Genomic DNA, 56,698 nt, shown 5'->3' with positions numbered 1-56,698 from the left:
TCAAGCAATATGCAGTATTCAGCGGGCGGGCCCGTCGCACCGAATACTGGATGTTCGTGCTCTGCAACGTCGTATTTATGCTGCTGGTGGGGATGGTGGATCGCTTGATTGGCAGCGACAAGGAGATCCTGAGCGCCATCTACTCGCTGGCGGTGTTGATCCCGTCCCTCGCCGTGGCGGTACGCCGTCTGCATGACACCGACCGCAGCGGCTGGTGGCTGCTGATCGGCCTTATCCCCGTTATCGGTACCCTGGTGCTTATCTACTTTATGGTCTGCAACGGCCAGCAGGGGCCGAACCGCTTCGGTGACGATCCCAAAGCGGGCTCCTCGCAGGGCTTTATCGCCAGCTGACAGGTGTGGTGAAACGTACAAACGAAAGAGGGAGGCATCATGCCTCCCTCTCTGTTTCTGTGACTTGGGTTGATTGCAGGTTCGTTAGCGTTCAATCAGTGGCGCTGAGCGGTAGCTCCACATGCCGTAGGTACGCAGCACGTCGCGGTAGATGCCGAGCAGCTCGCTCTGGCTCACACTCGCCAGATCCTCGAGCGGCTTGTCGGGGAAGCTGACGCTCACCACCTGCAATCCGGCCGGGCCGGTCTGATCGCAGGCGGTTTCGAGCACCGCCTGACCGCGGCGGACATGGCTGGCGGAGCTCACCAGCACCGCGTAGTTGATCTGATGGCGGGCGAGGGCATAGGCGCTGTAGAGACCATTTTCCACCGTACTGGTGGCGTAGTTCTCCTCGATGAGGCGGCTGCGATCGATGCCGTGATTGGCCAGCCAGTCGGCCATCAGCTTGCCCTCGGTCTGGTGATTTTGCGGCACCCCGCCGGTGAGGATGATGAGCGAATCGGGATCCGCCTTGGCGAGTTTGAGGGTGGCTTGTAGCCTGCCCAGCAGGATCCGGTCCATGGTGCCGTCGGGGTTGAGGGCATAACCCAGGGTGACGATGGCGCGTTTGCCCTCTTTGCTTGCCTTGAGCTGATCCTCGGTCAGCTCGGTCTGCAGCGCCATGGTGGTGACCCGCTGTACCCTTGCGATGATCTTGTCCAGATCGGCGGCGCGCCCGCCGTTGCGATCTGCAACTTTGGCCAGGGCGGTGCGTGACGCCTCCTTGTTACCCTTCACCAGCTGCCAGATGGCGAGGTAGCTGTTGATGTCGAGGTCATCGGGGGCGACCGCCTGCGCCTGCTCCAGCAGCGAGATGGCGCGGTCGATATTGCCGTTGTAGATCTGGGCGTTGGCCGCCGAGATAAGCAAGTCGGTGCGATAGGGTTCGAGTTTGTAGGCGGCCAGCAGCCGGTTGGTGACCAGCTCCATGTTGCTCGGCATCTTGGCGGTAAAGCCGGCGTGGGAGATCTTGGCCGGCGATTTGTAGATCTGCTGCGCTTCGGCCAGCAGCATGTCCACCACCTGGCGCTTGCTCACCAGGGTATTGAGGTCACTCTCTATCTGCATCGAGATTTCGGCCGCCTGCAGGGCGAGAGGGGAGAGAGCCAGCAGGCCGCTCAGCGTCAGGGCGAGAAGGGTCTGTTTCATCGAAGATTCCTCGGTCGGGCTGATTGCCACTGTGCGCCGCCAGTTGGCAGCGCCAAGCAAAGTCGCGTCAATTCAGTCGGTTAGTACCAAAACAGGCGGGCAATATAGCAGTTATCGGGGCGTCAAACTGTGAGTCGGGGCGAGTCGTGGGGGATGAACCGCGTACTCGGCTGGACTCCAAAAAGGGCAGGGGGAGCGGTTTTCCCCCTGCCATCGGGAGCATTGGCCCCCCAAACTATCTGTTAACTGGATAGGTTGATTCTCAATCTATCTAACTTTGAGTTAGTTCCACATCGGGGAGACACGGGCTTCCAGCGTCTCCTGCTGCTCTTCGGGCATGTCGCTGAAGAAGTTGAGGTGAGTCTGCTCCTCCACTTCACGCACCGACACCCGGTAGTCGGCGATCTTGCTAACGGGAATATCCTGTTGCGGCATGATAAAGGCGATGGCCTGCAGTTTGGCCGGATCCATCACGATCTTGTAGTAGGCGCTCGGGATCGTCACACCCTGACCGATGGACTCTTCAGAGCCGGTAAAGATGGGGCCGGTGATGACCTGCACATCCTTGCGGCTGATAGCCCATTGGCGTGCCTTCTCCTCCAGAATGCGCCACGCCTTCTGGTTGAGGGCTGGCAGCTGGGGTGTCATGTTGGTCAGCAGGAAGCTTTGCTTCATGGTGATATCGGTGGCGGCCATGTCGGCTGCGGGAGCCTGATGGCCACGGTCGTAGCCAGATCCCTTGTAGTCCGACAGGGTTGCGCGATAGGCGACCGGCACCTCCTTGTCCTCGGCAAAGGCATCCTTGCGCTTGATCTTGCCCTGTGCGCTCTGGGCGGTCATCCGGTAAGACACCCACTCGGAGACCTTGTGGTCGTAGTTGTAGCCTGCGGCATAGCCGTCGCGGCACAGTTTCTGATCCGCTTCGGAGGGGGTGCCAAAGCGCATGTGTTCCCCGCAGACAAAGCCCGCAGCAAAGAGCGGTGCAGTGCCGAGGGAGAGGATGACAGCCAGAACCAATTTATTGATTTTTATCATTTTTGTGATGCTCCAGTTTAGTAGGCCGCATCATTTGATACACATCTCGAAGGAGCTTCAATTGCAGCTTGATGACACTTTCCGGATTTGTGACGTCTCGCCAAGATCTGTCGCGTGAATGGCTAATGTGTTTTAAATCAACGCCTTTCACCATGAGATGATGGAGAGTTGATTGAGGCTAAAAGCAAGGGGCCCACTGCGGGCCCCTTTGTTTGGGTGCAAGATTGCGAGGGTCAGTCGGCTCAGGCCGCCTGATCTCCCTTGTCTGCCAGCGTGCGGGCCAGCAGTGCTTCCGGGTTGTGGATCGCCTCCTTGGTCTTCACGTCGATGACCTCGATATCGGTGAAGCGCTCGCGGTTCTTGATCGCCACGTCGTGGGCGAAGATGACGCAGCGGGCGTTGGCGACATCCTTGGCGGTGATGCGGTTGATGATGCCGTTGGCGCCCTGGGTCTCGACCTTGATCTTGATCCCCTGTTTGGCGGCGGCCTTCTGCAGGCTCTTGGCGGCGAGGAAGGTGTGGGCTACACCGGACGGGCAGGCGGTGATGGCCAGTACGTCCGCTTCCCCTTCCGCTTCAATCACCTGATAGTCGCTATCTGTGGTGGTGACCTCTTCCTCTTCACTCACCGGTTTTTTCAGAATGTTGACGATGATGGCTGTGGTCAGGGCGCCGAGGATGGTGCCGAGGATATAGCCCATCTTGCCTTCCACTACCGGCAGCACAATCCAGCCACCCCAGGGGGCGTGGTTGATGCTGTGCATCATGAAGCCGGTGATGTTGCCGACGATGCCGCCTGCCACGATGGCCGGGATAACGCGGACGGGGTCAGCGGCAGCGAACGGGATGGCACCTTCACTGATACCGATCATCCCCATGATGGCGGCCGCTTTGCCGGATTCACGCTCCTCCTTCTTGTAACGCTTGGGAGACATGAAGGTGGCCAGTGCCATGCCCAAGGGCGGTACACAGATGGCGATACCGACGCCGCCCATCAGCCAGGGCTGGGTGTTGACCTGAGTCTGGGCAAACAGGGTAGCAACCTTGTTGACCGGGCCGCCCATATCGAAGGCGGTCATTCCACCCAGAATGGCACCCAGCATCACTTTACCTGAGCCCGCCATGCTGGAGAGCCAGTGATTCATCCCCTCCATCATGGCGGCGATCGGGGCGCCGATCCCCCACATCACGATGCCGCACACCAGGAAGGTACCGATCAGCGGGTAGATGAAGATGGAGCCAAGGGAACTCATGGAGTCGGGCAACTTGATCCGTTTGAGCTGATTGACCACGAAGCCGGCGATAAAGCCCACCAGAATCGCGCCGAGAAAACCGGTCTGATAGTGCTGCACGGCAATCCAGGAGCCGATCATGCCAGGCGCCAGGCCCGGTTTGTCAGCCAGCGAGTAGGCGATATAGCCACCCAGCACGGCGGTAAACAGGGTCAGGCCGGCGATACCCATGGTGGCCATATCCTTGAGGAAGCCCGCTTCCGGCACGGCGCCCTTGCCGCTCATCATGACCGACAGGGAGAGCAGCACACCGCCCGCCACGATAAAGGGGATCATGTGGGAAGTACCAAACAGCAGGTGCTGCTTCATGGTGTTGAGGCGATCCTTGAAGGTGCGCTCGGTGGGTTCAACCGGGGCTGTGGTCGCCGGTTTGGCGGTTGGGGCCGGTTTTGCAACGCTCGGGCCTTGCTTGAGCAGGGCCAGCGCCTGTTCTGTGGTAGTGGCGGCCTTCATCTGCTCGATAAAGCCCGGCTCCAGCAGACGGGTCGAGAGCTCGGCCAGCACCTCGATGTGGTGGTTGGCGCCGCCATCCGGGGAGGCGATCATGAAGATCAGCTGGGTCGGTTTGCCATCTTCGGCACCGTACTCGATCCCTTGCTTGCTGATCCCGATGGCAATGGCCGGGCGACTGACTGCCGCGCTCTTGGCGTGGGGCAGGGCCACACCCTGCTCGAACCCGGTGCAGTCGAGCTGCTCGCGGGCCCAGACATCTTTCACAAATTGCTCTTTATCGGACACGGCGCCATCGCGTGCCAGCATCTGCGCCATCTCGTCAAACAGGGCCTCCTTGCTGGTGGCCTTCAGCTCCAGACAGATAAGTCTGCCGTTGGTTATGGTGGGTAACATTGCACTCTCCTGGCTCCGTTCCTGAGCTCGCTGGGTGGGGATTGGGTTGACTGGAATATTGTTCTCCCGTTGCCCCCTCGTCGAAATCGGACAAATGTGCCGTTTACTGGATTTTTGTGTGACATCCTCCGCCCTGTGACCCTGCTCGCAATTTACACAGCCTTGGGTTTAACCATGATTAATCAGTAAAACCATTTATAAACAATGAGTTGATTTGCCGCTCATTATTAATCTCTGTTTGAGTGACGCGATTCTTGCAATCCTGCAGATGGAGATTTGTGTGAGTGGGACAGCCATAAAAAGTGTGAAGAGAACGGCAAAAAACAGGATTTGGGTGAGGGTCCCGCTGAGCAATGTAGTGACGAGAGTGAGGTGCGAAGGGAGGAGGAGAGAGTGATGACCAGCCCAAATATTCGATTGGTTCAGCTAAAAGCAATCGTTTATTTGATTGGACAGTTGGCGGGATCTGGTTGTCGAAACAGGTGATACATTGGCCAAGTGCCGTCAGCCCTGAGTCGCGTTCAACATGTGTGACTCGCCAAAACAAGGAGATATTCTGATGGAAAAACTAGACCAAGAGGTCGACACCATGCGCCAGGAGCTGGAGCGTCAGCTGCAGCAGCAAGCCCACAACAAGTGGCAGGCGAGAGTCGATGCACTGCAGCAGGAGCGCTCCGGTGATTATCAGGAAGAAGAGGTAGGGTAACCGCTCAATTTATCGTGTGAGCCGATAAGAGCCACAGTCCGGTTTTGCTATCGGCAACTCTGCGTAATAACGCAACCCCGCAGCGCTTGTACGCTGCGGGGTTGTTTATTTGGGGAACGCGTCAGATTGACTTGCCCTCGGGGAGTGGTCGTCAGATCCGGAACTTGCGCACCACATCCTGCAGCTGGCTTGCCAGCAGGTTGAGGTCGTTGCAAGCCTGAGCCATTTGCTTGGCGCCGGTGGCGACCTCTTCCGAGGCGTTGCTGATATTGACCACGTTGCGGTTGAGCTCCTCGCTGACAGCTCCCTGCTCTTCGGTTGCCGTGGCGATCTGGATGTTCATATGGGAAATGCTATTGACCGAGCTGCTGATCTCGCCAATGGCGGCACCCGCCTCGCGGGCTGTATGAACCGTCTCCGTCATCATATCCTGACTCTGCTGCATGGTGACGCCCGCTTCGTTGGCGCGCAGCTGCAGTTCGGAGATGATGCGATTGATCTGGGAGGTGGAGTCCTGAGTGCGTTTGGCCAGAGTGCGTACTTCATCGGCGACCACGGCGAAACCACGACCCTGTTCACCTGCCCGTGCGGCCTCGATTGCTGCATTCAGTGCCAGCAGGTTGGTCTGCTCGGCAATCCCCTGGATCACTTCAAGCACCATGCCGATATTTCGGCTGTCATCACCCAGCTGGCGGATTACCAGAGCCGTCTCTTCGATGGCGGTAGCCACTTTCTCGATCCTGCCGATGGAGTCATTGACGGTCTCGCTGCCCTGTGCAGCAGTATCGCTGGCGGAGGTTGCTGCGCTGGCGGCGTCGTTGGTGTTGCGGGCAACCTCCTGTACCGTGGCCTGCATCTCGTTCATGGCGGTTGCCAGCTGATTGAGCTCATGCTGCTGAGCCCCCATGTTATTGGCCGATTGCAGTGCCACCGCGCTGATCTCTTCGGCGGCCGCTCCCAGCTGCACCACCGAGCCAGAGACCTCGTTGACCAGCATGCGAAGATTGGATTGCATCTCGTTGAATCCCTGAGCCAGTTTGCCCAGCTCGTCATGGGAGAAGCATTGCATATCGAGCTGGCTGGTGAGGTTGCCTGCCGCCACCTGGCGGGTCTGCTCCAGCAGGGTCATCACCGGATTGCGGATCTGCCGGATCAGCAGCCAGGCCACAATAATCACGAACAACAGGGTTAGCGCACCGATCGTAGTGCTCAGCAGTTTGGCTCGCTCATAGGAAGCCTCACTCTGTTTGGTCAGTTGATTGGCGACCCGATCGTTCTCCTTGCGTAGTTCCAGACCATCCTGCCCGGCCTGTTCAAGTGCTGTGCGGGACTCATTTTTGATCAACGACTGCACCCGAACCATGTCGCCCTGTACGATGGCCGTTTGCAGGTTGTCATGGACGGAGAAGTATTTGGCTGCAGCAGCCTGCAGGTCGGCGAAGATATTGCGATCTTGTTCCGAGACAAAAGGCATAGATCCATACCGTTGTTCGGCGGCAGTGAACTGGTTTTTTGCCGCCTCGAAATTCTGTGTGCTGTTGCTGAGGGAGGTGGAATCCTTACCCAGTGCATCGATCACCATGTTCAGCTCGGCACGGCGAGCATCCAGCAAGGCCACGTGCATCTGGCTGGATGCACGGATGGAGGGAACAATATTATCAGTGACCTCGCTGGCATCACGGTAAATATTGGATAGTTGCGCAGTGGCAAACCAGGCAAACCCCAGCATCAACAATGCGAGAGTGGTAAACGCCATTATCAGCTTTTGCCCTATTGTCATTTTTGTCAGCATATAGCCTCTTGTATCTATCATTTTTCAAGGAAATCGATATGTGAATTTTTATATCGACTACGGGATGTGATACCTTAAAAATAAATCAAATAAAAGCGAGATTAATCACAAGGGAAATGAAATGTTCATTTTCTGGCATCAACCGTGTTTGGCTGACATGCCAAAAATAAATATCAGATCCATCACCAGTCATTTTTTATTATTGATAGAATCATCTAATTATTTTTGTCGAATCACTTTGTACTTTTAAATCCAGCGTGGTCATGGCTATCAAGTTTTGTTGTGGTTTTTCTTTTTAATTCAATGGCTTTGTGTTTTTGGATTGCTGATGGGTATTGGCTGGTTATGTCCATTTGACACTATTTATCTGCTAAGTGAAATGACGGCGAGCAGGTTTTGGTAAATCAAAAGAGAACTCTTTCATTTCACTGAGGCTTGCTTCGTGGTTGTACCGTCATGACATATGATGACATCTATGAAATGGCATGAAAAAATGCATCGGCGAGCTATCTCCATGGTGATTTTGGCTCTCATTGGAACCGATAAATAAAAGAGATAAGGAGTGCACTATTATTTTTCTCCCCTCATATTATCCAGATGATCCGGATATCATTCCTGTTTGAGCGGACGCCCAATATTTTCCTCCAGCAGAGTGAGCTTTCTGAATCAGGAGTTAATCAAGCACTGACGGCCAGTGGGAAGCGCAGCAGGGTTGAGTTTAGTGTGAGGTTCAAGGAGCGATGGCGGAGCCGAGCCGCCAAAAGAGAGTAAGCAGAGGAGAGGCATACCGAAAACTGAGCGGTTTTCCAAATAATTCATATGTGTTGTGTGAGGGATAGGGAATATCAGCCCCTTTTCATTCAGCGCCGGGAGTGCTGGCCTTACCCCGCAGCCCTTCCAAGGTCGTTTATTGCTGCCCGCCATCATTTTGCAACTGCCACTGCTGCAGCTGCTTTTTCAGAGAGCCTTCGCCCGGGGGAATAAAGTCGTCGAGCAAAAAGCAGCGTTGATCGCCCGATTTTTGCAGCTGGAGGGTGACCTCCTGCGGCTCTTGCCGGGTATCTGTCATCGCCAGACGGTAGCGCATGGTTACGGCCACCGTGCTGTCGCTGCTGCTGGTTGCACTGAAGGTGATAGGCTCAACCACATCGCCATCCTGCGCGTTGGTCCAGGGATCGGCATCAATGGCGCACACCTCCCCGTCGGCATTGCACTCGGCCTCGCGGCTCAGCACGCTGAAAAAGTCCGGGGTCAGCAACTCTTTGATCTTGGCCGGATCGGTGTAATAGAAATTCCGGTGATGCTCCCAGAACGCCTTGGCATGCTTGATGGCAACGCCGTCATCGCAAGCGGCATAAACCGGGTTGCCCAGCAGTGCCAGCAGCAACAGCGGGAGTGCGGTGCCGGCTTTCATGGTCTGGCTCCTGACCTGTGCCGGTTGACGAGGAAGGGTCATGGCGGTCTCCGGAAAAAGGTGGTGGTTAAACGGGCATCATAGTCAACGCTGGGCGCAGCAAAAGAGGAATGTGGTGAATTTATGCTGCACATCAAGAATTTTGGCAGTAAAAGTCGTATCCGAATGGAGTCTATTTTTCGGCTGGAAACTGCGCAATGAACTGATTCGCAAGAAAAAGGGCCATCGATGATGGCCCCTTCGTTTATTCGGTAATGGCGTTTGCGCCTTAGCTGCGGTTGCCGGCGCGGGCGACCCGCCCTTCGGCCAGCAGCTGGTAGTTGCCGGTGGCGGCCGGGATAAAGGCGGACTGGCCCTTCTCGAGACGCAGCGTCTCATCGCCGCGCTTGAGGATCACGGTTGCATCGATGGCAAACAGGATTTCGGCGCTGGCGGTGGTGAGCTGGTGCTCGCCAGCCGGATAGACGCTGAAGGTGAAGTCAGGTACCGGTACCTCGAAGTGCTGCACCGATCCTTCAACATGGGGAGCAAGCAGGATCTGGTCGTCCGGTTTGGCCTGGCAGCGGGTACAGTCCAGGAGCTCTGCCACGTCGATGTACTTGGGGGTGAGGCCGGCGCGCAGCACGTTGTCGGAGTTGGCCATGATCTCGAGGCCGGTGCCGCGTACATAGGCGTGCGGGGTGCAGGCATCGAGGAACATCGCCTGCCCGGGCTTGAGGGTCACCACGTTCAGTAGCAGCGGCGAGAAGAGGCCGACGTCGCCCGGATACTGGGCCGCCAGACTGGTGATGAGGGCAAAGGTCTCCTCATCCTGATGGGCGGCGGCATAGGTCAGCAGACCTGCAAGCGCCTCTTCCTTGCGCGCCCCTTCCAGTACCAGCAGTTGGTGGAAGAAGTGCTGCAGCCCCGCTTCATTCTGGCTGGCGGCAAGGGCTGCGGTCAGCTCGGCGATGGCCGGCAGATTGACCCGCTCAAACAGTGCCAGAATGGCCGGGATGTCGCGAAAGCCGTTCATCGCCTGATAGGGGGTAAGGGCAAACACCAGCTCGGGCTTGTGGTTCGGGTCCTTGTAGTTGCGATTGGCTGCCTTGGCATCGATGCCGGCGGCCTCTTCCTTGGCAAAGCCCGCTTCGGCCTGAGCCTTGCTCGGGTGCACCTGAATGGAGAGGGCCTTCTCGGCGCACAGCACCTTGAACAGGAATGGCAGACTGCCAAAACGGGCGAAGGTGGCCTCACCCAGCACTGCGGCGGGGGCGCGCTCGATCAGGGTCGAGAGCTTCTGGGGCTGGCCCGCCACGACTACGTCGGAACAACCGTTGGGATGGGCGCCCATCCAGAGCTCGGCCTGGGGTTTGCCCTCCGGATTGGCAATGCCAAACAGGGTGGTGAGGGAGTCATGACTGCCCCAGTCATAGCCTTGAATCGGGTTTTGCATCAACAGAAAGGAGGGCAGATCGCTACTGCTCATAAGGGACGCCTCGTCTAGTTTGAAGAAAATCGGGTGCAGAAAAGGGTGGCATTGCTGCTGTGGACCGGACTATAACATGGGCGGTCGCGCGCGCCGCAACCGCTTGCCTCTCTCTTGATCAGGATCACCATGTCTCTCATCTTCAGCCAACTGCTCGACGGAGCCCTGAGCGAACAGGTTCCATTTGACCGAATCTGGTTTGCCAGTGAACAGGGGGTACCCCCGGGTTTCAGCTATCAGGTCAACTTTCCCCGCCTCGAACTGGTGTTCAGCGGCGAGTATCTAAACCAGATCTGGGACCGGGAGGAGGGAGTCAGGGAGATCAGCGTATTGCCGGGACAGGCGCTCTACATTCCCCCCAACGGCTGGAACAAGCCGCTCTGGACCACCGACTGCTCGGTGTTGAGCCTGCTCTTTGGCAAGCGCCAGCTCGGCTTCAGTCTGGTGAGCAAGCGACGGGAAGACCCCGATTTCTTCGATGTGCAAAAGCACAGCATCATGGCGCGAGCGGGTCATGTCATCGAACACATACTGGCGGCGCTCAACGTGCTGGCCGAGGATCCCGGTCGCTCTCCCACCGACGACCACCTGCTGCAGGCGTTGTTGTCGAGTGCTCGGCAGCTGCTGATCGCCTCTGCTACCGATCGGCCGCGGGGGGCGGATCTCTTCCACGGGATCTGCATCTATATCCAGGAAAATTTTCACCGCCCCATCACCCGCGACTCCATTGCCCACCGCTTCAACGTTTCGGCCAGCCACCTCTCGCACCTGTTTCGCGAGCAGGGCCATATGCGCCTTGCCGATTACATCAGTTGGGTTCGGATCGATCGGGCCAAATTCATGCTGAAAAAGTACCGCTTTCGCCTTGAAGAGGTGGCGAGCCGTTGCGGCTACAGCGACGTGAACTACTTCTGCCGGGTGTTCAAGCAGAAGACGGGATTGACCCCGACCCAGTATCGCTCCCTGAGCCAGCCCCAGAACCAGAATCATGAGCTGGCGTGATAAAAACGGGGGCAAAACAGGGGCGCGGTCGGGAGGCTATCGCCACTGTCAAAGAGGCTCTACCTCTTTGGTCTGACATGCGAGCTCGCCATTTTATTATGAAAATGAATGGGCTAAGATGGCCGCGCGCAACAAACAAGTTGATAACAAACGGAAGTTAGGAGATGCCGATGGAAAGCAAAGTAGTTATCCCGACCCAGGGCCAGAAAATCACAGTCGACGCCAGCGGCAAGCTGCAGGTTCCCAACCATCCGATCATTCCGTTTATCGAAGGGGATGGCATCGGTGTTGACGTAACCCCGGCCATGTTGAATGTGGTGAATGCTGCGGTCGAGAAAGCCTACAAGGGCGAGCGCAAGATCGCCTGGATGGAGATCTACACCGGCGAGAAGTCAACTCATGTCTATGGCGAAGGTGCCTGGCTGCCGGCCGAAACCCTCGATTTCATTCGCGAATACTGTGTGGCCATCAAGGGCCCGCTGACCACGCCGGTCGGTGGCGGTATCCGCTCTCTCAACGTGGCTCTGCGTCAGGAGCTGGATCTCTACATCTGCCTGCGCCCGGTGCGTTACTACGACGGCACCCCGAGCCCGGTCAAGCGTCCTGATCTGACCGACATGGTGATCTTCCGCGAGAACGCCGAAGACATCTACGCCGGTATCGAGTGGAAGGGCGACAGCGCCGAAGCGAACAAGGTGATCGCCTTCCTGCAAAACGAGATGGGCGTGAAGAAAATTCGCTTCCCCGAGTCCTGCGGGATCGGCATCAAGCCGATGTCTAAGGCCGGTACCGAGCGTCTGGTGCGTGCCGCCATCGAGTATGCCATCGACAACGATCGCGACTCCGTGACCCTGGTGCACAAGGGCAATATCATGAAGTTCACCGAAGGTGCCTTCAAGGATTGGGGTTATGCTCTGGCCCAGAACGAGTACGGTGCCCAGCTGATCGACGGCGGCCCCTGGTGCTCCTTCAAGAACCCGAAAACCGGCAAGACCATCGTCATCAAGGATGTCATCGCCGACGCCTTCCTGCAGCAGATCCTGCTGCGTCCGGCCGAGTACGACGTTATCGCCTGTATGAACCTCAACGGTGATTACATCTCCGATGCGCTGGCCGCGCAGGTGGGTGGTATCGGTATTGCACCGGGTGCCAATATCGGTGACGGTGTGGCTCTGTTCGAAGCGACCCACGGTACTGCGCCGAAATATGCTGGTCAGGACAAGGTTAACCCGGGTTCCCTCATCCTCTCCGCCGAGATGATGCTGCGTCATATGGGCTGGGTCGAAGCGGCCGATCTCATCATCAAGGGGATGGAAGCAGCGATCCGCAACAAGACCGTCACCTATGACTTCGAGCGTCTGATGGAAGGGGCGACTCTGCGCTCCTGCTCCCAGTTTGCACAGGACATGATCGAGCAGATGTAATGTCTTCTGCTTGCCAGAAAAGACAAAACCGGCGCCTTGAGCGCCGGTTTTTTTTATCTCGAGTGAGTGAAGAGGATCAGATGTTGGCCGCAACCAGATACTTGGCCATCTCCTCGGCCGGGACCATGCCGCCGCCGGTGGCCCACACCAGATGGGTGGCGCGGGCCATGGTTGCCGTGTCCAGTCCCTGCGCGGTTTGCCATGCCGGATCGGCCGCTACACGCCAAGGGCCAGCCATGCCGGCCAGCGCAGAGGGTTCCAGCTTGATCTGCTCATCGCGCGCCAGCAGTCCCAGCAGGTCATACATCTCCTGATCGCTCAGGGTGTAGAAGCCATCGAGCAGCCGCTCCATGGCGCGACCGACGAAGCCGGAGGCGCGCCCCACAGCAAGGCCATCGGCCGCGGTGAGGTTGTCGATACCCAAATCCTGCACCGCAATGGCATCGTGTAGTCCGGTGTGAACCCCCAGCAGCATGCAGGGGGAGTGGGTCGGCTCGGCAAACAGACAGTGGACATGATCACCGAACGCGAGCTTGAGACCAAAGGCCACCCCGCCCGGGCCGCCGCCCACGCCACAGGGCAAATAGACAAACAGCGGGTGGTCGGCATCCACCTTGATGCCCATCTGGTCGAACTGCTTTTTCACCCGCTCGCCCGCCACCGAGTAGCCGAGGAACAGGGTGCGGGAGTTCTCGTCATCGATAAAGAAGCAGTTGGGATCCCGCTCGGCCTCTTTGCGCCCCTGTTCCACCGCAACCCCGTAATCTTCGGCATATTCGACCACGATGGCGCCATGTTCACGTAGTTTGCGTTTCTTCCACTCCCGCGCGTCGGCAGACATGTGGACGGTGACGGTAAAGCCCAGCTTGGCGCTCATGATGCCGATGGACATGCCAAGGTTGCCGGTGGAGCCTACCGCGATGCTGTACTGGCTGAAGAACTGGCGGAACTCGTCGCTAAAGAGCTTGCGGTAGTCATCCTCTTCTCGCAGCAGACCGGCTTTGATGGCCAGCTGCTCGGCATGGGCCAGCACCTCGTAGATGCCGCCGCGCGCCTTGATGGAGCCGGAGATGGGCAGGTGGCTATCTTTTTTCAGCAGCAGTCTACCGGTGACTTCAACGCCGTAACGCTGGTTGAGCGTGGCCTGCATCGCCGGAATGGCGGCGATGTCGGACTCCAGAATACCGTTGCTGGCGCGGGTCTCGGGGAAGGCTTCGCACATGTAGGGGGCGAAGCGGGCCAGCCGAGCGGAAGCGTCCGCCACATTGTTGTTATCGAGCCCCACATAGGACAGACCGGCAGCCAGAGTGGTGGTGTTGGGGTTGAACCAGGTGACTGGCTCAAGCGCGATCAGGGATTGCACCAGTGGAAATTGCGCTGTGAGCTGTTGTACGTCGATGTTTTTCATAGTGTTCTCGGTCTTGTTACACGATAAAGGAGAGCAGGAAGGTACCGGCCAGCGCCATCAGGGAGGCGACAAAGGTAGCGGTGGTGTAGTACTTGAGCGTTTCGTTCAGGGTGGCGCCGCAATACTGCTTGACCAGCCAGAACAGAGAGTCAGTCACCATGGTGCAGCCAATGGCACCGGAGCCGATGGCCAGGGTCATGATCTCCGGGCTGATGTTCGGATAGTGCACCATGATGGGGGAGACGATGGCGGTGGCGCCCATCATGGCGACGGTAGCGGAGCCCACGGCGGCGTGCAGCACGATGGCAACTAGCCAGGCCAGCAGAATGGGGTGCATATCCAGCTGGGAGAGGATGGTGGCCAGGCTATCGCCCAGGCCGCTTGCCTTGAGCACCCCGTTGAAAGCGCCACCCGCACCGATGATGAGCAGAATGTTGGCGATGGAGGAGAAGCACTCCTCGGTCTTGTTAAGCAGTCCCTCCATCTTCATTTGCTGGCGGATCCCCAGCACGTAGTAGGCGGTGAAGGCTGCGATAAACATGGCGGTGATGGGGTTGCCGATAAACTCCAGCACAGTGTAGAGGTGGCTGGCGTGATCCATGTTGAGCTCGGCCACCGTCTTGGCCAGCATCAGCAGGATGGGCAGCAGCACGGTAAAGAGCGAGGCGCTCAAGGTCGGGAGAGTGGCCTCATCGCGCGCCTTGATGTCGGCAAAGGCATCGGGTACCCCCTTGAACGGGAGCCGGTTACCCAGCAGTTTGAGGAACAGGGGGCCGCCGATAAGAGAGGCGAAGAGGCCGACCGCCAGACCATAGACGATGACGGAACCCACATCGGCGCCCAGCTGATTGGTGACATAGAGGGCAGCAGGGTGCGGCGGTACGATGCAGTGCACGGCCATCAGGGCGGTACAGAGCGGAATGGCCAGCTTGAGCAGCGAGGTGTTGGTCTTGCGGGCGATGGAGAAGGCCAGCGGGATCAGCAGCACAACGCCGACTTCGACAAACAGGGTGATGCCACATACCAGACCAACCAGCACCATGATGACATCCGGCGAGAGCCAGCGGCATCTCTGCAGGGCGAGGCCGATACGCTCCGCCGCGCCCGACACCTCCATCATCTTGCCGAGTATGGTGCCAAGGCCGATGACGGCGGCGAGAAAGCCGAGCGTGCCGCCAATTCCCTCTTCCATGGCGCTGACCATCTTGAGGGGCTCCATCCCCATCAGGGTACCCACATAGAAGCTGGCCAACAGCAGGGCAAGAAAGGGGTGGATCTTGCCCTTCACTATGGTGACCACGATAAGAACGATGCTACTTAGCAAGGTAGCGATGACCCATACCTCTGAACTCATACTGCGCCTCGACATCTGTTGTGTGTGATTGTTTATGCGCTATTGAATGAAAATGAGGCGGGGCTGACAAATGATGAAATCGACCACTTGGATGAGCTGAAGTGATGCAAAATGGCCTTATTGGTCACATTTTCTGTAAATGATGTTGATTGGGTCTTTTCATTGCATCTGGAAAGGGGGCTGCGCGGTATGATGTACGTGAACCGGTGAGAGGAGTTTGAATGTATATCGCGGATCACTACATATCGCGCAACAAGCTGCTGAATGGCTACCAGCTGGCCAAGCTGCACACCTTCGAGGCGGCAGCGCGCCACGGCTCTTTTGCCATGGCTGCTGACGAGCTATCCCTCAGTCCCAGCGCTGTGAGCCACAGGATCAGCGCGCTGGAGGAGGAGCTGGGCTTTCAGCTCTTTGAGCGTTTCCATCGCAAGGTGGTGTTGACGGCGGAAGGGCAGCGGGTGTTCTGGGCGCTCAAGTCATCGCTGGAGTTCATCAATCAGGAGATCCTGGAGATCAGGAATCAGGAGCTCTCGGGCACTCTGACCATCTACTCGCGCCCCTCCATCGCCCAGTGCTGGCTGGTGCCAAGGCTGGCCGACTTCTCAAGACTGCATCCCCAGATCGAGCTGAACATTGTGACCGGCAACGAGAACATCAATCTGCACGGTTATGGCATCGATCTGACCCTCTACTTCGACGAGAAGGTACCGGAGCGGCTCGCCATCCACCATCTGATGGATGAGTACATAGTGCCGGTTTGCAGCCCCGAATATGCCATGCAACACAACCTGCTGGAGAATCCCGGCAACTTGCAGCACTGTCGGCTGCTGCACGATCGGCAGGCCTGGGGGTATGACTCCGATGGTGATGAGTGGGAGAGCTGGGCACGCCACCACGGAGTGAGCCTCGCAGAATGCCGGCTAAATATGGGCTTTGATCGCTCCGATCTCGCCATCATCGCCGCCATGAACCATGGGGGCATTGCCATGGGACGCAAGAATCTGGTGAGCAAGCGGTTGACGCGCAACGAACTGGTGACCCCGTTTTCGGGTCGTGAGGTGAAGTGCGAGCAGCGTTACTACATTGCGACCCTGCCCAATCGCCAGTGTCCCAAGATCCAGGCGTTTATCGAGTGGGCGCAGCAAACGGCGCAAGAGACCGCATCGGCCTGATGAGGCCGGTTGCTGGAAAAACAAAATAGGGGTTATTGGGGGAGGGGATAAACAAGCGCCTTGCAGCGCGGTGCTGCAAGGCGAATAGTCGAAGGATCAGGTGGTTCTTTCCAGATGGTGCTGGTAAATCTGCTGCCACTTGTCCAGCTCGGTCTCATCCCCTTGCTGCTGCCAGAACTCGCAGATGGAGCTGGCAAGCTCGGATGCCATGGCGTGGTCGCCATCGCGGCGGCTCATCAGATATTGTCCAAGCCAGCTTTGGTACTGTTTCATTGCACGATCTCCTTATCAATTTGACGATTGATACTGCGGCTGCGACGGCTCCACACCCTGAACGGGCCCGGTCGCAGGCACCTTGCGCCTTGTCTGCGGATCTCCCTGTTTTCGCCGTTATAAGTGTCAATTCAGACAGATAGCGGTCGAGAAAGGAGCGAAGGTGTCAAAAATTGGCCACTACCTTATCACAAAAAGATGTGAAGATCAGGTTTTGGGGTCAATTGGGTTATAAATCGGGCGAAAATTGAGCCTGATAGCGACAGAAGGGGCCAGAAAGCTTGCGCCCCTATCTTGTCTGTTGCGGGCTGTATGGTTGGAAAATTACTGAGTGAGGCGGCGTGCCTGCCAGTAGCGACTGTTCCAGTAGACATTGTCGAGCCGCGAGCGGATAACCCCCTTGCTGGTGGAGGCGTGGATAAACTCCCCGGCACCGGTGTAGACACCCACGTGATACTGCTGCCAGCCGGTCTTGAAGAAGACCAGATCACCGTGCTGCAGCCGGTAGCGATCGACGGGTTGGCCGATATTGGCCTGGGATTCGGTGGTTCTTGGCAGGTTGACCCCCAGCACCTGGTTGTAGGCGAGCTGGGTGAAGGCAGAGCAGTCGAGCCCGGCGCGACTGGTGCCGCCCATCCGGTAAGGGACACCGCGCCACTGCTGATAGAAGCCGTCGAAGGCGCTGCTCTGGCGCGGGGCCGGAGGTGGCTCAGGCGTACTGGAACAGGCGGCCAGCAGCAGGGTCAGCAGGATGAGCAGCAACGGACGGTACATCGGGGCACATTCTCCAGAACAAACGTGGCAAAACAGGTGCGGCAGGACACGTTCGGCACGACAACTTTTCCATCATAAACAAGGTATTGGTCAGATACCTAGCTACATGTGACAAAAATGGTCGTTTTGTTGCAAAAAAACGCCAGCACGGTGGCTGGCGCTTGGGGTCTGGCGTCACAGGTCAGGAGGTGGGGCTGATCAGCGGCTTGAGCAGCTCGGCCAGCTTGTAGAAGGTTTGCACCCGGGTGGTGCTGGGGCGCCACACCAGCCCGATCTCGCGATAGGGGTGTTCGCCGGGCAGCGGGATGGCCACCAGATCGGAGTTGTCGAGAATACCGGCATCGATGGCCATCTGAGGCAGGAAGGTGGTGCCAAGACCCGCCTCCACCATCTGTACCAGAGTGTGCAGGCTGGTGGCGGCGAACGGGTTGATCTTGCTCTTGTCCCGCAGCCGGCAGGCGCTCACCGCATGCTCGGTGAGACAGTGCTCCCGCTCCAGCAGGAAGATGCTCTGGTTGGGCAGCTCCTTGTAGTCGAACGGGGTGTGCAGACCGGCCGCCATGCTGGCGGGCATCACCATGTGGAAGGGGTCCTGACCGACCGTCTTGCAGTGAAAGCCACCAATCTCGATGGGCAGGGCGAGGATCAGCAGGTCGAGCTGCCCCTGCTCAAGTTGTTTGAGCAGATTGCTGGTGGTGTCTTCCCGCAGCAACAATTCGAGGTCAGGATAGGCCTTGCTGCACTCTTTGAGCAGCTTGCTCAGGAGGAAGGGGGCAATAGTGGGGATGCAGCCGAGGCGCACCGTGCCTTGCATCACCCCGCCCTGATTGAGGCCAAGTTCCATCAGATCCCGCGCATCGGAGAGCAAATTGCGAGCCCGCTCGACGATTTCCATGCCGACCGGGGTCATAATGAAGCTCTTGTGGTCACGCTCCACCAGTTGCAGGTTCATCATGTCCTCCAGCGTCTGGATCCCGGTACTCAGGGTCGATTGACTGACATGACAGGCCTTGGCGGCGCGATTGAAGTTTTTGTGCTCGTCGAGAGCAACCAGATATTGCAGCTGTTTGAGGCTGGGCCAACGTTGCATAGAAAAACCCGATTAATGCTATCTATTTAATTTGATTTACTAATCTACCACCGGGTATATAGTTTGTCGCTTGAATTAGACGGACTTGGCTCTAGGTAGCCCAATCCTGACTGGATTGTTCACTTCACATAAAGAGGAATTGAATATGGTATTGGTAGGCCGTCCCGCACCCGATTTTACCGCTGCAGCTGTTCTGGGTAATGGTGAGATTGTTGACACTTTCACCCTGTCATCCCACATCAAAGGCAAAGCTGCCGTTGTCTTCTTCTATCCGCTCGATTTCACCTTCGTTTGCCCGTCCGAGCTGATTGCCTTCGACCACCGCTATGAAGAGTTCCAGAAGCGTGGCGTGGAAGTGATCGGTGTTTCCATCGATTCCCAGTTCTCCCACAACGCATGGCGCAACACCAAAGTTGAAGATGGTGGTATCGGTCAGGTCAAGTACCCGCTGATCGCCGACGTCAAGCACGAAATCTGCAAAGCCTACGACGTTGAGCATCCGGAAGCCGGTGTTGCTTTCCGTGGCTCCTTCCTGATCGACAAGAACGGTGTTGTTCGTCACCAGGTTGTCAACGATCTGCCGCTGGGTCGCAACATCGACGAAATGCTGCGCATGGTCGACGCCCTGCAGTTCCACGAAGAGCACGGTGAAGTGTGCCCGGCTCAGTGGGAAAAAGGCAAAAAAGGTATGCAAGCCTCTCCGGACGGCGTTGCCAAGTACCTGTCCGAGAACGCTGACTCCCTGTAATCGGGTTCGCTCTCTGCTTGAAAAACCGGTGCCTTGGCGCCGGTTTTTTTATATCTGCAATTCATTGCTCCGATGTTCATAGCACACGGTCATGCGGGTCTTGCTCATTACCCATGGCAGGAGCCCGGGATGATGGTGTCGGGCAAGAGAGCGGGCGCAGTTCCCAGCAGGCCATGGCGCGTCGGGCCGCTATCTGGCGCTGAAATTGTTTCACCTACGAAACTGATATCAAGATTTCCCATCTTAATTTGCAACAATATGAGTCCAGGAGGGGGCAGAAGCGTCGCCGGAATAGGCGATAGTGAAGCGCCGTGTTGCCCCTTATCAGCAAGAGGATCGTGGGCAAGCGGCATGGCTGCGAGAGTTGGGCGGTGCGCAGTGGCTTGCCCGCAGAGAAATGCGAAGGATAAAAAAAGCGCGCCATGGGCGCGCTTTTTTGCGGGAATCAGCGGCTATTCGTCAAAGACCCCGAAGTGCTCCTTGGCGAAGTTGACCCGCTGCTCCACGTTCATCTTCACCTGACCCAGCTTCTCGATGGTCTTGAGGTTGGGCACCAGACCGCGGCCGTTGGCGATTTGAATGGCCAGACCCGGGCGGGCGTTAAGCTCCAGCAGCATGGGGCCGCGGAACTTGTCGAGCACCATGTCGGTACCGATATAGCCCAGACCCGACATCTCGTAGCAGGAGGCCGCCAGCGTCAGCAGGGTATCCCAGTGGGGCACCTTGAGCTCGTAGAGATCGAGGCCGGTATCCGGATGGTGGCGCAGCGGATTGCCAAACTGCACCGCCCGCAGGGCGCGGCCGGTACGCAGGCAGAGACCCACGCCCACAGCACCCTGGTGCAGGTTCGCCTTGCCATCGGAGGCCGAGGTGGAGAGGCGCATCATCGCCATCACCGGGAAGCCCTTGAAGATGATCACCCGGGCATCGGGCACCCCTTCAAACGAGTAGCCGTCGAACACGTCATCGAAGTTGATGAGGCCTTCGACCAGCGCCACGTCGGGCTTGCCGCCCAGCGAATAGAGTCCCGCCAGAATGTTGGAGACATGGCGCTCCAGATCCTGACCGTTGCTGGCACTGCCGTTGGGTTTGTAGAAGAGGCCATCTTCCTGACGCAGGATCACCAGGATCCCCTTGCCGCCGGAGCCGCGCGCCGGCTTGATGCAGAAGCCCGGCCAATCCTTGACCAGCTCGGTGATGCGACCCACGTCGTGCTGGGCGCGGATGGTGCCGATCAGTTCCGGCACCGTTACGCCCGCATCCAGCGCGATACGCTTGGTCTGCAGCTTGTCATCCACCAGCGGATAGAGGCTGCGCGGATTGTAGCGGCTGATGTAGGAGTGGTTGCGCTTGTTCATGCCGAGGATGCCTGCCTGCGACAGGCTCCACGGGGTGGTGTACTTTTCCCAGAACCACATCTGTTACTTGTCCTTACCCGGGGTGGCACCGGAACGCATCTCGTCTACCAGCGGCTTGAAGCGCTTGAGTTCGCTCAGCTTGTAGCCGGTGTAGTTACCCATCAACAGCACGGTCGCCATCAGCACCAGCTGCAGGCCGAGGAAGTTGAAGGTGAGGTGACGAATGAGCTCGTTATCCATGGCCAGATAGGCGATGACTGCTACCAGCAGGGAGCCGCCACCCTGGCGGAATACCTCTTTCGGGCCCTCTTCTTCCCACAGGATGGACATCCGTTCGATGGTCCAGGAGAGGATGATCATCGGGAAGAAGGTGATCTTCATGCCGTCGGTCAGCCCCAGCTTGAAGGCGAACGCCGAGAAGACCCCGATCAACGAGATAACCATGATGATGATGGCTGATATCCGCGCTACCAGCAGCAGGTTGAGCCGCGACAGGTAGGAGCGGATCACCAGACCGGTGCCGACGATAAGCAGGAAGCCCACCAGACCGGTGATCAGCTGGGTCTGGATAAAGGCGACCGCGATCAGCACCGGCATAAAGGTACCGGAGGTCTTGATCCCGACGATGACCCGCAGGAACACCACCATCAGTACGCCGATGGGGATCAGCAGCAAGCCCTTGAACAGGGTCTGCTCTTCCAGCGGCAGGCTGTGGATGGAGAAGTTCATCATCTCTGACTTTTCAAACTTCTGGGCCAGCGCCACGCTCACCGGTTGCTCCTGCTCGATCATCGAGAAGCTTACCTTGGAGTTGTGGCCGCCAGTCACATCCAGCAACGAGCCGGAGTTGTACTCCCACAGCAGCAGGTTGCCAGGACGGCCCTGTTCGCCGGTCTGCGGGTTGAACAGCTTGTAGTCAGTCGGGCTGTTGAACACCTGCAGGTAATCGACCAGCTCCTGACGACGACGACCATCTTCCAGGCTCAGGGCGTGGACGACGCGGGCCGGTACGTCAGCATTGTTGAGCAGCTCGGCGATCAGGTTGGCGCGGCTCTTGTGCTTTTTCAGCAGCTCGGCGTTCTGCTCCTGCTTCTCGATCTCCTTGATGATCTCGCGAGTCAGGGTGTAGCCATCGGCAGAGCGCTCCTGGGCGCGCTCCAGGATCTGCTTCATGGCGGTGGCGTAGGGCTCGCTCTCGATCTGCTTCTCGATAGCGGGCGGCTGCGGATTGGCGGCCGGTTTGGCGTGGGCATCCGCCATCATGTCGACGCGGTAGTAGAGCTCCTGACGGCCGGAGGCGGTGCGGATCGACCACTCGGCGCGCGCATCGCCATCCTTCTCGACGAAGGAGAGGCCGTAGCCGGGGCTGGCGGCGTTTTCGTTCATCAGGGTAAAGCCGGGCTGGGTACCCGGAATGGCCAGGGAGGCGATCACCGGCTCACCGGTGGCTTCAAACTCCAGCTTGGCTTCGATAGACCAGATCTGGCGCTTTTCACCGGGCGTGAGCGGAACGTCCAACGCGATGTGGTGATAGATCGTCATCCCCAGGCCGACAATGTACAGCAGGGCTACCAGCAAATAGAACGGCTTACGGGAAACCATGGATTATTTCACATCCTTGAGCTTGGGTTTGGGTTGGATATATTCGCGGGCCACATCGACCACAGCGATATCTTTCAGGAATTCACGACCCAGCAGCACGGGGAAGGCCATGTCGCTACGATCTTTCAGGGTAAATTCGGCCTTCTCGGTCATGTCGCCGATGCGCACGGTCAGACGTACCACGGGACGGCGGTCGAGATCGTCGGCAGAGGCCTGACGTACCCGCACGTGGCGTACCAGCGGGGCTTCGATCTGGATCTTGTCGTCGGCGTCCTGATGGCTCAGCAGGAAGCGAACCCAGTTTTTGCCGTTGCGCTCGAAAATGGTGATCTCCTGAGCGCTGATGGAGGAGGTGGTCGCACCGGTATCGACCCGGGCCTGGAAGGCGTCATTGGCGGCATCCACCCAGATCCACTCCGCTTCACCCACCATCAGCTTGCCATCGATAGTGTGACCCTGATTGGGCACCGGACACTTCTCGGCAGGTACCGCCATCGGCTTGGGCGGCTCGGAGGGGAGGGCGGCGATCTTGTGATCTACTTGTTTGACGGACTCTTTCATATTGGTGACATCTGTATTGAGCTGAACCAGCAGGTGCTGTTGCTGCACATACTGCTTCTGTTGCTGCTCCATGGATGTTTGCAGGCGCTGCTCGCTCTGGCTCAGCTCGCTACGCAACTCGGCCAGTGTCAGTGCAGGAACCTGGGGCGCTTTTTCCATATTGACACACCCGCCGAGACTGAGCAGGGAGAGCAGGGTCATTCCTTTTAATTTGCTTTTCATGTCATTCATTTAACTGTGCTTCCTGGAATTGGGTCAGTGTAACTTCCACAGCCGCCATCGGCTAGTCTTTGGCCTTTCTGGCAATCAGTACGGCACGTTTTGGTGCCGGATGTCCTTCTACCGTGAGTGCCGGATTGTCTGGATCCAGATAATCACTCAGGGATTCATTAATCATCCAGTCGGTACGACGCTGTTCGTCCGTGCTGGTCATATTTTCATCGACAATTCGCACGTCGGTGAAGCCGCAACGCTCGACCCATAGCTTGAGGGCGGCGCTGGATGGAATAAACCAGACGTTGCGCATCTTGCCGTAGCGGTCGGTGGGCATCAGCACATCATTGACACCGCCGTCAATCACCAGCGTCTCCAGCACCAGCTCGCCATCATCCTTGAGCTGGTTGCGCAGCTGCTCGATGTGCTCGATGGGGGATTTGCGGTGATAGAGCACCCCCATGGAGAAGACGGTGTCAAACGCCCGCAGCTCCGGCAGCTCCTGAATCCCGAGCGGCAGCAGGTGGGCGCGCTGGTCGTTGCCGGCTAAGTGGCGAATCGCCTCGAACTGGCAGAGGAACAGCGGGCTCGGATCGATGCCGACCGCGAGCCTGGCCCCTTCACCCACCATGCGCCAGAGGTGATAGCCGCTGCCGCAGCCCACATCCAGCACATAGCGGCCTTCGAGCGGGCTGATATGGGGCAAGACCCGATCCCACTTCCAGTCGGAGCGCCACTCGGTGTCGATGTGGATGCCGTGCACGGTGAACGGCCCCTTGCGCCAGGGCATGAAGTGGCGCAGCAGGCTCTCGACCTTCTTGCGCTCCCCTTCGCCCAGGCTCTCGGCCGAGCCGATTTCGACCCGGTTTTTCAGCTCGACGTGGTCGGGGGCGACTGCCGGCAGCTTGTTGAGGGCGCGGTTCCAGCGCGGCAGATCGCCGTGCTGGTTATCGTGTTGCCAAGCGTGCAGCTGGGCGGGCAGGGTATGCAGCCAGTGGCTCAGCCGGTTTTTGGCGATCAGTTGATAGAAGTTGGCAAAGTCGATCATGGCTGGGCGTCGCTGGATTTGATGGCAATCATGGAGCCGAAGTTGAAGCACTGGAACCAGAGATCCTGATGGACGAAACCGGCGTCGCGCAGACGCGCCTGATGCACCGGCAAGCTGTCGGTGCGCATCACGTTCTCAAGGGCGGTGCGCTTCTGGCTGATCTCCAGCTCGCTATAACCGTTGGCGCGCTTGAAGTCGAGGTGCAGGTCGATGAGCAGCTCGTTGACCGGCTCGTCCTCGAAGCGGAACTTCTCGCTCAGGATCAGGATCCCGCCCGGGCGCAAACCGTCGTGAATGCGCTGGATCAGGGCAGCCCGCTTCTCGGGCTCGACAAACTGCAGGGTGAAGTTGAGCACCACCACCGAGGCGTTCTCAATCTCGATGTCGCAGATATCCGCCTCCACCAGCTCCACCGGCACCTCGGATTTGAAACCGGAGAGGTGGGCACGGGCGCGCTCGATCATCGGGTGGGAGAGATCCACCGCCGTGATGCGGCAACCGGGCTGGCTGATATGGCGGCGCATCGCATGAGTGGCGGCGCCCAGCGAACAGCCGAGGTCATAAAGTCGACTCTCGGGTTGGGCGTAGCGGGCGGCCATCATACCGATGGCAGAGATGATGTTGCTATAACCCGGCACCGAGCGCTGGATCATGTCGGGAAAGACATCGACGACCTGTTCGTCAAAGCAGAAATCACCCAAACGGGCGATGGGGGCGGCAAATATTTGATCTTTGGTATGCATGCTGGCGCAACCTGACAGCCGGCATATCGGCCGACTGCTTTGTTCAATTGAATCGTTGGGTGGCACCCGTCTGGGGGTGGCTCATCACCTGTTTACGAACGGGGTGGCCGGTCATGAGCTCCTGGTGACCGGTCCTGTTCGTAGGGGTCATCTCCGGACCCTTATCCGGAGCCGAGTCATTTGTTACCACTGATTAACAGTAACGGTGACAGGGCTCCTTGCATGGGGCGCTAGTGTAGAGGATTGACGGCCATTTGTCTTGACGCCGGGCCCCGCCAAACCACAAAAATCGCCCTTTTTTTACTGCGTTTTCGGGGCTCTGCGAGGGTTGCTTGTGCCACTGGTTAAAAGGGCAGCACTCCCTGCCGCGCGCGATCGTTTTCCCCCGGCCAGGGGGCCATCTCTTGCCCCAGCAGACGGCTTACCTGACGGGCCAGTTCGGGGGCTTGGGCGTTGTCGGCGGTGTGGATGTAGAGGTAAAGATCCTTCCCCTCGGCCAGCCATTGGCGCCAATGGGGTATCCAGCTCGGTAAAAAGGGGTGGTTGGCCGCCGGATCCGGCAGGCCAATCAGGCGCACCATGGGGGCGTTGGCGGTGGCCAGCAGATGCACCGGCAGGCGCGGCTTTTTGCCCTGGGCATCAATCAGGGCCGCAGTGGTGGCGGGTACCGAGAAGAGCGGGCGGCTGTCGAGCATCACCCGGTTCACCCCTTGTTCCATCAGCAGCCGGTTCAATGCCCGTTCGGCCTCCCCCTTGGCGAAGAAGTCGGGGTGGCGCACCTCGAGGGCGTAGCGAAACGCCGGCGGCAGCCGTTCGATAAAGGCCGCAAGCCGGGGCAGCCCTTCCGGGCCGAAGCGGGCAGGCAGTTGCAGGGTGAGTAGTCCCAGCTTGTCGTGGAGCGGCGCAAGCAGGTGGATAAAGTCGGCAACCTGTTTCTCTGCGCTCACCAGATCGCTCTGGTGGCTGATGGTTTGTGGAAACTTGAAGTTGAAGCGAAAGTGATCGGGCACCGCATCGGCCCAGCGCTGCACCGTATCGGGGGTCGGCAGGGCGTAGAAAGTGGTATTGCCCTCCACCGAGTTAAAGACGGTCGCGTAGTGGGCGAGGTGCTCGGCGGGCTTGGCGCCCAGACCCAGCAGCTGGCCGGGCCAGGCGGGGTGGGACCACTGCGGCAGGCCCAAATAGAGGCTCATGGCGACGTCTCTCTCTGATCTTGGTGAATTCGGGCCCCTTTTTTTGCCACTTTTTGCCATCCAGAGCAAAAAACTGGTGAAAGGAGGCTGCTGGCCATTTTACCCAAAAGGGGGTTTTCCTCTATAATGCCAGCCCTTTTGTTTTTCAATTTCTTGTGACCCATGCCTATCTACGAATATCGTTGCGACGTCTGTGGCCATGAATTGGCAAAACTGCAAAAGCTTTCCGATGCCCCCCTGACCGACTGTCCGGCCTGTAGCAAGCCGAATCTGGTCAAGCTGATATCGGCGGCAGGCTTCCGGCTCAAGGGAACCGGATGGTACGAGACTGATTTCAAACCGGGTAAGAAAAAGAATCTGGCCAGCTGTGAGACAGACGGTGCTTGCCAGTCGTGCCCGGCGGCCCAAGGTTAACCGTCTCTCTACAATTTCGAAGGAAGAAGTCCATGCGCTCTATCTATTGCGGACAGGTCAATGAGGCCCATGCCGGGCAGACCATTACATTGTGCGGTTGGGTCCATCGTCGTCGTGATCTCGGCGGTCTGATCTTTATCGACATGCGCGATCGCGAAGGGATCGTGCAGGTGTTCTTCGATCCGGACAAACCGGAAGCGTTCGCCCTGGCCTCCGAGCTGCGCGGCGAGTTCTGCATCCAGGTGACAGGTGTAGTGCGCACCCGTCCCGAGTCCCAGCGCAACAGCGACATGGCCACCGGTGCCATCGAAGTGTTCGCTCACGAGCTCAACATCATCAACCGTGCCGAGCCGCTGCCGCTGGACTTCAACCAGGTCAACAGCGAAGAGATCAGCCTCAAGTATCGCTACCTGGATCTGCGTCGCCCCGAGATGGCCAAGTACCTGAAGACCCGCGCCAAGGCCAGTGCCTTCGTGCGCCGCTTCATGGACGAGCACGGTTTCCTCGATATCGAGACCCCGATGCTGACCAAGGCCACCCCGGAAGGTGCCCGTGACTATCTGGTACCGAGCCGCGTGCACAAGGGCAAGTTCTACGCTCTGCCGCAATCTCCCCAGCTGTTCAAGCAGCTGCTGATGATGTCTGGCTTCGACCGTTACTACCAGATCGTCAAGTGCTTCCGTGACGAAGACCTGCGTGCCGACCGCCAGCCGGAATTCACCCAGATCGACGTGGAGACCTCCTTCATGACCGCACCGCAGGTGCGTGAAGTGATGGAAGAGATGATCCGCAAACTGTGGCTGCACATCCTGAACGTGGATCTGGGCGACTTCCCGATCATGACCTTCGACGAAGCCATGCGTCGCTACGGCTCCGACAAGCCGGACCTGCGTCTGCCGATGGAGCTGGTCGATGTGGCCGATCTGCTGACCGCCGTCGAGTTCGCCGTGTTTGCCGGCCCCGCCAACGATCCGAAAGGCCGTGTGGCAGCCCTGAAAGTGCCGGGCGGCGCCGAGCTCTCTCGCAAGCAGATCGACGAGTACACCAAGTTTGTCGGCATCTACGGTGCCAAGGGCCTGGCCTGGATGAAGGTCAACGAAGCGGCCAACGGCATCGAAGGCGTGCAGTCTCCGGTTGCCAAGTTCCTCAGCGACGCCATCGTGCGCGAGATCCTGACCCGTACCGGCGCGGCCGACGGCGACATCATCTTCTTCGGCGCCGACTCCAAGAAAGTGGTTTGCGATGCCATGGGTGCCCTGCGTCTGAAAGTGGGCCGTGATCTGGGTCTGCTGGAAAACAGCTGGAAGCCGCTGTGGGTCATCGACTTCCCGATGTTCGAGGAAGATGGCGAAGGCGGTCTGGCTGCCATGCACCACCCCTTCACCGCGCCGAGCGGCCTGAGCCCGGAGCAGCTGAAAGCCAACCCCCTGGGTGCTTACGCCAACGCCTACGACATGGTGATCAACGGTTACGAAGTGGGCGGCGGCTCTGTCCGTATCCACAACAGCGAGATGCAGGCCACCGTGTTCGATATCCTGGGTATCACCCCGGCCGAGCAGCGCCTGAAGTTCGGCTTCCTGCTGGATGCCCTGAAGTACGGTACCCCGCCGCACGCTGGTCTGGCCTTCGGTCTGGACCGTCTCAGCATGCTGCTGACCGGCACTGAAAACATTCGGGACGTCATTGCCTTCCCGAAAACCACTGCGGCCGCCTGTCTGATGACCGACGCCCCCAGCCTTGCCAACGCAGCCCAACTGGGCGAGCTGGCGATTGCAACCACCGTCAAGGGTGATGAGTAAGCCCTTCCGGGCACCGGAGGTCGCGTAGCGGCCTCCCTGTTCCCCTTGCGTTAGCAATGACGTGTGTTACTGAAATTTCAAAAATATAACGGAGAGTCTCTATGGCAGGTCACAGTAAATGGGCCAACATCAAACACCGCAAGGCCGCTCAGGATGCCAAGCGTGGCAAGATCTTCACCAAGCTGATCCGCGAAATCACTACCTCCGCGCGTCTGGGTGATGCCGATCCGGCCAACAACCCGCGTCTGCGTGCTGCGGTGGCTGCCGCCCTGACCAACAACATGACCCGTGACACCATCAACCGTGCTATTCAGCGTGGCGCCGGTGGTGGCGATGGCGAGCAGCTCGAGACCATCGTATACGAAGGTTACGGCCCGGCTGGCTCGGCCGTCATGGTTGAGTGTCTGACTGACAACCGCAACCGTACCGTAGCCGAAGTGCGTCACGCCTTCAGCAAGTGCGGTGGCAACCTGGGTACCGACGGCTCCGTGGCTTACCTGTTCACCAAGAAGGGCGTACTGACCTTCGTGGGCGCCGATGAAGATGCCCTGATGGAAGCGGCTCTGGAAGCGGGTGCCGATGACGTGGTGACCGAAGAAGATGGCACCATCGAGGTGTACACCACCCCGAACGACTTCGGTACCGTGCTGGATGGTCTGGAAGCTGCCGGCTTCAAGGCCCAGAGCGCCGAAGTGACCATGATCCCCTCCACCGAAGCGGAGCTGGATGCCGAGACCGCGCCCAAGCTGATGCGCCTCATCGACATGCTGGAAGATCTGGACGACGTGCAGGAGGTGTACCACAACGGTTCCATCTCCGACGAAGTGGCAGCGACCCTGTAATCGCTCCCCGCACTTCTTGCCAATGGCAGCCAGATGGCTGCCATTTTTTATTGTCGCAAAGGTGAAACAGACATTACCTTGTTTGTTTCATCAGTGAAACAGCCCGTGGCCAGCATTCATCTCCACGTCCGGCTATCACACTCCGGTAGGCTCTCCGAATTTCCCCCCTTGTCTCTTCCTATTTCTATTCAGCTCTTGTATCAGTGGCTTGCAGATAACCTCGACAGGGCCAGTGTTGTTTGCCTGATGGAGAAGAACAGCAGGGATTGTTCGCGCATTTTGTGCCGGCAGCCCAATCCCGAACCAGGGAAGCCTGTGGTATGGATGACCTGCTAGATGAGAGGGGTAACGGGTTGTCAGGTCGGGGAGGGAGGAGAGTGGGGGGAGTGCGGGGGGATAGCACATATAAAAAAAGCCCGCGCAGTGCGCGGGCTTTCTATTTCTACTCAGGCGAGATTACTTGGACTTCTTCTTGCCTTCGGCTTTGGCTTCAACCGGTGCAGCAGCTACCGGAGCGGCTTCGGTGAAGGGACGGCCGTAGTAGGAGTCCAGCAGAACCTGCTTCAGCTCGCTGATCAGCGGGTAGCGCGGGTTGGCGCCGGTGCACTGGTCATCGAAGGCTTCGATGGACAGCTGGTCAACCTTGGCCAGGAAGTCAGCCTCGGCAACGCCAGCTTCGCGGATGGAGGCAGGGATACCCAGGGTAGCCTTCAGCTCGTCTAGCCAGGTCAGCAGCTTCTCGATCTTGGCAGCGGTGCGGTCACCGGCAGCAGTCAGACCCAGGTGGTCAGCGACTTCGGCGTAACGACGACGAGCCTGCGGACGGTCGTACTGGGAGAACGCGGTCTGCTTGGTCGGGTTGTCGTTCGCGTTGTAGCGGATGACGTTGCTGATCAGCAGGGCGTTGGCCAGACCGTGCGGAATGTGGAACTCGGCACCCAGTTTGTGAGCCATGGAGTGGCACACACCCAGGAAGGCGTTGGCGAACGCGATACCGGCGATGGTGGCAGCATTGTGCACCTTCTCACGAGCGATCGGGTCGTTGGCACCGTTCAGGTAGCTGGACGGCAGGTACTCTTTCAGCATTTTCAGGGCTTGCAGCGCCTGACCGTCGGAGTACTCGTTGGCCAGTACGGAAACATAGGCTTCCATGGCGTGAGTCACGGCATCGATACCACCGAAGGCACACAGGGACTTCGGCATACCCATGACCAGGTTAGCATCAACGATGGCCATGTTCGGGGTCAGCTCGTAGTCAGCCAGCGGATATTTCTGACCAGACACTTCATCGGTTACTACCGCAAACGGAGTGACTTCAGAGCCGGTACCGGAAGTGGTGGTGATACAGACCAGTTCGGCCTTCACGCCCATTTTCGGGAACTTGTAGATACGCTTGCGGATGTCCATGAAGCGCATGGCCAGATCTTCGAACGCAGTGTTCGGGTGCTCGTACATCACCCACATGATCTTGGCAGCATCCATCGGTGAACCACCGCCCAGCGCCAGGATTACGTCCGGTTTGAAGGAGTTGGCCATCTCGGCACCCTTGCGAACCACAGCCAGAGTCGGGTCAGCTTCTACTTCGTAGAACACTTCCACTTCCATATTCTGTGCTTTCAGCAGGCTGACCAGTTCATCAGCGTAGCCGTTGTTGAACAGGAAGCGGTCGGTCACGACCATGGCACGCTTTTTACCTTCCAGGTCGCTCAGAGCGATCGGCAGGGAACCACGACGGAAGTAGATGGATTTCGGAAGTTTGTGCCACAGCATGTTTTCTGCCCGTTTTGCGACTGTCTTCTTGTTGATCAGGTGCTTCGGACCCACGTTTTCGGAGATGGAGTTACCACTCCAGGAGCCGCAACCCAGGGTCAGGGACGGTGCCATTGCGAAGTTGTACAGGTCACCGATACCGCCTTGAGTAGACGGAGTGTTGATCAGGATACGCGCGGTCTTCATCTTGTCGCCGAAGTACTTGATGCGGTCAGCATTGCGGTCCTGGTCGGTGTACAGACCTGAGGTGTGGCCGATACCACCGATGTTGACCATGTCACAGGCCATATCAACGGCGTTTTCGAAGCTGCTTGCACGGAACATACCGAGCAGCGGGGACAATTTCTCGTGAGCAAACTCGTCTTCTGCACACAGCTTGACGCCTTCACCGATCAGGATCTTGGTATCAGCCGGTACAGTCACGCCTGCCATCTCGGCAATCTTGGTCGCCGGCTGGCCAACGATGTTGGCGTTCAGGGCACCGTTGATCAGGATGACTTTACGGACCTTGTCAGCATCTTCTTTGGAGAGCACGTGGCCCTTGTGAGATGCAAAGCGCTCTTTAACCTGGTCGTAGATGGCATCAACAACGATGACCGCCTGCTCGGAAGCACAGACCACGCCGTTATCGAAAGTCTTGGACATCAGGATGGAGGCAACGGCACGCTTCACGTCGGCGGTTTCGTCGATAACGATAGGCACGTTACCGGCACCTACACCGATAGCAGGCTTACCGGAAGAGTAGGCTGCTTTCACCATGCCCGGGCCACCGGTGGCCAGGATCAGGTTGATGTCGTCGTGTTTCATCAGGGCGTTGGAGAGCTCAACGGACGGTTGGTCGATCCAGCCGATGATGTCTTTCGGTGCACCGGCGGCAACAGCTGCATCCAGTACCAGCTTGGCTGCGGTATTGGTGGAGTTCTTGGCACGGGGGTGCGGGGAGAAGATGATGGCGTTGCGGGTCTTGAGCGCGATCATGGATTTGAAGATCGCAGTAGAAGTCGGGTTGGTGGTCGGAACGATACCACAGATGATACCTACCGGCTCGGCGATGGTGATGGTGCCCATCTGAGTGTCTTCGCTCAGAATGCCGCAGGTCTTCTCTTCTTTGTACTTGTTGTAGATGTATTCGGAGGCGAAGTGGTTCTTGATAACCTTGTCTTCGATGATACCCATACCGGATTCTTCCACGGCCATCTGGGCCAGGGGGATACGGGCGTTGTTGGCGGCCAGGGCGGCGGCACGGAAGATCTTGTCTACCTGCTCTTGAGAGAAGCTGGCGAATTCACGCTGTGCTTCCTTAACGCGGGCGACCAGTGCATCCAGTTCAGCCAAATTGGTTACTGCCATGTTTATCTCCTGATTATTTGAAAACTGTTTAGTAAGACGTTGGCAATGCCCGGCAATTATAGTCGCCCTGTCAAGGCGGTATCGTTGCAACAGCTTTTTCACATGCCTTACTAAATCGCTTTCTGAGTCGATTATAGAGCGGGGCTGACTCAGAAAAACTTGATCTGGATCATGTGTAACAAAAGAACAAAAGAAATTTTATTTCATGATCCATGTTTGATGGATGTTATCGGAATGTGCATCCTGAAGGAAGCAAAGTAGATTGTAAATAGATGGTAATAATCGCTTTGTATCAAATGGTTAAATAATCTTTAGCCAGCTTGCAGGAGGTGAAACAGGCACTTCAGGTTATAAAACATGAATGTTGTGGTTACGAAGTCACCATCCAACCTCTCCTGAAACCCTATTTGTTACGAAATTGCATGTTGTTTTAATCCATGACTAATCCAATTGATGGCTGTGACAGCGATCTTTGGGGCATGGCTGCTGGCCGTTCGATGCCATCTTTGCCATCGCAGCAAAGACGATAAGCCAGGATATGGGCGCATAGACAAGTGTTGGGTGGCAATCGAGCCCTTTTGCGCAAGTTGGCACCGGTTTATGCCACGTTGCGACCATGCATTAGCGAAACTAACTAAAAAACCCTGTAAATGGTGAGATTATTTGATTGGTGCCCGCTCTGGGGATGATGTAAATTTACGCGCGAAATTAATGGACTGGCCCGATGGGCCCTGCACACGTTTGGAAGGCGCCTATGGCAGCAATTGACGTCTCTTTGTATCTGAAGTTTTTTGTCGGTTTGTTCGCAATCATCAACCCCCTGGGTCTGCTGCCGGTTTTTGTCAGCCTGACCAGCCATTACACCCAGGCTGAACGGATGAAGACCAACACCACCGCCAATATCGCGGTGATGATCATCCTGCTGGTCTCCATGTATATGGGACAGCTGATCCTCGATGGTTTCGGCATCTCGCTGGCATCGTTCCGTATCGCCGGTGGCTCGCTGATTACCCTGATCGCCTGGTCGATGCTGCAGGGCAAGCTGGGCGAGGTGAAGCACAACAAACAGGAGAAAGGCGAACTGGCGGTGCGTGAATCGATCGCCGTGGTACCGTTGGCTCTGCCATTGATGGCAGGCCCGGGCGCCATCTCCTCGGTCATCGTCTATGCCAGCCAGAGCCATTGGCAGCAGTTGCTCGGCATGTCGGTTGTTGTCGTTGTCTTCTCCTTCTGCTCCTGGCTAATCTTCCGCGCCGCCCCGCTGCTGTTCAAAATCATGGGCAATACCGGTATCAACGTGGTGACCCGTATTATGGGTCTTATCATGATGTCGCTCGGTATCGAGATCATGGTGGCGGGTATCAAGGGTGTCTTCCCCAGCCTGATGTGAGCCAGGTCTGTTTTATGAAAGCCGGTCCTCGTGACCGGCTTTTTATTGGTTGCTTTTTGGACACCGTTTTTTAGAATCGGACGCTTGTTTAAAAAATGAACATGTCGTTGGCATTTTCATTCTGAAAAACAGGCTGGCAGCTGGTTTTTTGACCGGAAAGTAATGATTGTCCTGACAATATCTATTGCAATATCGGAATTGGCAGGGAATTATGCTGGGAGCGGGGTCAATGCCCGCCACTTAAATGAACGCATGGAATGTTCTTGTTGGAGTATGGAAATGACTCATAAAAAAACAATTATTAACACATTGCTGATGGCTGCACTGTTTGGTGGCATCAATATGGCACAAGCTGCCGATGTCCCGGCGGGAACCAAGCTGGCTGATGTTCAGCAGCTGGTAAAAGGCAACGGCTCCGAGCCCGCGACCCTTGACCCGCACAAGACCGAAGGAACGGTCGAATCCAATATCCTGCGCGACCTGTTTGAAGGTCTCGTTGCCTCCGGTCCCAAAGGCGAGATCCTGCCTGCGGTAGCCGAATCCTGGGAAACCAAGGACAACAAACACTACATCTTCCATCTGCGTAAAGATGCCAAGTGGTCCAACGGTGATCCGGTCACTGCCCACGACTTCGAATTTGCCTTCAAACGCGCAGTCGATCCGAAAACCGCCTCTCCTTACTCCTGGTATCTGGAGATCCCGACCATCATCAACGCTTCCGAGATTATTGCCGGCAAGAAACCTGCCGACACTCTGGGCGTGAAAGCGGTGGACGACTACACCTTCGAGGTGCAGCTCGAGAAAGCCATTCCTTATTTTGTCAGCATGCTCTCCCACACCACCACCTACCCGGTACCCAAGAAGGTGATCGAGAAGTTTGGTGACAAGTGGACCCAGCCCGGCAACATGGTATCCAACGGTGCCTATCAGCTGAAGGATTGGGTCGTGAACGAGCGGGTTGATGTGGTGCGTAACCCCAACTACTGGAACAACGCCAAGACTGTGATCGAGAAGGTGACCTATCTGCCGATCCAGTCCACCAACTCCGATCTGAACCGCTATCTGGCCGGCGAAGTGGACATGACTTACCAGATGCCCATCGAGCGCTTCAAGCAGATGAAGAAAGAGAAGCCGGATGAGCTGAAGGTGACTGGCTACGTTGGTACCTACTACTACCAGTACAACTTCAAGAAGAAGCCGTTTGATGACGTACGCGTGCGTACTGCGCTCTCCTATGCCATCGATCGTAACGTGATCGCCGACAAGGTGATGGGTCAGGGCCAGACTCCGGGTTACACCCTGGTGCCGGATTTTGTGGATGGCTTCAAGCCGGTGGCTCCGGAATGGTCGAAGATGACCCAGGCCGAGCGCGATGCCAAGGCGAAAGAGCTGCTGAAAGAGGCCGGTTTCGATGCCAGCAAGCCGCTGAAGTTCGAGCTGCTCTACAACACCGACGACAACCACAAGAAAGTAGCGGTCGCCGTTGCCTCTATGTGGAAGAAGCTGGGCGTGCAGGTAAGCCTGGTCAACCAGGAGTGGAAAACCTATCTGGAGACCAAGAAGCAGGGTCAGTTTGATGTGGGTCGTGCCGGCTGGATTGCCGACTACAACGAAGCCTCTTCCATGCTGGATCTGATGCAGACCACCCACGGCAACAACGACGGCAAGTACTCCAATCCGGAGTTTGACAAGCTGATGGACTCCTCTCGCGATCAGGTTGATGTGGCTGCCCGCAACAAGCTCTACGTCCAGGCTGAAGAGATCCTGGCCAAGGACATGCCGATTGCCCCCATCTACCAGTACGTGACTGCCCGTATGGTGAAACCCTATGTAGGCGGCTACCCGGCCAACCCGCTGGATAACCTCTACAGCAAAGACATGTACATCATCGCTCACTGATTTTCGTTACAAGTCGCATAACAAGCAGGCCCGCCAGACGGCGGGCCTTTATTACAACCGCGACCCTTTGGAAGCAGTACAGGACAGGAATTGTCTATGTTGAAATTCATTTTTAAACGTCTACTGGAAGCGATCCCGACTCTGCTGGTCTTGATCACCGTCTCCTTCTTCATGATGCGTTTCGCCCCGGGTAACCCCTTTAGCAGCGAGCGCTCGCTCCCCCCCGAAGTAATGGCCAACATCGAAGCCAAATATGGCCTCGACAAGCCGATCGGGATGCAATATCTCACCTATCTGGGCAACCTTGTGCAGGGTGACCTCGGTCCCTCCTTCAAGTACAAGGACTTCACCGTCAACGATCTGGTGAGCCAGGCGCTGCCGGTTTCCGCCAAGATCGGTACCTTCGCCTTTATTTTTGCCGTCACGCTGGGGGTCACTTTCGGCACCATAGCGGCGCTGAAACAGAACTCGATCATCGACTATTTGCTGATGTCGTCGGCCATGGCCGGGGTGGTGATCCCGGGCTTTGTGCTGGCGCCCTTGCTGGTGCTTATCTTCAGTATCCATCTTGGCTGGTTGCCGGCCGGTGGCTGGCAGGGTGGTGGCGTACAGTTTATGGTGCTGCCGGTGTTTGGCATGATGATGTACTACATCTCCGCCATCTCGCGGATCATGCGGGGCAGCATGATTGAGACCATGAACTCCAACTTCATCCGTACCGCCCGAGCCAAGGGACTGCCGCTGCGCCATATCATCCTGAAGCACGCGCTGCGCCCGGCCATGCTGCCGGTGGTCTCCTATCTTGGCCCGGCCTTTGTCGGCATCATCACCGGTTCCGTAGTGATCGAAACCATCTTCGGTCTGCCGGGGATCGGTCAGCTGTTCGTTAACGGTGCCCTTAACCGTGATTACTCCATGGTGCTCGGCCTGACCATTCTGGTCGGCGCCCTCACCATCACCTTTAACGCTGTGGTCGATATTCTCTACGCCTTTATCGATCCCAAGATCCGTTACTAATTCGGGAGTGCATCATGGTTGTTTCAACAGAAAAACGCGAAGCCGTCGAGGCATTCGCGCAGAAAGTGGAAGTGGTGGAGGGGCGTTCCCTGTGGAAGGATGCCCGTCGCCGTTTCCTGCGCAACAAGGCGGCGCTCACCAGCCTGATCATCCTGACCATCATCGGTCTGGCGGTCATTGTCGGGCCGCACCTCTCCCAGTACACCTTTGACGATCCCGACTGGGGTGCCATGCAGAGTGCGCCGGACATCGAAGCGGGTCACTACTTCGGTACCGACAGTCTGGGCCGCGATCTCTTTGTGCGTACCCTCTTGGGTGGCCGCATCTCCCTGATGGTCGGCATCATGGGGGCCATGGTGGCGGTCATTATCGGCACCCTCTATGGCGCCGCCTCCGGTTTTATCGGCGGTCGGGTCGACAGCCTGATGATGCGGGTACTGGAGATCCTCAACGCCTTCCCCTTCATGTTCTTCGTCATCATGCTGGTCACCTTCTTTGGCCGCAATCTGGCGCTCATCTTTATCGCCATCGGGGCGGTAAGCTGGCTCGACATGGCGCGGATCGTGCGCGGCCAGACCCTGAGCCTCAAGAGCAAGGAGTTCATTGAGGCGGCCCACGTCTGCGGTGTCTCCAAGTGGAAGATCATCACCCGTCACATCGTACCCAACGTGCTGGGGATTGTGGCGGTCTACGCCACCCTGCTGGTGCCCGGGATGATCATGTTCGAATCCTTCCTGAGCTTCCTTGGCCTGGGCGTGCAAGAGCCCATGACCAGCTGGGGGGCTCTGCTGGATGAAGGCTCCAAGTCGATGGAAGTGGCCATCTGGCAACTCCTGTTCCCCGCCGGTTTCATGGTGGTGACCCTGTTCTGTTTCAACTTCCTCGGGGATGGTCTGCGTGACGCCCTCGATCCGAAGGATCGCTAATCAAGGCGGCAAGTGGCTGCCAGCAAGTGTGTGGCCACCCATCGCTGACAGCGAATCGGATCGACAGGAAAACGTCACGAAAGATCGATAAGGAGTTTTTATGAAATTACTGGATGTAAAAGATCTGCGGGTCGAGTTCAAGACCCCGGATGGCAATGTGGTGGCGGTCAACGACCTCAACTTCTCCCTATCCGCCGGTGAAACCCTGGGGATCGTCGGCGAGTCCGGCTCCGGCAAATCCCAAACCGCCTTTGCCATCATGGGCTTGCTGGCCAAGAACGGCGTGATCACCGGTTCCGCCAAATTTCAGGGTGAAGAGATCCTCAATCTCCCCGAGTCCAAGCTCAACAAGATCCGCTCCGAGAAGATCGCCATGATCTTCCAGGACCCTATGACCTCGCTTAACCCCTACATGAAGGTGCAGGATCAGCTGATGGAAGTGCTGATGTTGCACAAGGGGATGAACAAGGCGGCGGCGTTCGAGGAGTCGGTGCGGATGCTGGATGCGGTGAAGATCCCCGAAGCGCGCAAGCGGATGGGGATGTATCCTCACGAGTTCTCCGGCGGTATGCGCCAGCGGGTGATGATCGCCATGGCACTGCTCTGCCGCCCGCAACTGCTGATCGCCGATGAGCCGACCACCGCGCTCGACGTGACCGTACAGGCCCAGATCATGACCCTGATGAACGAGCTAAAGCGCGAGTTCAACACCGCCATCATCATGATCACCCATGACCTTGGCGTGGTCGCCGGTATCTGCAACAAGGTGCTGGTGATGTACGCCGGTCGTACCATGGAGTACGGCAAGGTAGACGATATCTTCTATCGCCCGAGCCACCCCTATACCGAAGGTTTGCTGCGAGCTATTCCCCGTCTCGATACCGAAGGGGAAGTGCTGCCCACCATCCCGGGCAATCCGCCCAACCTGCTGCGTCTGCCCACCGGCTGCCCCTTCCAGGAGCGTTGCCACCGGGTGAGCGAGATTTGCGGCCAGCAGTCGCCAATCCTGACGCCGTTCAACGACGGCCGGGAGCGCGCCTGCCACTGGGTATCGGATGCCATGAACAAGGGGGCCAACTAAATGGGTGCCGAGAAGAAATTGCTGTTGGAAGTGTCCGACCTCAAGGTGCACTTCAGTATCAAGAGTGGCAAGGCGTGGCCATGGGCCAAGCCATCCGATTTGAAGGCGGTCGATGGTGTTACTCTGCGACTCTACGAAGGGGAAACCCTCGGGGTGGTGGGTGAGTCCGGTTGCGGCAAATCTACCTTTGCCCGCGCCATCATCGGTCTGGTGCCGGCGACGGCGGGCAAGGTGGTGTGGCTGGGGGATGATCTTACCAAGCTCGACCAGAATGCCCTGCGCGAGAAGCGCAAAGAGATCCAGATGATTTTCCAGGATCCGCTGGCCTCCCTCAACCCGCGCATGACCATCGGCGACATCATTGCCGAGCCGCTCATCACCTTCTATCCCAATCTGCCACGGGAAGAGGTGAAGGAGAAGGTGCGGGCCATGATGAGCAAGGTGGGGCTCTTGCCCAACCTGGTCAACCGCTACCCGCACGAGTTTTCTGGCGGCCAGTGCCAGCGGATCGGTATCGCCCGGGCGCTGATCCTCGAGCCCAAGATGATCATCTGCGATGAGCCGGTGTCGGCGCTCGACGTCTCTATCCAGGCGCAGGTGGTCAACCTGCTCAAATCCCTGCAAAAGGAGATGGGGCTGTCGCTTATCTTCATCGCCCACGACCTGTCGGTGGTTAAACATATCTCCGACCGGGTGCTGGTGATGTATCTGGGCAACGCCGTTGAGCTGGGGACCGGCAAGGAGATTTTTGCCAATCCGCTGCACCCCTACACCAAGGCGCTGATGTCTGCGGTGCCGATCCCGGATCCGGAGCTGGAGCGCAACAAGGTGATCCAGATCCTGGAAGGGGATTTGCCATCGCCGATGAATCCGCCGTCAGGCTGCGTGTTCCGCACCCGCTGTCCGGTGGCGGGCCCCGAGTGTGCCAAGACCCGCCCTGTGTTGGAGGGCAACTTCGATCACGCCGTCTCCTGCCTCAAGGTGGATCCGCTCTGATTGCGCTGGTCGCAATGCAAATAACGGGGCGCTCATACAGCGCCCCGTTTTTTTGCTGTCAGGGTGAAGATGCCTCTTGGCGTTATCTTTTACCGCTGTTAATATCCGCGCAACAAGGGGAGTAACTTCTCGCTGGTTTGTCGTCATTACGGTGCACCCATTTCCTGCAGTGCACCCGGCAGCCGGGCAGTCGATGAAAATTGGCTGTAAGTGAGACCTTGCCGAGAGGCAAGGTGTATCTGCTCCAAACGCAAACCCACGCCTCTCGGTCGTGGGTTTTGTCGTTTTTGGGAGAAGTGAATATGGGTGAATGGTGGATGTGGACCGGTTTCTTCAGCATAGTGCTGGTCCTGTTATGGATTGACATACGCTTTGTCGGTGGCGGTAAATCCCACAAGGTGTCGCTCAAAGAGGCGGGCATCTGGTCCCTTATCTGGGTCAGCGTGGCGCTGCTCTTCAACTTGGCTATCTGGCTCTGGCTGGATCACAGCGCAGGCCGTGAAATTGCCAACCAGAAGGGGCTGGAGTTCCTCACCGGCTACCTCATCGAGAAAGCGCTGGCGGTGGACAACGTCTTCGTCTGGCTGATGCTGTTCGGCTACTTTGCTATTCCGGCCGAGCTGCAGCGGCGGGTGCTGCTGTACGGGGTACTGGGTGCTATCGTGATGCGGGCCGGCATGGTGTTTGCGGGTAGCTGGCTTATCGAGCAGTTCCACTGGATCCTCTACTTGTTCGGCGCCTTCCTGCTGCTGACCGGTGCCAAGATGCTGTGGGCGGCCGATAAGGAGCCAGATTTGGCCAACAACCCGCTGCTGGGCTGGATGCGCCGTCGCTTCAAGGTGACCGAGACGCTGGAGGGGGAGAACTTCTTCGTCTGGCGTGACGGCGTGCGTTACGCCACGCCGCTGCTGCTCATTCTGGTGCTGGTGGAGGTGAGCGATCTCATCTTCGCGGTAGACAGCATCCCGGCCATCTTCGCGGTGACCACGGATCCCTTTATCGTGCTGACCTCCAACATCTTCGCCATCATGGGTCTGCGTGCCATGTACTTCCTGCTGGCGGGCGTGGCCGAGCGTTTTGCCCTGCTCAAATATGGCCTGGCGCTGATCCTGATGTTTATCGGGGTCAAGATGCTGCTGCTGGATATCTTCAAGATCCCGACCGGCATCGCATTGGGCGTGGTCGCGCTGATCCTGCTGGCCTCCATGGGGCTGAGTCTCTGGGTGACCCGCAAGAAAACGGCATAATTGGCAAACAAGTAAAAGGGCTCCCGCGGGAGCCCTTTTTCATGGAAGAGATCTGCTTAGCGCTTGATCTTCTTGGGGTTGGTGTAGCCCCAGATGGTGTACATGTCCGCCAGCAGGGCGCCATTGTACTCCTCCAGATCCGCCTGTTTCACCTCGGCACTTCCCTGACGGCCGAACAGCACCACCTCGTCACCGGGTTTCACCCCTTTCAGGTCGGTCACGTCCACCATGATGGTGTTCATGGAGGTCTTGCCGACCACCGGCACCTTCTGGCCCTGGATCAGCACATAGGCCTTGTTGCTCAGGGAGCGGCGATAACCGTCGGAGTACCCGAGCGGCAGGTTGGCGAGCCAGGAGTCGCGCTTGAGGGTAAATGTGCGGTCATAACCGACGGTGTTGCCGGCCGGGTAGTGGTTGACGGAGGCAACCTGGGTCTTGAACGCCATTACCCGCTTGTACTCGGTGTAGGAGGGGATGGAGTCACCGTAGAGCAGGCCACCCGGGCGCACCATGTCGAAGTAGGCGTCCGGCACTTCAAGTGTTGCGAAGGAGTTGGCGGCGTGGATGGTGATCTTGCTGCGATCCAGTTTGCCTGCTTCCAGCAGCCACTGGGAGTCCAGTTTGAACTGGGCCAGCCCCATCTTGACGTCCTCTTTCTCCTCCACAGGGAAGTGGGTCATGATGCCGACCGGGGTGATCCCCTTGAGCTTGAGCATGGCCAGCGCATCCTGCTTGGAGTCGGCCAGCCGCAGATCGATGCCGTTGCGGCTCATGCCGGCGGAGTTGAGGGCGATATGCACCGGAATGGTGGTGTGGTGGCGCTGGGCGATATCGGCGATGCCCTGGGCACTCACCAGACTGCCGATAAGCTCCTCCATCTTGTAGGGCAGGGCCTGCTCCACTTCGTCCGGGGTGGCAGCACGCACCCGCATCAGACGACCGGTGAAGCCCTTCTCGCGGGCGACACGAGCTTCTTCATTGCTGGCGATCCCGATGCAGGGGATACCCGCTTTAACCACCGAGGGAACCAGCAGATCGATACCGTGGCCATAGGCATCCGCCTTCATGATGGCGCAGATCTTCGGCCCTTTGTCACCGAGGCGATCCTTGAGGGTCTGGATATTGTGCTCGAAGGCGCCGAGATCAACTTCCAGCCAGGCATTGCTGGCGGTCTGGACTTCGCCGTTGCGGTGATCGCTGGCCAGCGGCAGGTAGGGGGCTGCAACCGCTTGCCCGGCCAGCAGGCCGAGGATCAGGGTGGCCAGCAGTGTTTTCTTGTGCATGGTGGTTCCTTTTTGTTGTTCGCGTGAGGATAGTGTGGGTCGAGTTGGTCACATTGGCTGTAGCTCAACGTCAACTTGTTGTTATTATTATGATCTTTGTCACTCTCGGCAGACTTGGACAAGCGATTGAGTCTACCGCAGGCGTGGTTGTTCCGACACTTTTCAGGGGAAAAAAATGGTCAATCTGGAGTTGCGCCTGCCACCGCCACTGGTGTTTGTCTGCTGTGCCGCCGCCATGTGGTGGGTCAGGGGAGAGACACCCCCCGGAATGGGGATGTGGGGCCTCATCGCCCTTTTGTTTGTTGCGGGGGCCATCATGGGCTTTGGCGCCCTGTTTCGCTTCAGGCATCACAAGACCACCGTCAGTCCCACCCGGCCGCATGAAACCCGTCATCTGGTTACCGGTGGCGTTTATCGCATCAGCCGCAATCCCATGTATCTGGGGCTGTTCTGCTGGCTGGCCGCCTGGGGCTGCTATCTCGGGGGAGTCTGGGTCTGGGCTGGCCCGGCACTGCTGGCGCTCTGGTTGACCCGTTTCCAGATCATGCCGGAGGAGCGGCTGCTCAGTGCCCGGTTCGGCGAAGAGTATGCTCGCTATTGCCAGCAGGTGCGGCGCTGGTGTTAAGGCGGTGAGCAGATTGAGGGGAGGGATTGCCGGCGCAGCGGAAGCGTTGCCGGCAGATAAACGGGGTTAGAAATGGTCGCCCTTGTCGTCCTTGGTTGGTTCGAGGCTCCAGCCGGTAGCATCGCTGCTGCTGGCGATCTGGCCCTTCTCCTTCCATAGCTTGATCTTGAGGCGCAGGTTGTTGGCCGAGTCGGCGTTCTTCACCGCCTCCTCCTCGTCGATCACTCCCTCCACCACCAAGTCGAACAGGGCGCTGTCGAAAGTGACCATGCCGAGGGCCTTGGATTTTTCCATCACCTCCTTGAGGCCGCCAAACTCGCCGCGCTTGATCATGTCGCGGATGGTGTGGGTGCCCAGCATGATCTCTACCGCGGCCCGGCGGCCGCCATCGGTGGTCTTCACCAGCCGCTGGGAGACAAACGCCTTGAGGTTGTTGCCAAGGTCGTTGAGCAGCTGGGGGCGGCGCTCTTCCGGGAAGAAGTTGATGATGCGGTCCAGCGCCTGGTTGGCGTTGTTGGCGTGCAGGGTGGAGATGGCGAGGTGGCCGGTTTCGGAGAAGGCCAGTGCATGCTCCATGGTCTCGCGGTCGCGAATTTCCCCGATAAGGATGACGTCCGGCGCCTGACGCAGGGTGTTTTTCAGGGCGGCGTGGAAGCTGCGGGTATCCACGCCAACTTCCCGCTGGTTGATGATGCTCTTGCGGTGGCGATGGACGAACTCCACCGGATCTTCGATGGTGATGATGTGGCCGCCGCTATTGCGGTTGCGATGGTCGATGAGGGCGGCCAGCGAGGTCGATTTACCCGAGCCGGTACCGCCAACGAATAGCACCAGTCCGCGCTTCTCCATGATGGTGTCGAGCAGCACGGGGGGCAGTTTCAGATCTTCGAAGCGGGGGATCTCGGTCTTGATGTTGCGCGCTACCAGCGACACTTCGTTGCGCTGCTTGAAGATGTTGATCCGGAAACGACCGATCTGCGGCAGCGAGATGGCGAGGTTCATCTCCAGCTCCCGCTCGAACTGCTCCTTCTGCTCCTTGTCCATGATGGCCTCGGCAATGGCCGCCACATCGCCCGGGTTGAGCGGTGTCTCATTCAGGGGGCGCAGTACCCCGTTGAATTTGGCGCAGGGGGGGGCGCCGGTCGACAGATAGAGGTCGGAGCCATCCTGTTTGGCCAGGGTCTGTAACATGTCTCGCAATTCCATGGTTTTGCCTCGTCTATCAAGCAGATGCCATTACTTCGAATGTCCTTGAGTGTACAGCGTCAGGCGCCGGTCAGTTTCTCGCGGAAGACAAAAAAGACGGCGCCCAGAATACAGAGCCCGGCCCACAGGTAGTCCCATTTCAGATCTTCTTTCAGATAGAAGATGGAGAAGGGGACGAACACGGTGAGGGTGATCACCTCCTGCAGGATCTTGAGCTGCCCCACGGAGAGCACGGTATGGCCGATGCGGTTGGCGGGCACCTGCAGCAGGTATTCGAACAGGGCGATGCCCCAGCTCACCAGGGCGGCGATGATCCAGGGTTTGTGATTCATGCTCTTGAGGTGGGCGTACCAGGCGAAGGTCATGAAGACGTTGCTGCACAGCAGCAGACCGATACTGGTGAAAATCGGGTTCATTGGGTTCTCCTCGCAAATTCGGCGCATTTTATCCCTGAACCGATAGTTTTCATACGCGGTGGGGCAGGGTATTTTTAAGCTATCAGGATGAGCCGTGCGAGGTTGGTGCGGAATGGGCAAGTTATACAGGATTGTGCTGTTACTGTTGTTTGCCGCGGGGTGGGTCAATGCGATTCCGACGCTGACGGTTGCGACCGATGTCTGGCCCCCCTTTCGCATTTTGCAGCCAGATGGTCAGCTGCAGGGGATCGATATCGAGATCCTGCACCGGCTGGAGCAGGAGAGCGGCATCCGGCTGCAGGTGAAACGGATGCCCTGGGGGCGGGCGCTCAAGCAGATGCAGACCGGACAGGTTGATCTGATGATTGGACTGGCCCACACCCCGGAGCGGGCACAATTTATCGATTATCTGCAACCGGCCTACTACCAGTGCTGGCCCGCCTTCTATGGCAAGCGCGAGCAGGTGGCCCGGCTCGATCAATACAGTCACCTGCTGGGCGTCAAGGTGGGATTCGTGCTCAACTCCGCCTACTTTGAACCGTTTGACAGCGACATCCGGCTCGACAAGCACGGGGTCGCTACCGAAGATCAGCTGCTGCGCATGGTGCAGCGCGGCCACCTGCCGCTGATGATTGGCACCGATTGTCAGGTCGATTACGCCCTAAGCCGCGAACCGGCCCTTGCCCTGGCCAAAGCCCCTTACCGGCCAGCCCGTCCCATCACCCTGTATCTGGGGATGAGCAAACGCTCACCCTATCAGGATCTCAAGTTGCCGCTGGCGCAGGCATTGCAAACGCTGGTGGTAAACGGCGAGATCCAGCAAATCGCCAGACCCTATCAGCCTTGACCTCGGGTGGCACGGCGCTGTTATCATTCCACCTCTCGATTCTCCTCCGCGGCCAGAGTGGCCAACCGGGGGAGAAACCCTCTTTCGTTGCGGGGAACCTGCTTGTATCTCTCACTTGTTGCGCGTCAGCAGCGCTGGCAGCGGCGCTGGCTGCTTGGCCTCTTGCTGCTGACCCTGCTGCTTTTTCTCTTCTCCCTCGCCTGGGGTGAATTTGTGCTGCTGCCCTGGCAGCCGCTGGGGGAGCTTGAGCAGCGCATTTTGCTGGAGTTGCGTCTGCCGCGCGCCCTGCTGGCCTTGCTGGCAGGGGCGGCACTCGCCTGTGGCGGCGCCGTGTTGCAGGTGATGCTGCACAACCCGGTGGCCGAACCCGGTCTGCTTGGCGTCTCGAGCGGAGCCGGACTGGCCGCCATGGTGGCGATGGCGGTGGCCAAGGCGCTCGGCGTCTATCTGCCCGGCTGGGGGCTGTCGCTGGCGGCCTTTGGTGGCGCCCTGCTGGTGACCATGCTGCTCATTCGGCTGGCGCGGCGCGCCCGGCTGGGCCATGCCAGATTGCTGCTGTTTGGTGTCGCCATCGGTATTCTCACCAATGCCGCCATGACCTGGCTGCTCTATTTCGCTGATGACAGCTCGCTGCGCGAGTTCATGTTCTGGATGATGGGCAGCCTCTCCTATGGCAGCCAGCAGCTTGGCTGGTGGTGGCTGCTGTTGCCGCTCACCCTGCTCTGGCTCTGCCGCCAGGGCAAGGTGCTGCAACAGTTGCTGCTGGGGGAGACCCAGGCCCGCCTGATGGGGCTGGATGTGGACAGGATGCGGGTGCGGCTGGTGCTGGCGGTCTGCCTGCTCACCGGACTGGCGGTATCCCTGTGCGGCGTCATCGGTTTTGTCGGGCTGGTGGTGCCCCATCTGCTGCGGCTCTGTGGCGGCAGCGATCAGCGCTTCCTGCTGCCAGCCTCGGCGCTGGGTGGCGGGGCCCTGCTGCTGGCCGCCGATCTGGTGGCACGCTCTGCCTTGAATGCCGGCGAGCTGCCCATCGGCGTCATCACCGCCTCGGTCGGTGCGCCGCTCTTTATCTATCTGCTGCTGAGACAAGATGCCCATGCCGCCTCGTGATGCACTGAGCCAACGCCTTCCCCTGCTGGCCGCGCAGGGGCTCACCGTCGCCAACCGGCTCGCCCCCCTCGATATCGGCTGGCAGGGCGGCCAGCTGGTGGCGTTGCTCGGCCCCAACGGCAGCGGCAAATCGACCCTGCTTGGCGCCCTGGCCGGCATCTTGCCGGCTGGCGGGAGTGTGCAGATCGGTGGCGAGCCGGTCGCGGAGCTGAGTTGGCCGGAGCTGGCGCAGCGGCGCGCCATGTTGCCCCAGCGCCAGCCGCAGCTGTTTCATATTCCGGTGTTTCAGGTGCTGAGTCTGGGGCTCGCCGAGACCACCCCGGCCAGCAGGCAGAACGAGGCGATCACCGCCTTGTGTCAGGCGCTAGAGCTGGATGGCTTGCTGGCACGGGATTTCAGCCGGTTGTCGGGAGGCGAGCAGCAGCGGGTGCTGATTGCCCGCACCCTGCTGCAGGTGTGGCCGAGCCTCAATCCGGCAGGCAAGGTGCTGCTGCTGGACGAGCCGCTGGCGGGGCTCGACCTGCATCATCAGCTTGCCCTATTGCGATTGCTGAAAACCCTGGCCGGGCAGGGGTTGCTGGTGGTACTCGCCATCCACGATATCAATCTGGCTATCGACTGGGCCGACCGCATTCTCTGCCTGCAACAGGGCACCGTAGTGCGCGAGGGGGGCGTCGAGCTGGTGGATGAGGTGCTGCTGGAGCAGGTGTTCCAGATCCGCACCGACCGCATCGAAGCTGCAGGGCGGGTCTGGTTTATGCCCACGCTGTGAGTGACGCAGGCGCCGACAAGGGCGCCTCTGCGCCATGTGCTCTCTGTTTGCCTGTATTGCCTGTATTGCCTGTATTGCCTGTTGCCGGGGCTCCCTGCTTCACGATTTCCCACCTTGTGCCGGTTGCCAATTTATCCCCTTGATCGGAAGTTGCTCTCTACCGGAATACAGCAACCAATCGTGAGCAGCCTGAGTGGTCAATCGCTCGGTATAAGTAAAAGTTTGGTCATGTAGGGAAAATCCATAAATTAAATTTATACCCATCGTGTTGGCAGTGAGTCGGCCGTTTGCTGGCGGTGGCGGGCCCTGTGAGCGGGTTGCCCGATCTGACGGGAGGGATAGTGCGAACGGATAAGGGTGGCAAGGCAAAAAAGAAGGGCCGGATATCACGGATATCCGGCCCTTTGTGTATCTCGGGTAACGCGGGTTAGCGCGCCAGCTTGCTCAGGCGTACCTGCGCGGCTTCTGCCAGCATGGTCAGCAGGGTTTCGGTGTCGCTCCATGACAGGCAGGCATCGGTGATGCTCTGGCCGAAGGTGGCGGCGCAGCCGTTCTCTACATCCTGCCGCCCTTCCACCAGGAAGCTCTCGGCCATGATACCGGCGATGCCGGTGCGGCCGCGGCGCAGCTGATCGCAGATGTCTTGCGCCACCAGCAGCTGGCGACGGTGATCCTTCATGCTGTTGCCGTGGCTGAAGTCGACTACCAGCCGCTCCGGCAGGCCCACATCGGCCAGCGCTTCGCACGCTTCGTCGATGCTGGCGGTGTCGTAGTTGGGGCGGTGGCCGCCACGCAGGATCACATGACCAAAGGGGTTGCCGGCGGTGCGGTAGATGGTCATCTTGCCGTCCTTGTCCGGGGAGTAAAAGATGTGGCTGTGGCGGGCGGCGCGCACCGCATCGATGGCGATGCGGGTGTTGCCGTCGGTGCCGTTCTTGAAGCCGACCGGGCAGGAGAGGGCGGAGGCCATCTCGCGGTGTACCTGGGATTCGGTGGTACGCGCGCCGATGGCGCCCCAGGTGATGAGGTCGGCAATGTACTGGCCGGTCACCATATCGAGGAACTCGGTGGCGGTGGGCATGCCGAGTTCATTGATATCGACCAGCAGCTTGCGCGCCAGTTTGAGCCCTTCGTTGACATCGAAGCTGCCATCGAGGCGCGGATCGTTGATGAGCCCTTTCCAGCCGACGATGGTGCGCGGCTTCTCGAAATAGGTGCGCATCACGATGCAGAGGCTCTCTTTATACTGCTCGCGCAGGGCGTTGAGGCGCTGGGCATATTCGCGGGCGGCCGCAGGATCGTGGATGGAGCAGGGGCCGACAATGACCAGCAGGCGCTGATCTTCTCCGGCCAGAATGGCCTCCACTTCGCGACGGGCATCCAGCAGATTCTGGGCAACGGTGTCGGTGATCGGAAACGCGTGGGCAAGCTCGCTCGGAGTGATCAGTGACTCCAGGCGACGGGTGCGCAATTCATCTGTGTGAATGGACATACAACTCAAGTCTCGAGTGGGTGGTGTCAGCCGCAGGGGGCGAAAATGCAAAGGGATAAAATAAAGCAAAAGTCCACCGATTGAAACCTTGGGGGGCTCTGATAGGATGTGAAGCCAAAATCGATTCCAAATGAGGTAGATAGCGTGGCAAAGCCAGGGGCAACCGGGGTCACCCGCATCATCAATGCAGCCGGTTACAGCATGAAAGGACTCAGGTCAGCCTGGATCAACGAGGCCGCGTTTCGGCAGGAGCTGATGCTGATCCTGCTGTTGATGCCACTGGCCTTCTGGATTGGCGACTCCCTCAACCAGATCCTGCTGCTCATCATCATCAGCTGGCTGGTGGTGATCGTCGAGGTGCTCAACTCCGCCGTCGAGGCGGTGGTCGATCGCATCGGCCCCGAGCATCACGAGCTCTCCGGCCGCGCCAAGGATTTGGGCTCTGCCGCCGTCTTTATCGCGCTGGCTCTCAATGCGCTGGTGTGGGGGGCGCTGGTAGGCCGCAATCTGTTGGGATTGTGGTAGAGCACATATCTTGCCCCCTTCTCCCACGAGGGGAAAAGGGGGAAAGGAGCAACGGCTCGGACGTGCGTTGAGCATCGCATCATAAAAAAGCCCGTCATCACGACGGGCTTTTTGCTGCGCAGATCAGGGTCTATCAGTGGAGGATGCGGGCACGGATAGTGCCGTTGATCTCCTTGAGCTTGGCCAGCGCCTTCTCGCTGTGCTCGGTCTCCACGTCGATCACCACGTAGCCGATATGGCTGCTGGTCTGCAGGTATTGACCGGCGATGTTGATCCCCTCTTCGGCGAAGATCTGGTTGATCTGGTTCATCACCCCCGGCTGGTTGCGGTGAATGTGCAGCAGGCGGCTGGAGCCCTTGTGGCCCGGCAGCGACACTTCCGGGAAGTTGACGGCAGAGAGGGTGGAGCCGTTGTCGGAGTACTTGATGAGCTTGTTGGCCACCTCCAGCCCGATGTTCTCCTGCGCCTCCTGAGTGGAGCCACCGATGTGGGGGGTGAGGATGACATTGTCCAGCCCGCGCAGCGGGGTGAGGAACTCTTCGTCGTTGGACTTGGGCTCGCTCGGGAAGACGTCGATGGCGGCGCCGGAGATATGGCCACTCTTGATGACGTCAGCCAGCGCATCGATATCCACCACGGTGCCGCGGGAGGCGTTGATAAAGACGGCGCCCGGTTTCATCATCCGCAGCTGCTCGGCACCGATGAGATCCTTGGTAGAGGCGGTTTCCGGCACGTGCAGGCTGATGACATCGGACATGTTGAGCAGCTCCACCAGATTGGGCACCTGGATGGCGTTGCCCAGCGAGAGCTTGTTCTCGATGTCGTAGTAGTAGACCTTCATGCCGATGCTCTCGGCGATGATACCAAGCTGGGTGCCGATGTGGCCGTAACCGATGATGCCGAGCTTCTTGCCGCGCGCCTCCACCGAGCGGTTGGCCAGCTTCTCCCACACGCCGCGATGGCACTTGGCGTTCTTCTCGGGGATGCCGCGCAGCAGCAGCAGGATCTCGCCCAGTACCAGCTCGGCCACCGAGCGGGTGTTGGAGAAGGGGGCGTTGAAAACCGGAATGCCGCGGATCTGGGCAGCTTCCAGCTCGACTTGGTTGGTACCGATGCAGAAGCAGCCGATGGCGACCAGTTTGGGGGCCGCATCGAGTACCTTCTCGGTGATCTGGGTGCGCGAGCGCAGCCCGATAAAGTGGACGTCGCGAACCCGCTCAATCAGCTCCTCTTCGGAGAGAGAGGTCTTGAGATACTCCACACTGGTGTAACCTGCGGCACGAAAGGTCTCTACGGTGTTGGGGTGAACCCCCTCCAGCAGCAGTACCTTGATTTTATCCTTGTCCAATGAAAACTTGGCGGTCATGACGATCCCTCTGTATGTGCAAACGTAAGTGCAGATTTGGTGTGCGAAGAAAACCGTAAAGTAGCAAAAACGTTTGGGAGAGGGAATATTTGTGACGAAAGTCAAATTCTTTGAAGTTATCAACGATTGTTGTAAACGGAGCTTTGCAACTTGTTGAGGAATAAATAAAAACGGCGCCATGAGGCGCCGTCTTGCATCCACGGGGGGATTACTGGATAACCACGCCATCCGGGGTGCCGATCACCACCACGTCTGCGCCACGGTGGGCGAACAGGCCGTTGGTGACCACGCCAACGATGGCGTTGAGCTGTACTTCCAGCCCTTTGGCGTCGGTAATGGCCATATCCTTCACATCCAGGATGTGGTTGCCGTTGTCGGTGACCACGCCTTCACGCCAGACCGGATTGCCGCCCAGCTTCTTGATCTCGCGGGCCACGTATTCGCGGGCCATGGGGATCACTTCGACCGGCAGCGGGAACTTGCCCAGCACGTCGACGGTTTTGGTGTTGTCGATGATGCAGATGAACTTGTCGGCCACGGCGGCGACAATTTTCTCGCGGGTCAGGGCTGCGCCGCCGCCCTTGATCATGTCGCGGGTGCCGTTGATCTCGTCGGCGCCATCCACGTAGACGGAGAGGGCGTCGATCTCGTTGAGATCATACACGGTGATGCCGAAGCCCTTGAGGCGTTCGGTAGAGGCCACGGAGCTGGATACCGCCCCCTTGATCTCGTCCTTCATGGTCGCCAGCGCGTCGATAAAGTGGTTGACGGTAGAGCCGGTGCCCACCCCGACGATGGTGCCGGGAACCACATACTTGAGCGCAGCCCAACCGGCCGCCTTCTTCATTTCATCTTGAGTCATGATCGTTCCTTAAGAAAAAAGCGGGCGCATTATATCCAACCCCGTAGCCCGTCGCGACCATGTTGCTCACGTTCCGGGGCAAAAAGGGGCAGGAAGTAAATCGTTTGCCTGTTTATTCTGCGTTTGCGCGCACAGAAGGGGAGCTAGCCCCCCTGTTGGTAGCCTGCAACCGCTTATTCAAAGCGCCAGCAGCGGCTCGGGGTTATGATCTGGGGCAGCGGCACATCCCACACCTCCTGCGGTACCGCATCCACCTGCTGACAGTCGTGGGCAATGCCCAGCGGCTTGGGGCCCATCCTGTGCTCATGCCAGATGGCGAGGGTGCGATCGTAGTAGCCGCCCCCCATGCCGAGGCGATTGCCGTCGCCATCGAAAGCGACCAGAGGGGTGCAGATGAGATCGAGGGTGCTATGAGGCACCACCTGCTGCATATCCAACTCGGGCTCTTCGATGCCGTAGCGATTGCGCACCATGGGGCTGGTGGCGGTGTAACGCAAGAAGAGCAGGTGACCGGGGGTAAAGGGGTGGAGCACCGGCAGATAGACCTCTTTCTGCTGGGCCCACAGCCAGTGGATGGCGGGCAGGGGATTGATCTCCCCGTCATTGGCCAGATAGAGGGCAATACGCTTGGCAGCGAGGATCTCGGGGTGCTGTTTGAACTGGGCCAGCAGCTGTTGGGCTGCCTGCTGCTGTTCGAGCGGACTAAGGCTCTTTCTGCGTTGACGTACCAGTTGGCGAAGAGATTGACGTTCGGGCTGGGACTCTTGCATGGGGAACCTCCGGGCTGACTGCAATGGACGGCAGGGCGTACATGGCCCTTACCTTAACATATTCTCTCGTGGGGACGGGGTGAAAAGCGGGTACCGGCGAGGGCCGGTACCCACAGGATCAACGCTGGCGCATCTGGTGTTTGACAAAGACGGCGACCAGCGCGGCCAGTGCCAGCGCCATCGGGTAGAAGCTCATGCTCACTACCGCCAGCGGTGACAGGGCGAAGATGGAGCCCAGCAGCAGCGCCTGTGCGCCCCAGGGGATGAGTCCCTGGATCACGCAGGAGAAGATATCCAGCATGGAGGCGGCGCGGCGCGGGGTGACGCCGTGATGTTCGGCCAGATCGCGGGCGACCTTACTCGCAACGATAATGGCGACGGTATTGTTGGCGGTGCAGAGGTTGGTGAGGCTCACCACCCCGGCGATGCCGAGTTCGGCCGCTTTCTCGTTCTGCTCGCCATGGTGGCTGCGGGTAAAGCGGGCAATCAGGGCACCGATGCGATCGCTGATCCAGGCCAGACCACCCTGACGCTCCATCAGGGCGCCGAGGCCGCCGATGAGCATAGAGAGCAGGAAGATCTCCTGCATGCCGGTAAAGCCCTGATAGATATCCTTGCTGAACTGGCCGATGGCGTAGCCATTGATCATGCCGACGGCGCCTGCGGCGACAATGCCGATCCCTAGCACCACGAACACGTTCATGCCAGAGAGCGCCAGACCGAGGATCAGCAGGTAGGGCATCACCTTGAGCAGGTCAACGGCACCGGCCTTGGCGGGCGCCGCGCCGACGGAGCCGAGCGCCAGATAGAGCAGGATCACCGCAATGGCAGCAGGGGCGGCAATCTTGAAGTTCTCGCGGAACTTGTCCTTCATCTCGCACCCCTGACTGCGGGTGGCCGCTATGGTGGTGTCGGAGATGATGGAGAGGTTGTCGCCAAACATGGCGCCGGAGAGGATGGTGCCTGCCATCAGCACAGGATCGATACCGGCAGCCTGCGCCACACCGAGGGCCACCGGCGCCACGGCACCTATGGTGCCCATGGAGGTACCCATGGCAGTGGCGATAAAGGCGGAGATGAGGAACAGTCCGGGCAGCAGCGCCCAGCCGGGGATAAGCGACAGACCGAGCGCCACGGTGGCGTCAACGCCGCCAGTGGCCTTGGCCACGCTGGCAAAGGCGCCCGCCAGCAGATAGATGAGGCACATCGCCATGATGTTGCTGTGGCCGACCCCTTTGAAGAAGGTCTCCAGATTGCTGTTGAAGCCCTCTTTGCCAAGCAGCAGCGCCAGCATCACGGCTGGCAGGGCGGCAACAGGGGCGGGCAGCTGATAGAAGGCGAACTCGACCCCTTGCAGGGTCAGCCAGGTACCGGTACCGATAAAAAGTGCGAGAAAGACCAGTAGCGGCAGCAAGGCCCTGGCACTGGGTTGGGTCTGGATCATGTGTTCCTCTGAAATTGAACAATGACCTCCTGTCGTGAACTGCTTTGTGCCTTTATCGGGTCGGGATAGGGGGAAAACAGCGCGGGCATCCTGCCGCATCGGGGGGCCCACAGTAGTGAGTCAACCCCGCCCGGTCAAGATAGACGTCCAGATGGATAAGGTTTTTTGTCGGTCGATTTGGCCGTTCTGATTAAATCCGTTAAATATTCGGATTTAAACGAAAAGTCTGTCCATTTGTCGGTTTGGTCAGCTGGCGCACGGCGGGCTTTTCAAAGCAGACGCAGGCTGGTAAAACGGTCTCTTTCCATAATTAAAAGAGATGAGAGGGTGGAGATGGACAATCCGATCCGTGTGGCCGTGATGGGCTGTAATGGTCGTATGGGCAAGGTGCTGCTGGAGGCGGTCACTAACACCGAAGGGGTGGTGGTTGGCGCGGCGCTGGAGCGGCCGGGGTCGGCGGTGATCGGTCTGGATGCGGGCGATCTCAACGGGCTGGGTCATCTGGGGGTGGCGATTAGCGACAGCCTCGACAAGGTGCGTGACCAGTTCGACCTCATCATCGACTTCACCCGTCCCGAGGTGACCCTGGCCAATCTGGCCTTTGCGCTGGCCCACCACAAGCAGATGGTGATTGGCACCACCGGCTTTGACGAGGCAGGTAAGGCAGCCCTTAAAGAGGCAGGCAAGCAGATCGGTATCGTGTTCGCCTCCAACTACTCGGTCGGGGTCAATCTGGTGTTCAAACTGCTGGAGCAGGCCGCCAAGGTGATGGGTGACTATACCGACATCGAGATCATCGAAGGCCACCATCGCCACAAGGTGGATGCGCCGTCCGGCACTGCCCTCTCCATGGGCGAGGTGGTGGCCAAGACGCTGGGCCGGGATCTGAAAGAGTGCGCCGTCTATGGCCGCGAGGGGATCACCGGCGAGCGGGATCGCAACACCATCGGCTTTGCCACCATCCGCGCCGGCGATCTGGTGGGTGAGCACACCGTCATGTTTGCCGATATCGGCGAGCGGGTGGAGATCAGTCACAAGGCCTCCAGCCGCCTTACCTTTGCCAACGGTGCCGTGCGCGCCGGCAAGTGGCTGCGCCAGCAGGGCGCCGGTCTTTATGACATGCAGGATGTGCTCAATCTGAAGTGATTCTTCCGCTTTCTTCTGTCTGATTATCCTGTCTGACCAAACCCCGGCTTGCCGGGGTTTTTGCTGTTTGCTGAGCAAAAAGTTACGTAAACACTGGTTAGTGTGCTTTTTTTGATTCAGTCAGGCAAAAACAGTCATTTCATTTTTCCCACTCCTTTTGTTGCCTTGAAATGTCATCACAAGGTAACAATCTTTGGTGCATTTACGGCGTCCACAGCCATTTTTTCACATCACTCCAAATGGACTAAAAATTCAAACACAGAAAAACGTTTGCTGTTTTTGGTGTCAACAAAACTACACGCAGAAGGCACAAATTCGCACTTTGGTTGTTCTTGTGGTGTTTTTTAATATGTTGTTTTTAAAGGGTTTAAGATTGTACCTCGTCTATTTTGTCGTGGTTTTCGAAGTTTTTTGGTCTGGTTTCAAATTTTCTTTTGCTGCAGGGGCTTGAAAAGCAATTGAGTGCATAGATAATGGGTAATGTTGCTTTTTTATTGAATTTAGATGCATTCCGTCTGAGAAAAGACGTTGAAATGCCACTTTTTTTAAGTAGAATGCGCCCAATTTGCCAGAAATCTGCCGGGTTCGAGTCCTGTCCAAGGCCGGAACCGAGCCCGCAACACCCAGGTAAATTGCTGAATTTAAAGCTAAATAACTGGAGGTTGTCTTGAATCACACTGCATTGCTAGTGCTGGAAGATGGAACTGTATTCAAAGGCGTGTCGATAGGCGCCGAGGGATGTTCCGTTGGTGAAGTGGTTTTCAATACGTCGATGACGGGCTATCAGGAAATCCTCACCGATCCCTCTTATTCCCGTCAGATAGTCACCCTCACTTACCCCCATATAGGCAACACCGGCACCAACAGCGAAGATGAAGAGTCCAGTCAAATCCATGCTCAGGGATTGATCATCCGAGACCTTCCGATACTTGCCTCCAATTTCCGCAATCAGCAATCCCTCTCCGAATACCTCAAGTCTCACAATATCGTTGGCATCGCCGACATCGACACCCGCAAACTGACCCGCATCCTGCGCGAGAAAGGCGCCCAGGCTGGCTGCATTCTGGCCGGCAAACAGGTCGATGAAGCCTATGCTCTCGAACAGGCCCGCGCCTTCCCCGGTCTGAAGGGGATGGATCTGGCCAAAGAGGTGACGGTTGGTGAAGCGTACAACTGGACCGAAGGGAGCTGGCAGCTCGGCAAGGGGCACGTCACCCCGGATGCCGACCAGCTGAAATACCACGTGGTGGCCTACGATTTTGGCGTCAAGCGCAACATCCTGCGGATGCTGGTTGACCGTGGCTGCCGCCTGACCGTAGTCCCGGCCAAGACCCCGGCAGCCGAAGTACTGGCGCTGAACCCGGATGGCATCTTCCTCTCCAACGGCCCCGGCGACCCCGAGCCGTGCGACTACGCCATCGACGCCATCAAGACCTTCCTTAATACCAACACGCCGGTGTTCGGCATCTGTCTGGGTCACCAGCTGCTGGGTCTGGCCTCCGGAGCCAAGACCGTCAAGATGAAGTTTGGCCACCACGGTGCCAACCACCCGGTCAAGAGTCTGGACGACAACACTGTGATGATCACCGCCCAGAACCACGGTTTTGCGGTAGATGAGAACAGCCTGCCGGATTGCCTGCGCGCCACCCACGTCTCCCTGTTCGACGGGTCGCTGCAAGGCATCCATCGCACCGACCGTCCGGCCTTCAGCTTCCAGGGTCACCCCGAGGCGAGCCCGGGCCCGCACGATTGTGCCGGTCTCTTTGACCACTTTATTGAATTGATCAAGCAGTATCGCGCCTAAGGAATAGAGGAAAGAGTTTCATGCCAAAACGTAACGACCTTCAGAGCATCCTGATCCTCGGCGCCGGCCCCATCGTCATCGGCCAGGCCTGCGAATTTGACTACTCCGGCGCCCAGGCGTGCAAAGCCCTGCGCGAGGAGGGCTATCGCGTCATTCTGGTCAACTCCAACCCGGCCACCATCATGACCGACCCGGAGATGGCGGACGCCACCTACATCGAGCCCATCACCTGGGAAGTAGTG

At 58.4% G+C, this 56,698-nt stretch carries 50 protein-coding genes (2 of these 50 only partly in view); 24 read left to right on the top strand and 26 right to left on the bottom strand.

The genetic code is table 11. The features are described from left to right. A protein-coding gene (locus tag I6L40_RS15885) for a DUF805 domain-containing protein (protein ID WP_216994547.1) crosses the window boundary here: on the top strand, positions 1 to 353 show its 3' portion. 22 nt of this gene lie to the left of the window's left edge; the window shows 353 of its 375 coding nt (coding positions 23-375); its start codon lies off the left edge, out of view; its stop codon occupies positions 351 to 353. 84 nt (positions 354 to 437) lie between these two features. Here the strand turns inward: I6L40_RS15885 and I6L40_RS15880 are convergent, their stop codons facing one another. The 3 genes from I6L40_RS15880 to I6L40_RS15870 form a co-directional block, all read right to left on the bottom strand. Then, the gene (locus I6L40_RS15880; protein WP_216994546.1) at positions 438 to 1,541 is read right to left on the bottom strand and encodes a YdcF family protein; all 1,104 of its coding nucleotides are present in this window, start codon (positions 1,539 to 1,541) and stop codon (positions 438 to 440) included. 282 nt (positions 1,542 to 1,823) lie between these two features. Then, positions 1,824 to 2,576, bottom strand: a complete 753-nt coding sequence (locus I6L40_RS15875) for a DNA/RNA non-specific endonuclease (protein ID WP_216994545.1) — start codon at positions 2,574 to 2,576, stop codon at positions 1,824 to 1,826. 242 nt (positions 2,577 to 2,818) lie between these two features. Then, entirely contained in the window at positions 2,819 to 4,714 is a 1,896-nt protein-coding gene (locus I6L40_RS15870; RefSeq protein ID WP_216994544.1) for a PTS fructose transporter subunit EIIC, read from the bottom strand. 559 nt (positions 4,715 to 5,273) lie between these two features. On the opposite strand from I6L40_RS15870, the gene I6L40_RS15865 reads away from it, so the two are divergent. Continuing rightward, positions 5,274 to 5,420: a hypothetical protein gene (locus I6L40_RS15865; protein ID WP_165791294.1), complete on the top strand. Its 147-nt coding sequence runs from the start codon at positions 5,274 to 5,276 to the stop codon at positions 5,418 to 5,420. A gap of 151 nt (positions 5,421 to 5,571) precedes the next feature. On the opposite strand, the gene I6L40_RS15860 is transcribed toward I6L40_RS15865, so the two are convergent. From I6L40_RS15860 to manA, 3 genes are all read right to left on the bottom strand, one after another. Beyond that, positions 5,572 to 7,212 (bottom strand): methyl-accepting chemotaxis protein, encoded by a 1,641-nt coding sequence (locus I6L40_RS15860; RefSeq protein WP_071911088.1) that lies wholly within the window; start codon positions 7,210 to 7,212, stop codon positions 5,572 to 5,574. 907 nt (positions 7,213 to 8,119) lie between these two features. Then, positions 8,120 to 8,668 carry a hypothetical protein gene (locus tag I6L40_RS15855; protein ID WP_254204043.1) on the bottom strand — a complete coding sequence of 183 codons (549 nt, stop codon included), beginning with the start codon at positions 8,666 to 8,668 and terminating at the stop codon, positions 8,120 to 8,122. 226 nt (positions 8,669 to 8,894) lie between these two features. Beyond that, a complete protein-coding gene (gene manA / locus I6L40_RS15850) occupies positions 8,895 to 10,094 on the bottom strand; it encodes a mannose-6-phosphate isomerase, class I (protein ID WP_216994543.1) in 1,200 nt (399 codons plus the stop codon). 129 nt (positions 10,095 to 10,223) lie between these two features. Between manA and I6L40_RS15845 the strand changes: the two genes are divergently transcribed. Together I6L40_RS15845 and icd are read left to right on the top strand one after the other, a co-directional pair. Then, positions 10,224 to 11,096, top strand: coding sequence for an AraC family transcriptional regulator (locus I6L40_RS15845; RefSeq protein WP_071911094.1), 873 nt, complete (start codon positions 10,224 to 10,226; stop codon positions 11,094 to 11,096). A 170-nt stretch (positions 11,097 to 11,266) separates the two neighbouring features. Beyond that, on the top strand, positions 11,267 to 12,520 hold the full coding sequence (gene icd, locus I6L40_RS15840) for an NADP-dependent isocitrate dehydrogenase (RefSeq protein WP_071911096.1): 1,254 nt from the start codon (positions 11,267 to 11,269) through the stop codon (positions 12,518 to 12,520). A 76-nt stretch (positions 12,521 to 12,596) separates the two neighbouring features. Here icd and I6L40_RS15835 read toward each other — a convergent pair whose 3' ends face one another. Continuing rightward, positions 12,597 to 13,928 (bottom strand): D-serine ammonia-lyase, encoded by a 1,332-nt coding sequence (locus I6L40_RS15835; RefSeq protein WP_216994542.1) that lies wholly within the window; start codon positions 13,926 to 13,928, stop codon positions 12,597 to 12,599. 16 nt (positions 13,929 to 13,944) lie between these two features. After that, complete coding sequence (gene dsdX / locus I6L40_RS15830) at positions 13,945 to 15,282, bottom strand: D-serine transporter DsdX (RefSeq protein ID WP_071911100.1); 1,338 nt, start codon at positions 15,280 to 15,282, stop codon at positions 13,945 to 13,947. A 221-nt stretch (positions 15,283 to 15,503) separates the two neighbouring features. Between dsdX and dsdC the strand changes: the two genes are divergently transcribed. Then, positions 15,504 to 16,454 carry a DNA-binding transcriptional regulator DsdC gene (dsdC, locus tag I6L40_RS15825; RefSeq protein ID WP_071911102.1) on the top strand — a complete coding sequence of 317 codons (951 nt, stop codon included), beginning with the start codon at positions 15,504 to 15,506 and terminating at the stop codon, positions 16,452 to 16,454. 96 nt (positions 16,455 to 16,550) lie between these two features. On the opposite strand, the gene I6L40_RS15820 is transcribed toward dsdC, so the two are convergent. From I6L40_RS15820 to I6L40_RS15810, 3 genes are all read right to left on the bottom strand, one after another. Beyond that, entirely contained in the window at positions 16,551 to 16,727 is a 177-nt protein-coding gene (locus I6L40_RS15820; RefSeq protein WP_104014414.1) for a hypothetical protein, read from the bottom strand. A gap of 324 nt (positions 16,728 to 17,051) precedes the next feature. Continuing rightward, the gene (locus I6L40_RS15815; protein WP_041208586.1) at positions 17,052 to 17,501 is read right to left on the bottom strand and encodes a C40 family peptidase; all 450 of its coding nucleotides are present in this window, start codon (positions 17,499 to 17,501) and stop codon (positions 17,052 to 17,054) included. A 181-nt stretch (positions 17,502 to 17,682) separates the two neighbouring features. Further along, positions 17,683 to 18,591, bottom strand: a complete 909-nt coding sequence (locus I6L40_RS15810) for a hydrogen peroxide-inducible genes activator (RefSeq protein WP_071911103.1) — start codon at positions 18,589 to 18,591, stop codon at positions 17,683 to 17,685. A 145-nt stretch (positions 18,592 to 18,736) separates the two neighbouring features. On the opposite strand from I6L40_RS15810, the gene I6L40_RS15805 reads away from it, so the two are divergent. Beyond that, the gene (locus I6L40_RS15805) at positions 18,737 to 19,339 is read left to right on the top strand and encodes a peroxiredoxin C (RefSeq protein WP_033114317.1); all 603 of its coding nucleotides are present in this window, start codon (positions 18,737 to 18,739) and stop codon (positions 19,337 to 19,339) included. 452 nt (positions 19,340 to 19,791) lie between these two features. Here the strand turns inward: I6L40_RS15805 and I6L40_RS15800 are convergent, their stop codons facing one another. The 6 genes from I6L40_RS15800 to I6L40_RS15775 form a co-directional block, all read right to left on the bottom strand. Continuing rightward, entirely contained in the window at positions 19,792 to 20,757 is a 966-nt protein-coding gene (locus I6L40_RS15800; RefSeq protein ID WP_033114318.1) for an alpha-L-glutamate ligase-like protein, read from the bottom strand. 3 nt (positions 20,758 to 20,760) lie between these two features. Beyond that, positions 20,761 to 22,299 (bottom strand): inactive transglutaminase family protein, encoded by a 1,539-nt coding sequence (locus I6L40_RS15795; RefSeq protein WP_042031232.1) that lies wholly within the window; start codon positions 22,297 to 22,299, stop codon positions 20,761 to 20,763. Positions 22,300 to 22,302: 3 nt separating this feature from the next. Further along, the gene (locus tag I6L40_RS15790; RefSeq protein ID WP_033114320.1) at positions 22,303 to 23,091 is read right to left on the bottom strand and encodes an ATP-dependent zinc protease; all 789 of its coding nucleotides are present in this window, start codon (positions 23,089 to 23,091) and stop codon (positions 22,303 to 22,305) included. A 52-nt stretch (positions 23,092 to 23,143) separates the two neighbouring features. Then, positions 23,144 to 24,121 carry a tRNA 5-methoxyuridine(34)/uridine 5-oxyacetic acid(34) synthase CmoB gene (gene cmoB, locus I6L40_RS15785; protein ID WP_071911105.1) on the bottom strand — a complete coding sequence of 326 codons (978 nt, stop codon included), beginning with the start codon at positions 24,119 to 24,121 and terminating at the stop codon, positions 23,144 to 23,146. Next, positions 24,118 to 24,864: a carboxy-S-adenosyl-L-methionine synthase CmoA gene (gene cmoA / locus I6L40_RS15780; RefSeq protein WP_071911106.1), complete on the bottom strand. Its 747-nt coding sequence runs from the start codon at positions 24,862 to 24,864 to the stop codon at positions 24,118 to 24,120. The genes cmoB and cmoA overlap by 4 nt, the downstream gene beginning before the upstream one ends. Before the next feature lie 344 nt (positions 24,865 to 25,208). Further along, positions 25,209 to 26,057, bottom strand: coding sequence for a DUF72 domain-containing protein (locus I6L40_RS15775; protein ID WP_071911108.1), 849 nt, complete (start codon positions 26,055 to 26,057; stop codon positions 25,209 to 25,211). Positions 26,058 to 26,219: 162 nt separating this feature from the next. Here I6L40_RS15775 and I6L40_RS15770 point away from each other — a divergent pair, with 162 nt between their 5' ends. From I6L40_RS15770 to I6L40_RS15760, 3 genes are all read left to right on the top strand, one after another. Then, positions 26,220 to 26,471 carry an FmdB family zinc ribbon protein gene (locus tag I6L40_RS15770; protein ID WP_005337686.1) on the top strand — a complete coding sequence of 84 codons (252 nt, stop codon included), beginning with the start codon at positions 26,220 to 26,222 and terminating at the stop codon, positions 26,469 to 26,471. Positions 26,472 to 26,503: 32 nt separating this feature from the next. Then, positions 26,504 to 28,270, top strand: coding sequence for an aspartate--tRNA ligase (gene aspS / locus I6L40_RS15765; protein ID WP_041208579.1), 1,767 nt, complete (start codon positions 26,504 to 26,506; stop codon positions 28,268 to 28,270). A gap of 101 nt (positions 28,271 to 28,371) precedes the next feature. Further along, complete coding sequence (locus I6L40_RS15760; protein ID WP_071911110.1) at positions 28,372 to 29,112, top strand: YebC/PmpR family DNA-binding transcriptional regulator; 741 nt, start codon at positions 28,372 to 28,374, stop codon at positions 29,110 to 29,112. Between the two features lie 456 nt (positions 29,113 to 29,568). Here I6L40_RS15760 and adhE read toward each other — a convergent pair whose 3' ends face one another. Continuing rightward, a complete protein-coding gene (adhE, locus tag I6L40_RS15755; protein ID WP_071911112.1) occupies positions 29,569 to 32,232 on the bottom strand; it encodes a bifunctional acetaldehyde-CoA/alcohol dehydrogenase in 2,664 nt (887 codons plus the stop codon). A gap of 754 nt (positions 32,233 to 32,986) precedes the next feature. Between adhE and I6L40_RS15750 the strand changes: the two genes are divergently transcribed. From I6L40_RS15750 to I6L40_RS15720, 7 genes are all read left to right on the top strand, one after another. Continuing rightward, positions 32,987 to 33,622, top strand: coding sequence for a YchE family NAAT transporter (locus tag I6L40_RS15750; RefSeq protein ID WP_033114327.1), 636 nt, complete (start codon positions 32,987 to 32,989; stop codon positions 33,620 to 33,622). Positions 33,623 to 33,901: 279 nt separating this feature from the next. Next, positions 33,902 to 35,521 carry an ABC transporter substrate-binding protein gene (locus I6L40_RS15745; protein ID WP_042031607.1) on the top strand — a complete coding sequence of 540 codons (1,620 nt, stop codon included), beginning with the start codon at positions 33,902 to 33,904 and terminating at the stop codon, positions 35,519 to 35,521. Positions 35,522 to 35,617: 96 nt separating this feature from the next. Then, positions 35,618 to 36,538: an oligopeptide ABC transporter permease OppB gene (oppB, locus tag I6L40_RS15740; RefSeq protein ID WP_041208574.1), complete on the top strand. Its 921-nt coding sequence runs from the start codon at positions 35,618 to 35,620 to the stop codon at positions 36,536 to 36,538. 14 nt (positions 36,539 to 36,552) lie between these two features. Beyond that, the gene (oppC, locus tag I6L40_RS15735) at positions 36,553 to 37,464 is read left to right on the top strand and encodes an oligopeptide ABC transporter permease OppC (protein ID WP_041208573.1); all 912 of its coding nucleotides are present in this window, start codon (positions 36,553 to 36,555) and stop codon (positions 37,462 to 37,464) included. A gap of 100 nt (positions 37,465 to 37,564) precedes the next feature. Next, positions 37,565 to 38,545, top strand: coding sequence for an ABC transporter ATP-binding protein (locus I6L40_RS15730; RefSeq protein ID WP_041208572.1), 981 nt, complete (start codon positions 37,565 to 37,567; stop codon positions 38,543 to 38,545). After that, complete coding sequence (oppF, locus tag I6L40_RS15725) at positions 38,546 to 39,541, top strand: murein tripeptide/oligopeptide ABC transporter ATP binding protein OppF (protein WP_216994541.1); 996 nt, start codon at positions 38,546 to 38,548, stop codon at positions 39,539 to 39,541. It abuts the gene before it with no gap. A gap of 302 nt (positions 39,542 to 39,843) precedes the next feature. Then, a complete protein-coding gene (locus tag I6L40_RS15720) occupies positions 39,844 to 40,788 on the top strand; it encodes a TerC family protein (RefSeq protein ID WP_041208571.1) in 945 nt (314 codons plus the stop codon). A 56-nt stretch (positions 40,789 to 40,844) separates the two neighbouring features. Here the strand turns inward: I6L40_RS15720 and alr are convergent, their stop codons facing one another. Next, positions 40,845 to 42,071, bottom strand: coding sequence for an alanine racemase (alr, locus tag I6L40_RS15715; protein WP_201929528.1), 1,227 nt, complete (start codon positions 42,069 to 42,071; stop codon positions 40,845 to 40,847). 175 nt (positions 42,072 to 42,246) lie between these two features. On the opposite strand from alr, the gene I6L40_RS15710 reads away from it, so the two are divergent. Further along, the gene (locus tag I6L40_RS15710) at positions 42,247 to 42,696 is read left to right on the top strand and encodes an isoprenylcysteine carboxylmethyltransferase family protein (protein ID WP_071911117.1); all 450 of its coding nucleotides are present in this window, start codon (positions 42,247 to 42,249) and stop codon (positions 42,694 to 42,696) included. A gap of 66 nt (positions 42,697 to 42,762) precedes the next feature. Here the strand turns inward: I6L40_RS15710 and tapW are convergent, their stop codons facing one another. Together tapW and I6L40_RS15700 are read right to left on the bottom strand one after the other, a co-directional pair. Beyond that, entirely contained in the window at positions 42,763 to 43,902 is a 1,140-nt protein-coding gene (gene tapW / locus I6L40_RS15705; RefSeq protein WP_071911119.1) for a type IVa pilus ATPase TapW, read from the bottom strand. 59 nt (positions 43,903 to 43,961) lie between these two features. Then, entirely contained in the window at positions 43,962 to 44,318 is a 357-nt protein-coding gene (locus I6L40_RS15700; protein ID WP_005302630.1) for a DMT family protein, read from the bottom strand. 112 nt (positions 44,319 to 44,430) lie between these two features. On the opposite strand from I6L40_RS15700, the gene I6L40_RS15695 reads away from it, so the two are divergent. The 3 genes from I6L40_RS15695 to I6L40_RS15685 all read left to right on the top strand — a co-directional run bounded on the left by I6L40_RS15695 (position 44,431) and on the right by I6L40_RS15685 (position 47,047). Then, a complete protein-coding gene (locus tag I6L40_RS15695) occupies positions 44,431 to 45,165 on the top strand; it encodes an ABC transporter substrate-binding protein (protein ID WP_216994540.1) in 735 nt (244 codons plus the stop codon). Positions 45,166 to 45,267: 102 nt separating this feature from the next. Continuing rightward, entirely contained in the window at positions 45,268 to 46,275 is a 1,008-nt protein-coding gene (gene btuC / locus I6L40_RS15690; protein ID WP_201929531.1) for a vitamin B12 ABC transporter permease BtuC, read from the top strand. Beyond that, positions 46,262 to 47,047, top strand: coding sequence for an ATP-binding cassette domain-containing protein (locus I6L40_RS15685; RefSeq protein ID WP_216994539.1), 786 nt, complete (start codon positions 46,262 to 46,264; stop codon positions 47,045 to 47,047). Before btuC ends, I6L40_RS15685 begins: the two co-directional genes overlap by 14 nt. Positions 47,048 to 47,474: 427 nt before the next feature. Here the strand turns inward: I6L40_RS15685 and I6L40_RS15680 are convergent, their stop codons facing one another. Continuing rightward, positions 47,475 to 48,539 (bottom strand): 3-deoxy-7-phosphoheptulonate synthase, encoded by a 1,065-nt coding sequence (locus I6L40_RS15680; RefSeq protein WP_041208564.1) that lies wholly within the window; start codon positions 48,537 to 48,539, stop codon positions 47,475 to 47,477. 144 nt (positions 48,540 to 48,683) lie between these two features. On the opposite strand from I6L40_RS15680, the gene I6L40_RS15675 reads away from it, so the two are divergent. Further along, positions 48,684 to 49,064 (top strand): diacylglycerol kinase, encoded by a 381-nt coding sequence (locus I6L40_RS15675; RefSeq protein ID WP_033114340.1) that lies wholly within the window; start codon positions 48,684 to 48,686, stop codon positions 49,062 to 49,064. Between the two features lie 133 nt (positions 49,065 to 49,197). Here the strand turns inward: I6L40_RS15675 and serA are convergent, their stop codons facing one another. From serA to I6L40_RS15655, 4 genes are all read right to left on the bottom strand, one after another. Then, positions 49,198 to 50,430 (bottom strand): phosphoglycerate dehydrogenase, encoded by a 1,233-nt coding sequence (serA, locus tag I6L40_RS15670; RefSeq protein WP_043849491.1) that lies wholly within the window; start codon positions 50,428 to 50,430, stop codon positions 49,198 to 49,200. A 208-nt stretch (positions 50,431 to 50,638) separates the two neighbouring features. Continuing rightward, positions 50,639 to 51,292, bottom strand: a complete 654-nt coding sequence (gene rpiA, locus I6L40_RS15665; RefSeq protein ID WP_033114342.1) for a ribose-5-phosphate isomerase RpiA — start codon at positions 51,290 to 51,292, stop codon at positions 50,639 to 50,641. A gap of 173 nt (positions 51,293 to 51,465) precedes the next feature. Then, positions 51,466 to 52,062: a 5-formyltetrahydrofolate cyclo-ligase gene (locus I6L40_RS15660; RefSeq protein WP_071911129.1), complete on the bottom strand. Its 597-nt coding sequence runs from the start codon at positions 52,060 to 52,062 to the stop codon at positions 51,466 to 51,468. 118 nt (positions 52,063 to 52,180) lie between these two features. After that, on the bottom strand, positions 52,181 to 53,506 hold the full coding sequence (locus I6L40_RS15655; protein ID WP_041208560.1) for a Na+/H+ antiporter NhaC family protein: 1,326 nt from the start codon (positions 53,504 to 53,506) through the stop codon (positions 52,181 to 52,183). Between the two features lie 333 nt (positions 53,507 to 53,839). On the opposite strand from I6L40_RS15655, the gene dapB reads away from it, so the two are divergent. From dapB to carB, 3 genes are all read left to right on the top strand, one after another. Next, positions 53,840 to 54,652, top strand: coding sequence for a 4-hydroxy-tetrahydrodipicolinate reductase (dapB, locus tag I6L40_RS15650; protein WP_216994538.1), 813 nt, complete (start codon positions 53,840 to 53,842; stop codon positions 54,650 to 54,652). A 667-nt stretch (positions 54,653 to 55,319) separates the two neighbouring features. Then, the gene (carA, locus tag I6L40_RS15645) at positions 55,320 to 56,456 is read left to right on the top strand and encodes a glutamine-hydrolyzing carbamoyl-phosphate synthase small subunit (protein ID WP_201960501.1); all 1,137 of its coding nucleotides are present in this window, start codon (positions 55,320 to 55,322) and stop codon (positions 56,454 to 56,456) included. Positions 56,457 to 56,476: 20 nt separating this feature from the next. Next, positions 56,477 to 56,698 carry the 5' portion of a carbamoyl-phosphate synthase large subunit gene (gene carB, locus I6L40_RS15640; RefSeq protein ID WP_033113583.1) on the top strand. Its footprint extends 3,003 nt past the window's final position, so only the first 222 of its 3,225 coding nucleotides appear in the window; it begins with the start codon at positions 56,477 to 56,479; its stop codon lies beyond the right edge, outside the window.

The sequence above is a fragment of the Aeromonas sp. FDAARGOS 1410 genome (assembly GCF_019048745.1).
Taxonomy (GTDB): domain Bacteria; phylum Pseudomonadota; class Gammaproteobacteria; order Enterobacterales; family Aeromonadaceae; genus Aeromonas; species Aeromonas jandaei.
The sequence above is the reverse complement of the archived record's forward strand: the minus strand, read 5'-3'. Positions and strand labels throughout refer to the sequence as shown.

What these genes read in the sequence shown, in the direction of transcription:
- I6L40_RS15880 (WP_216994546.1), bottom strand. Translation starts at nt 1,541, where the DNA reads ATGAAACAGACCCTTCTCGCCCTGACGCTGAGCGGCCTGCTGGCTCTC.
- I6L40_RS15875 (WP_216994545.1), bottom strand. Translation starts at nt 2,576, where the DNA reads ATGATAAAAATCAATAAATTGGTTCTGGCTGTCATCCTCTCCCTCGGC.
- I6L40_RS15870 (WP_216994544.1), bottom strand. Translation starts at nt 4,714, where the DNA reads ATGTTACCCACCATAACCAACGGCAGACTTATCTGTCTGGAGCTGAAG.
- I6L40_RS15865 (WP_165791294.1), top strand. Translation starts at nt 5,274, where the DNA reads ATGGAAAAACTAGACCAAGAGGTCGACACCATGCGCCAGGAGCTGGAG.
- I6L40_RS15860 (WP_071911088.1), bottom strand. Translation starts at nt 7,212, where the DNA reads ATGCTGACAAAAATGACAATAGGGCAAAAGCTGATAATGGCGTTTACC.
- I6L40_RS15855 (WP_254204043.1), bottom strand. Translation starts at nt 8,668, where the DNA reads ATGACCCTTCCTCGTCAACCGGCACAGGTCAGGAGCCAGACCATGAAA.
- manA (WP_216994543.1), bottom strand. Translation starts at nt 10,094, where the DNA reads ATGAGCAGTAGCGATCTGCCCTCCTTTCTGTTGATGCAAAACCCGATT.
- I6L40_RS15845 (WP_071911094.1), top strand. Translation starts at nt 10,224, where the DNA reads ATGTCTCTCATCTTCAGCCAACTGCTCGACGGAGCCCTGAGCGAACAG.
- icd (WP_071911096.1), top strand. Translation starts at nt 11,267, where the DNA reads ATGGAAAGCAAAGTAGTTATCCCGACCCAGGGCCAGAAAATCACAGTC.
- I6L40_RS15835 (WP_216994542.1), bottom strand. Translation starts at nt 13,928, where the DNA reads ATGAAAAACATCGACGTACAACAGCTCACAGCGCAATTTCCACTGGTG.
- dsdX (WP_071911100.1), bottom strand. Translation starts at nt 15,282, where the DNA reads ATGAGTTCAGAGGTATGGGTCATCGCTACCTTGCTAAGTAGCATCGTT.
- dsdC (WP_071911102.1), top strand. Translation starts at nt 15,504, where the DNA reads ATGTATATCGCGGATCACTACATATCGCGCAACAAGCTGCTGAATGGC.
- I6L40_RS15820 (WP_104014414.1), bottom strand. Translation starts at nt 16,727, where the DNA reads ATGAAACAGTACCAAAGCTGGCTTGGACAATATCTGATGAGCCGCCGC.
- I6L40_RS15815 (WP_041208586.1), bottom strand. Translation starts at nt 17,501, where the DNA reads ATGTACCGTCCGTTGCTGCTCATCCTGCTGACCCTGCTGCTGGCCGCC.
- I6L40_RS15810 (WP_071911103.1), bottom strand. Translation starts at nt 18,591, where the DNA reads ATGCAACGTTGGCCCAGCCTCAAACAGCTGCAATATCTGGTTGCTCTC.
- I6L40_RS15805 (WP_033114317.1), top strand. Translation starts at nt 18,737, where the DNA reads ATGGTATTGGTAGGCCGTCCCGCACCCGATTTTACCGCTGCAGCTGTT.
- I6L40_RS15800 (WP_033114318.1), bottom strand. Translation starts at nt 20,757, where the DNA reads ATGTGGTTCTGGGAAAAGTACACCACCCCGTGGAGCCTGTCGCAGGCA.
- I6L40_RS15795 (WP_042031232.1), bottom strand. Translation starts at nt 22,299, where the DNA reads ATGGTTTCCCGTAAGCCGTTCTATTTGCTGGTAGCCCTGCTGTACATT.
- I6L40_RS15790 (WP_033114320.1), bottom strand. Translation starts at nt 23,091, where the DNA reads ATGAATGACATGAAAAGCAAATTAAAAGGAATGACCCTGCTCTCCCTG.
- cmoB (WP_071911105.1), bottom strand. Translation starts at nt 24,121, where the DNA reads ATGATCGACTTTGCCAACTTCTATCAACTGATCGCCAAAAACCGGCTG.
- cmoA (WP_071911106.1), bottom strand. Translation starts at nt 24,864, where the DNA reads ATGCATACCAAAGATCAAATATTTGCCGCCCCCATCGCCCGTTTGGGT.
- I6L40_RS15775 (WP_071911108.1), bottom strand. Translation starts at nt 26,057, where the DNA reads ATGAGCCTCTATTTGGGCCTGCCGCAGTGGTCCCACCCCGCCTGGCCC.
- I6L40_RS15770 (WP_005337686.1), top strand. Translation starts at nt 26,220, where the DNA reads ATGCCTATCTACGAATATCGTTGCGACGTCTGTGGCCATGAATTGGCA.
- aspS (WP_041208579.1), top strand. Translation starts at nt 26,504, where the DNA reads ATGCGCTCTATCTATTGCGGACAGGTCAATGAGGCCCATGCCGGGCAG.
- I6L40_RS15760 (WP_071911110.1), top strand. Translation starts at nt 28,372, where the DNA reads ATGGCAGGTCACAGTAAATGGGCCAACATCAAACACCGCAAGGCCGCT.
- adhE (WP_071911112.1), bottom strand. Translation starts at nt 32,232, where the DNA reads ATGGCAGTAACCAATTTGGCTGAACTGGATGCACTGGTCGCCCGCGTT.
- I6L40_RS15750 (WP_033114327.1), top strand. Translation starts at nt 32,987, where the DNA reads ATGGCAGCAATTGACGTCTCTTTGTATCTGAAGTTTTTTGTCGGTTTG.
- I6L40_RS15745 (WP_042031607.1), top strand. Translation starts at nt 33,902, where the DNA reads ATGACTCATAAAAAAACAATTATTAACACATTGCTGATGGCTGCACTG.
- oppB (WP_041208574.1), top strand. Translation starts at nt 35,618, where the DNA reads ATGTTGAAATTCATTTTTAAACGTCTACTGGAAGCGATCCCGACTCTG.
- oppC (WP_041208573.1), top strand. Translation starts at nt 36,553, where the DNA reads ATGGTTGTTTCAACAGAAAAACGCGAAGCCGTCGAGGCATTCGCGCAG.
- I6L40_RS15730 (WP_041208572.1), top strand. Translation starts at nt 37,565, where the DNA reads ATGAAATTACTGGATGTAAAAGATCTGCGGGTCGAGTTCAAGACCCCG.
- oppF (WP_216994541.1), top strand. Translation starts at nt 38,546, where the DNA reads ATGGGTGCCGAGAAGAAATTGCTGTTGGAAGTGTCCGACCTCAAGGTG.
- I6L40_RS15720 (WP_041208571.1), top strand. Translation starts at nt 39,844, where the DNA reads ATGGGTGAATGGTGGATGTGGACCGGTTTCTTCAGCATAGTGCTGGTC.
- alr (WP_201929528.1), bottom strand. Translation starts at nt 42,071, where the DNA reads ATGCACAAGAAAACACTGCTGGCCACCCTGATCCTCGGCCTGCTGGCC.
- I6L40_RS15710 (WP_071911117.1), top strand. Translation starts at nt 42,247, where the DNA reads ATGGTCAATCTGGAGTTGCGCCTGCCACCGCCACTGGTGTTTGTCTGC.
- tapW (WP_071911119.1), bottom strand. Translation starts at nt 43,902, where the DNA reads ATGGAATTGCGAGACATGTTACAGACCCTGGCCAAACAGGATGGCTCC.
- I6L40_RS15700 (WP_005302630.1), bottom strand. Translation starts at nt 44,318, where the DNA reads ATGAACCCGATTTTCACCAGTATCGGTCTGCTGCTGTGCAGCAACGTC.
- I6L40_RS15695 (WP_216994540.1), top strand. Translation starts at nt 44,431, where the DNA reads ATGGGCAAGTTATACAGGATTGTGCTGTTACTGTTGTTTGCCGCGGGG.
- I6L40_RS15685 (WP_216994539.1), top strand. Translation starts at nt 46,262, where the DNA reads ATGCCGCCTCGTGATGCACTGAGCCAACGCCTTCCCCTGCTGGCCGCG.
- I6L40_RS15680 (WP_041208564.1), bottom strand. Translation starts at nt 48,539, where the DNA reads ATGTCCATTCACACAGATGAATTGCGCACCCGTCGCCTGGAGTCACTG.
- serA (WP_043849491.1), bottom strand. Translation starts at nt 50,430, where the DNA reads ATGACCGCCAAGTTTTCATTGGACAAGGATAAAATCAAGGTACTGCTG.
- rpiA (WP_033114342.1), bottom strand. Translation starts at nt 51,292, where the DNA reads ATGACTCAAGATGAAATGAAGAAGGCGGCCGGTTGGGCTGCGCTCAAG.
- I6L40_RS15660 (WP_071911129.1), bottom strand. Translation starts at nt 52,062, where the DNA reads ATGCAAGAGTCCCAGCCCGAACGTCAATCTCTTCGCCAACTGGTACGT.
- I6L40_RS15655 (WP_041208560.1), bottom strand. Translation starts at nt 53,506, where the DNA reads ATGATCCAGACCCAACCCAGTGCCAGGGCCTTGCTGCCGCTACTGGTC.
- dapB (WP_216994538.1), top strand. Translation starts at nt 53,840, where the DNA reads ATGGACAATCCGATCCGTGTGGCCGTGATGGGCTGTAATGGTCGTATG.